Below are 57,671 nucleotides of genomic sequence, written 5' to 3' on the forward strand. Positions count from 1 at the left end.
CCTACAAGCAGGGCATCCAGAACAACCAGTTGGGCCTGGCGTCGGCCGTGTCCACCGTGCTGTTCCTGGTCACCGTGCTGCTGACCTGCCTCACCCTGTGGTGGCGCAGGCGCAAGGAGGCATGAGCATGAGCGCCCCCACCACCGCGCTGGGCCTGCGGATGCCCACCAGGGCGTGGACCCGTACCGCGGTCCGCGCCGTGCTCTACGCCGCAGTGCTCTTCGTGTTCGTGATGCCGCTGTGGACGATGCTCGCCACCGTCTTCAGCGGCAGCACCCTCAAGACCGGCCAGATGTCCCTGTTCCCGGGGCATTTCACCCTCACCAACCTCCGCACCGCCTTCCGCTTCGGCGTCGGCCGCGGCCTGCTCAACTCGGTGATCGTCACCGGCGTCGGGCTCTTCCTCCAGATCACGGTGAGCGCCTTCGCGGCGTACGCGCTGGCCCGCAAGAAGTTCCGCGGCCAAGCGCTGGTGCTGCTGGCGATCCTCGCCACGATGATGATGCCGGAGGAGGTCATCGCGATCCCGCTCTACCTGGTGCTCGGCAAGGTGCCGGACCCGCTGGGCGGCGGCGACCTGCTCGACTCGTACTCCGGGCTGATCCTGCCGGTGGTCGGCTGGGCGCTGCCGATCTACGTCCTGACCGGGTTCATGAAGACCATCCCGGTCGAGCTGGAGGAGGCCGCCCGGGTCGACGGCGCCCGCGACCTGCGGATCTTCTTCCAGATCATCCTGCCGCTGTGCCGCCCCGCGCTGGGCACCTGCGCGGTGTTCGGCTTCCTGATGATCTGGGACCAGTACCTGCTGCCGCTGCTGGTCGCCTCCACCCCGCACATGTACACGATGACGCTGGTCGTGACGAGCCTGTCCTCCAGCCAGGAACAGCCCGAAGGGGTACGGATGGCGGCGTCGCTGATGCTGATGGTCCCGAGCGTGCTGGTCTACCTCGGACTCCAGCGGCTCTTCGAACGCGGCATGCTCAGCGGGTCGTTGAAGGGGTGAGCCGGGCCTCGCCGGCCGGCCCGCGCCCGCGGGGCCGGCCGGTGGCGGGTGCGCCTACGCCGCGGCGACCGCCCGCGCGGCGAACCGCAGGGCCACCTCGCGCCAGACCCGCGCCGAGTCCGCGTCCGCGGCGAGCGCCTCGCGGTGCAGGGCCGCGCGGTCGGCGCCGTGCCGGGTCAGCCGGTCCAGGTCCCAGCCGCCGATCCGCTCCGCCTCGGCCTCCGGATGGAACTGCACGCCCCACGCGCTCTCGCCGAGCCGGAACGCCTGGTACGGGCACCCCTCGGTGGAGGCGAGCCAGGCGGCGCCCGGCGGCAGCTCGGTGATGGCGTCCACATGGTTCTCGATCGCCCGCGGCCGCACCGGCAGGCCCGCGAACAGCGGATCTTCGGCGGCCTCCTGACGCAACGTCAATTCGGTGCTGCCGAACTCCGGTCGGCCGTGCTCCCCGCGCACCGCACCCCCGGCGACCTGGGCGAGCAACTGCCCGCCCAGGCAGATCCCGAACACCGGCAACCCGAACTCGACGGCCTCGCGGGCCAGTTCCCGGGTCCGGGCCAGCCAGGGCGCCCGCTCGTCGTCGTCCGGCAGGAACCCGCCGCCGAGGACCACCAGCGCCTGGTAGCGCGGCCGCAGCCGCTCGGGCAGCGCCTCCCCGGCGAAGGCGCGCACCACCTCCAGCGCGAGCCCGCCCTCGCCGAGCCATCCCTCCCAGCGCCCCGGCCCCCCGGTCGCCGTGTTCTGCACCACCAGCGCCCTCGCCGTCCCGGCCATCCCGCACCCACCTCTCCTCGACCCGCCGTCCCCTCCATCCAACCCCACCCATCCCGCGGCCGACGCACAGGTCATTCACAGGCAAGGCATGGGTAACGAGAATTCCTGGATGTCGCCAAGGAGACGCCTGTGTGACGCCAAGCACTCCCATGTTCTTCACCAAGTTTTCGTATAGGAATTCAAACGGCCGTGGAGTATCGTCCCCGCTCGGGGCCAGCTCCGGGGCAACTTTGCGCCAGGTGAGGGCTGCCTCCTGTACGAAAACACGAGGGGTGGGCCTTGAAGCGCATACTCATCCGGTCCGGGAAGAGCCCGTTCCACGCCGCCACGCATGCCGAGTACCTGCACCGGGATCTCTTCGGGACGAACTCCGGCAATCTGCTCTTCAGCGACGCGGTGCACCGGATGCTGCTGACCGCGGACACCGAGGTCACCTCCAACGGCATCAGGACCGACCCCTCGCCCGAGCGGGCGGCGCAGATCAACGAGGAGTACGACGTCTTCGTCGTCCCCCTGGCCAACGCCTTCCGGCCGACCTTCCACGCCTCCCTGGACCGGCTGTCCACGCTCATCGAGCAGCTGACCATCCCCGTGGTGGTCACCGGCGTCGGCGCCCAGGTCGGCGCGGACTACGACACCGAGGAACTGCGGCCGATGGAACAGTCGGTCCGCCGCTTCGTGAGCGCCGTGCTCGACCGCTCGGCCACGATCGGGGTGCGCGGTGAGCTGACCGCGTCCTACCTCAACGGTCTCGGCTTCGCGCAGGTCGACATCATCGGCTGCCCGTCGATGTTCCTGCACGGCGACGTCTTCCCGACCCCCTCCGACCCCGGCACCCTCGGCCCGGACGCGCGGATCGCGATCAACCTGTCGCCCGACGCGATCCCGGTCGGCGACATCGGGGGCATCGCACGCCACGCCTTCGAGCGTTTCCCTGCGCTGACGTACTACGCGCAGAACCTGGTCGACGCGGAACTGCTCTTCTGGGGCGACACCTCGGCCGAGGCGGGCCGGCACGGTTCCTTCCCGCTGCAGCTCACCCACGAGCTGTTCCAGCAGAACAAGGTCCGGGTCCCGCTCGACCCCCGGACCTGGCTGGACGAACTGGCGGGCCACGACTTCGCGTACGGCACCCGCATCCACGGCAACATCGCGGCCCTGCTGGCGGGCACCCCCGCCGTGGTGCTCGCCCACGACTCGCGCACGCTCGAACTGTGCCGCTACTTCGACCTGCCGCACCGCATGCTCACGGACCTGCCCGCCGACACCGACCCCGCCGAGCTCCACGCGCAGGCGGACTTCAGCGGGCTGCTCAACGGCCACAAGGAGCGCTTCACCCGCTACACCGACTTCCTCGACCGCAACGACCTGGCGAACACCTACGACCACGGCGACGCGGGCGCGGCGTTCGACGCGCGGCTGGCCGCGACCGAACTGCCGCCCTCGGTCACCGTCTGGGACGGCGGCGACGACGGCGCGTTGCGCTACCGGTTCGCGCGGCTGCGCGAGCAGATCACCGACAACCGCACGTCCGCCGAGCGGCGGGCGAACGAACTCGCCAAGAAGAACAAGGAACTCCAGAAGCGGATCACCGCCGCCGACACGCGGCACTCCACCGTGGAGAAGGAACTGGACGCGCTGCGCAAGCGGGTCACGGCGGCGGAGAAGCGGGTCAGCGGGATCGAGCGGCGGGCGCTGGTCCGGATCGGTCCGGCGCTGCGGCGCCGGGTGCCGCGGGTGGAGCGGAAGACGGAGGACTGAGGGCGGATCGGGGGGCCGGGGGGACGGGGTCAGCTGCGGTTCGGCGGGGCGGTGGGGTTGCGGGGCGGGAAGTCCACGCGGAGGTCGAGGCCGCCGGTGGAGCGCGGGGTGGCGGTGATCGTGGCGGCGTGCGCGGTGGTGGCGGCGCGGACGATGGCCAGGCCCAGGCCGTGGCCGTGGGCGGCGTCGTCGGTGCGGGTGCGGGGGGCGCCGAGGCGCTGGAAGGGCTCGAAGAGGCGGTCGACCTCGGCGGCGGGCACCGCGGCGCCGGAGTTGGCGACGTCCAGCCGGGCGCGGCCGGCATCGGTGGTGGTGCGGACGCCGAGGTGGCCGCCGGGGACGTTGTGCCGCAGGGCGTTGTCGACGAGGTTGTCCAGCAGGATCTCGGCGAGGTCGCGGTCGCCCGAGACCGGGGCGGGGCCGAGGTCGGCCTCGACACGGATGCCCAGCCCGGCGGCCTCGCCGCTGCGACGGTCCAGCACGCCCGCGGCGACCTCCGCGAGGTCGAAGTCCTCCCGCCGCTGGATGCCGCGCTCACCCGTGGCCAGCGTGAACAGCGCCTCCATCAGGCGCGCCTGCTGCGCGCCGAGCAACAGGGCCTGCTCGCAGGCGGCCCGCAGGGTCGTCGCGTCGGCGTCCGGGTCGGCGAGCGCGACCTGGAGCAGGGTGCGTTCGGCGGCGAGCGGGGTGCGCAACTCGTGCGAGGCGTTCGCGACGAAGTGCTGCTGGGCCTGGAACGACGCCTCCAGGCGGGCGAACAGGTCGTCCAGCGTCCGCCCGAGCCGGGTCAGTTCGTCGCCGGAACTGCGCAGTGCCAGCCGACGTCCCAGGCTGGCCGCCGACATCTCCCCGGCCGTGGCGGTGATCGTGCGCAGAGGCCGTAGCAGCCGCCCCGACAGCAGCCAGCCCAGCCCGACCGACAGCAGGACCAGCGCCACCAGGGCGACCACCGACCCGGTGACATAGCGGTCGATGTCGTGGCCGCGCTGGGTGTCCGCGAGCGACGGCCGGGACAGCCCCGGGCTCAAGGGCGTCAGGTCGGCACCGGAGCCCGGCACCGATGCGCGGACGGTCGAGCTGGAGCCGACGAAGGCGTTGGGGATCGCCAGCAGCGCCACCCCGGAGACGAGGAACAGCGCCCCGTACAGCACGGCGAGCCGCATCCGCAGCGTCCGCGGCCGGGGCACCCACCCCAACCGCCAGGGCCCCACGGCGCTCACGACTCCTCGATCCGGTAGCCGCCCTCGCGGACCGTCGCGATCACGGGCGGGTCGCCGAGCTTCAGCCGCAGCCGGCGCACGGTGGTCTTCACGGTGGTGGTGAAGGGGTCGACCGCCTCGTCCCAGACCCGGTCGAGCAGTTCCTCCGCCGACACGACGGCGCCCCGCGCCGCGAGCAGGCACTCCAGCACCGCGAACTCCTTGGGGCTCAGGTCGAGCCGGCGCCCGGCCCGGAAGGCGGTGCGGCGGTTCGGGTCGAGCAGCACACCCCCGCCGGACAGCACCGGCGGCAGCGCGGGCGTCGACCGTCGGCCCAACGCACGTACCCGGGCGACCAGTTCGGCGAAGTCGAACGGCTTGGGCAGGTAGTCGTCAGCGCCCAGCGACAGCCCGTCCACCCGGTCGCGGACGGCGGCGGCCGCGGTCAGCATCAGCACCCGGCTCTGCGCGGGCCCCTCCGCGAGGCCCCGGCAGATCTCGTCGCCGTGCACTCCGGGCAGGTCGCGGTCCAGGACGACCACGTCGTAGCGGGTCACCGCCAGCAGCTCCAGCGCCCGCGCGCCGTCCAGCACCACGTCCACCGCCATGCCCTCGCGGCGCAGCCCGGTCCCCAGCGCCGTCGCCAGCACCTCGAAGTCCTCGACCACCAGCACTCTCATGGCTCCACGATGCCAGCCGGCCGGTGCCAGCGAGGTGACGGCGGCCGTCACCGTCCCGTCACCGCCCGCGCCGTACAACCGGGGACGGCACGCGGGACCGTCGCCGGACGGCGGTGGCGGCCGTACGCAACGGAGGGAGACACGTCGCCATGGGCGAGGTGGGAGTGGCCGTCAGGGGCCTGCACAAGAGATACGGGCCGACCGCGGCCCTGGACGGGATGGGCTTCAGCGTCGGACCGGGCCGGGTGACCGGCTTCGTCGGGCCGAACGGCGCCGGGAAGTCGACCACGATGCGGGTGGTGCTCGGCCTGGACACCGCGGACGAGGGGACCGCGCTGATCGGCGGCCTGCCGTACCGATCGCTGCGGCGGCCGATGACCCACATCGGCGCGCTGCTGGACGCCGCCGCGCTGCAGCCGAGCCGACGGGCGCGCAACCACCTGCTGTGGATGGCCCGTTCGCAGGGCATCGGCGCACGCCGGGTGGACGAGGTGATCGACCGGGTCGGCCTGGCCACGGTCGCCGGCCGCCGCGCGGGCGGCTTCTCGCTCGGCATGCGGCAACGGCTGGGCATCGCGGCCGCGTTGCTCGGCGACCCGGGCGTGCTGATGATGGACGAGCCGTTCAACGGCATGGACCCCGAGGGCATCATCTGGCTGCGGGGGCTGCTGCGCGCGCTGGCCGGAGAGGGCCGGGCGGTGCTGATCTCCAGCCACCTGATGAGCGAACTCCAGGACACCGCGACCCATGTGGTGGTGGTCGGCCGCGGCCGGGTGGTCGCCGACACGTCGGTCGCCGAACTCCTCGCCGCCGCCTCGGCGGGCGGGCGCGTCACCCTGCGGGCGGCGCAGCCGGAACGCGCCGCCACCGTCCTCGGGGCGGCTGGCGGCACCGCGGTCCCGGCCGGTCCCGGCACGCTGTCCGTCTCCGGGCTGTCCGCCGAGGACATCGTGGCCCACCTGACCCGCCAGGGCGTTCCCTTCTCCGAAGTCGCCGCACACCGGGCCACGTTGGAGGACGCGTACCTGCGACTGACCCGGGACGCGACCGAGTTCACCGGTGCGGACGCCGTCGGCGGTACGCGCACGAGCGGCGGTACGGAAACGGGGGAGCGGGCATGAACGACTTCCTGCTGACCGTGCGGGCGGAGTGGACGAAGCTGCGTACCGTACGGGGCTGGGTGCTCGCCCTCGTGGTGGCGCTCGTCGTGCCGGTGGTGATCGGGCTGACCTCCGTGAACGGCAGCCGGTCCGGGGGCTGTCCGGGCGCCGAGGTGTGCGGGCCGCCGACGGGGCCGGGCGGAGAGGCCGTCACCGACGCCTTCACCTTCGTGCACCGGTCGCTCGGCCCGCACGGCAGCCTCACCGCCCGGATCACCGGGCTGACCGGGCAGCGCCCGCGGATCCCCGGGAGTGGTGGGGGCGGCGCTCCCGTACCGCAGGCGTGGGCCAAGGCGGGCGTGATGGTGAAGGAGGACACCGAACAGGGCGCCGCCTACGCGGCGGTCATGGTGACCGGTGGCCACGGAGTGCGGATGCAGAGCGACTTCACGCACGACACGGCCGCACCGAAAGCCGGGACCTCGTCCACGGCGGCTTCCTCCGCCGGGGCTCACTCCGACGCTGCTTCCGCTGCGGCTCCGCCCACCGCCGCCGCCCCGCGCTGGCTGCGCCTGACCCGCGCGGGCAGCACACTGACCGGCGCCACCTCGCCCGACGGCACGCACTGGACGACGATCGGCACCGCGACGCTGCCCGGGCTGCCGGCGACCGCGCAGGCCGGCCTGTTCACCACGTCACCGGAACACACGGAGGTGGACCGGCACGCCCTCGGCGAGAGCGCGACGAGCGGACCGACCCGCGCCACCGCCACGTTCGACCGCGTCACCCTGAGCGGCGCTGCGACCGCCAACAGCACCGAAAGCGGGGGGCTTTGGCGGACCACGGTGATCGGGGCCGACCCGGTCACCGCTGCCTTCTCCGCCTCCTCCCAGCGCTCCACCCCGGCCGGGGAGAGCTTCACCGTCAGCGGCTCCGGCGACATCGCACCCGCCGTCGGCGGCCGGGCATTCGGCGCGCGCAGCGTGGAGGACGGGCTGGTCGGCACCTTCGCCGGGCTGCTGGTGCTGGTGGTGGTCGGCTCGTCGTTCGTCACCGCCGAGTACCGGCGCGGCCTGATCCGCGGCACCCTGGCCGCGCAGCCGCGCCGCGGCCGGTTGCTCGCCGCCAAGGCGCTGGTGGTCGCCGCGGCCGCGTTCGCCGTCGGCCTCGTGGCGGCCGCGCTGTCCCTCAAACTCACCGCGAGCCGGCTGCACGCCAAGGGCGTCTACGTTCTCCCGGCCGCGACCGGGGCCGAGGTACGCGTGGTGGTCGGCACCGCCCTGCTCCTCGCGCTCGCCGCGGTGCTCGCCCTGGGCGCCGGGATCCTGCTGCGCCGCGGGGCGGGCGCGGTCACCGCGGTGGCGGCCGCGGTCGTGCTGCCGTACATCCTCGCGATCTCGGGCGCCCTCCCGGTCGCCGGCGCGGACTGGGTGCTGCGGGTGACCCCGGCGGCGGCGTTCGCCGTCCAGCAGACGACCGTCCGCTACTCCCAGGTGGCCGGGGTCTACGCGCCGTCCGACGGGTACTTCCCGCTGGCCCCGTGGGCGGGCATGGCCGTGCTGTGCGGCTGGACCGTGCTGGTGGTCGGTGCCGCGTACGCGGTCCTGCGGCGGAGGGACGCGTGAGGAGAGTGGATGCATATATGGGTGGAAATGGGCAGGAAGGTCCGGGTATTCGGATGGATGGCGGTGTCCGCGCCGGGGGTTCCGAGCGGCCGGCTGAGGGCCGCACCCCGCCACGTACGCCGACACCTGCGCAGACGCCGGCAACCCCACGGACCCCGTACGCCGAGCCGCTGCGCGACGCGGTGCGGGCGGAGTGGACGAAGCTGTGGACGCTGCCGGGCACCTGGCCGCTGCTCGGTGCGCTCGTCGTGCTGACCGTCGCGCTCGGCGCCGGGGCGGCGGCGTCCGTGTCGTACCACCCGGGCACGGACGCGGCGAAGGTCTGCCTGACCGGGGTGCAGCTCGGCCAGATCGTGGCGGCGGTGCTCGGCGGGGCGGTGATCGCGGGGGAGCACGCCACGGGCATGGTGCGCTGCACCTTCGCCGCGATGCCGCGCCGGGGCACCGTCCTGGCCGCGAAGGCGGTGGTGCTGACCGCGGCGGTGCTGCCCGCGGCGGCCGTCGCGGTCGGCGGCGGGCTGCTGTCCGGCCGGCTGCTGTTGCCGGCGGCCGCCCGCCCCGCGCTGTCCCCGACCGACGGTTCCGTGCTGCGCGCGGCGGCCGGCTCCGTCCTCTACCTCGTGCTCATCGCGCTGCTCGCGCTGGGCACGGCCGCGGTCGTACGCGACGCGGGCGCGGCGACGGGTACCGTCCTCGCGCTGCTCTTCCTGTTCCCGATCACGTCCGCGCTCGTGGACAACCCGCACTGGCAGCGCCACCTCCAGCAGCTGGGCCCGGCCACGGCGGGGCTCGCGGTGCAGACCACGGCGCCGATGGCGCTGCGTACCCAGCCGATCGGGCCCTGGGCCGGGCTCGGCGTGCTGGCCTGCTGGGCGGGGGCGGCGCTGCTCGGCGCGGTGGCGGTGCTGCGCGCGCGGGACGTGTGACGCCGGGAGCGCCGAGGGGAGCGCCGGGAGGCGGCGCCGTGAGGGGGCCGTCGAGGGTCCGGAGAGGGGGTGGCCGTCGACCGTTGGCGGCCACCCCTCGTCACCGAGGGTGAGAACCGTCACGGCGCCCGGGTGCCCGGCATGGCATGGTGCGGTCGTGACGGGGCAAGAGACCAGCCGCCTTGGCCAATTCCAAACTGCTGTAACACTCGCGGTCTAGACTCAGCCCGCGACGGCTTGTGCGTTCGTGCCCGGGAGCAGGCCGCACCGATGCCCAATCCCGGAGGGGACACGGACTTTTGATACAGATCGAGTCGATAACGAAGCGTTACGCCGACGGCACTGTCGCTGTCGACGACCTGTCGCTGGAGATACCGGACAGTTCGATCACCGTGCTGGTCGGGCCCTCCGGTTGCGGCAAGACCACCACGCTGCGCATGATCAACCGCATGGTGGAGCCCAGTTCGGGCCGCATCCTGCTGGACGGGCAGGACATCCACCAGCAGCCGGTGAACGCGCTGCGCCGGTCGATGGGGTACGTCATCCAGAACGCCGGGCTCTTCCCGCACCGCACCATCCTCGCCAACATCGCGACGGTGCCGCGCATGCTCGGCTGGGACAAGGTACGTGCCCGCAAGCGCGCGTCGGAGCTGATGGAGCGGGTCGGGCTCGACTCCTCGCTCGCGAAGCGCTACCCGTACCAGCTCTCCGGCGGCCAGCAGCAACGCGTCGGGGTGGCCCGGGCGCTGGCCGCGGACCCGCCGGTGCTGCTGATGGACGAGCCCTTCTCCGCGGTCGACCCGATCGTCCGCAAGGTGCTACAGGGCGAACTCCTGCGCATCCAGGAGGAGTTGGGCAAGACCATCGTGTTCGTCACGCACGACATCGACGAGGCGATCCGGCTCGGCGACACCATCGCCGTGCTGCGGACCGGCGGGAAGCTCGCCCAGTTCGCGGCCCCCGACGACCTGCTCTCCCACCCCGCCGACGCCTTCGTGGAGGACTTCCTCGGCGCCGGTCGCGGCGTGCGGCGGCTGTCCTTCTTCACCTCCGCGGGGCTGGAGCTGACCACCGCCCCGATCGTCGCCGCGGACGCCACCGATGCGCAGGTGGCCGAGCGTGCCGCGGCCGACGCCCCGTACCTGCTGGTCACCGACACCGACGGCAAGCCGCTGGGTTGGGCCGAGCCGAAGAGCCTGACCGGCGGTGCGAGCAGCGTGCCGGCCGCGGAACTGATCTCGTACGGCCGTCCCTTCGAGTCCGGCCGCGACTCGCTGCGCGACGCGCTGGACTGCGCGGTCCTGTCACCCACCGGGTGGGCGGTGGCCGTGGACGACACCGGCCGGGTGGTCGGGGTGGCCTCCCAGCTCACCATCGGCGACGCCATCCGCCGCGCGCACGCCGAGAAGGGCGCGGAGGCGTCCGACCGCGCGAGCGCGGCCGCCGCCGGCCTGAAGGTGGCCCCGTGAGCAGCGGCGGCAACGGCTACTTCGACCTGCCCAGCGACCTCCAGCACTCCTACGCGGGCCTGATCGAGGTCCACCTGACGGAGTCGCTGATCCCGGTCGGCATCGGCCTGGCCGTGTCGCTCCCGCTGGCCGCGCTGTGCGTGCGGTTCCGCTGGCTCTACCCGCCGCTGCTGTGGGTCAGCACGATCCTGTACGCGATCCCCTCCATCGCGTTCTTCGTCTTCCTGATCGACTACACCGGCGCCAGCCAGACGACCGTCATCATCCCGCTGACCGTCTACACCTTCGTGATCCTGCTGCCCGCGATCGTCGACGGCGTCAGATCGGTGCCGCCCGAGACGCTGGCGGCGTCCGAGGCGATGGGGTTCAACTCCTTCCAGCGGTTCTATCTGGTCCAACTCCCCAACGCGGTGCCAGCGATCTTCGCCGGGCTGCGGGTGGCGACCGTCTCCAGCATCAGCCTGGTCAGCATCGGCTCGATCATCGGCAACCAGGGCGGCCTCGGCAACCTGCTCGGCGACGCGCTCGCCTACCACCGCTACAACCTCGCGGTGACCTCCGTGGTGTCCATCGCCGTGCTCGGCATCGCGCTGGACGTGCTGCTGATCGGGCTGCGCACCCTGCTCACCCCGTGGATGCCGCGCGGCCGTGGCGCCGCCCGCAAGGCCGCCATCGCCGCGGCCGTGGAACCCACCGACTCCGCCGCGCCCGGCGGACCCGGCTCCGGCGCCAAGCCGGCCGAACTGGAGGGCGCGGGCCGATGAACCTCTTCCACTACATCAGCGACTTCCTCACCGACAGCTCCCACTGGCACGGCTACGACGGTATTCCGCACCGTCTGGACCAGCACCTCGGCTACAGCTTCGAGGCGCTCGCCATCGCCGCCGCCATCGCGCTGCCCATCGGCCTCGTCTCCGGCCACACCGGGCGTGGTGGCAACGCCCTGGCGGTCGTGGCCACCGCCGGCCGCGCGCTGCCCAGTTACGGCCTGCTGGTGCTGATGTTCTTCTGGATCGGCAGGATCGGCCTCCTCCCGGTGATGATCCCGCTGGTGGCCCTCGCGGTCCCGCCGATCCTGGTCACCTCCTACGAGGCGATGCGCACGGTGGACCCGGCCCCGGTGGACGCCGCCCGCGGTATGGGCATGGGCCCGGCCGCGGTCCTCTTCCAGGTCGAACTGCCTGTCGCGCTGCCGCTCATCCTCAGCGGGATGCGCTCGGCGGCGATCCAGGTGGTCTCCACGGCCGCGATCGCCGCGACGGTCAGCCTCGGCGGCCTGGGCCGCTACATCGTCGACGGCTACTACCAGCGCAACTACGAGACGGTCGCGGGCGGCGGCGCCCTCATCGCCCTGCTCGCCCTGGCGATGGTGGGCGTCTTCTGGATCCTCGAGCGCGTCGTCGTCTCCCCGGGAGTCCGCCGCAGCAACTGACCCACGGCTCCCCGCCCACGGAGAAGCCGAGCCTCGCGTAGGGGCGGGCGCCCCCGTTGGCCCCGGCCCGGGCGCGCCCGCCGCGGAGTTTGCGGGGCGGGCGTGCGGTGGCTGCCGGCGGAACAGTAGGAGAGATGGGGTACTGATCGTCGCCAACGACCGCACCGGGCCTTGGACCGTCGCTGATGTCGTGGCCCGGCCCGAAGACCGCACCGTTCGCCACGAGTTGCTGGGCGAGTCCCTGGTGATGTCCCCCTCCTCCGGCGTTCGCCATCAGTGGGCCTCGTTCCGCCTCCACGTCGCCCTGGACGCGGCTGCCCGGGCTGTCGGCGCGCCCGTGGAGATCCTCGAGGGCGTCACGTCGCCCTGCCGTCAGGGCCGGTCGTTTCCGATGTGGTCGTCGTCGACGCAGGCGCGACCGCCGAGGACCCGGTCACCGTCGACATCGAGGCGGTCCAGCTCGTGGTCGAGCTCGTCTCCCCGGGCAACAGCACCATGGACCGCAAGGTCAAGCCGATGCTGTACGCCGAGGCCGCCATCCCGCGCTTCTGGCGGCTCGAGTTCGACCCGGCCCCGATGCTCGCTGTCTATGAACTGCAGAGCGGCCGGTACGTGGAGCAGGTCACCGCGCTCGCCGGCGCGACCACTCATCTGGATGACCCGTTCCCGATTGCCATCGATCCCGCTGGACTCTCCCGGGCAGTAGATGCCGTCCGCGTGGCTCCGCTGACGGCATCGGAGGCGCCGAGGGCATGTGGCTCGGCGGCTGACGAGCGGTGTGCGGTGGACGTCCGGCCGGGAACGTGACCTGAATCACTCTCGGGCGAGGGAACGCCGGGGGGCGGGCGGACAGGGGTGGGTGTGGAACTCTCCTTGCGGGCTCGGCTGCGCTCCGGTGATCCGGAGGCCTTCGGGCGGATCTTCGACGACCATGCGCGGGCGGTGCACCGGTACGCGGCCCGGGCCACCGGGAACTGGACGACGGCCGAGGACGTCGTCTCGCTGACGTACCTGGAGGCGTGGCGGCTGCGGGAGACGGTGCGGTCCGACGGCGGGGACCTGCTGCCCTGGCTGCTGGGCATCGCCACCAACGTGCTGCGCAACACCACCCGGGCCGCCCGCCGGCACCAGGCCGCGCTCAGCCGCGTTCCGCCCCGCCCGGCGCAGCCGGACTTCGCCGACGAGGTGGTGGGCCGGATGGACGACGCCGAGCGACTCGCCGCCGCCCAGCGGGCGTTGCGGCGGCTGCGGCGCGGCGAGCGCGAGGTGTTCTCGCTGTGCGTGTGGGCCGGGCTCGACTACGCCGCCGCGGCCGACGCGCTGGGCGTGCCGGTCGGTACCGTCCGCTCCCGCCTCTCGCGGGCCCGTCGCCGGCTGCGCGAACTGGCGGACGAGGAACTCGCCTCGGGCGGGACGGAACCGGCCTCCCCTTCCGGACAGCAACGAGGTGGCCGCACGATCGCGGCCCGGTCGATCCAGGAGCAGACCCGATGAACGCCCAGAGCCCTCAGGACGACGCTCTCGACGCGGCAGCCCGCGAGGCGACCCGCGAACGCGCCGAGGCGGCCCGGCTGTTGCCGGACCCGGCGGTCCCGGATCTCCCTGACGACCGCCTCAGCGTCCTCAAGGAGCACCTGATGAGCGAGTTCCACGCCGACGAGAAAGCGGCGGCCACCCCTCCCGCCGCCGCCCCTCCCGCCACGGGCCCCGCGCGGTGGCGCCGGAAGCGGCGCTGGGTCGCGGTCGTCGCCCCGCTCGCCGCGGCCGCCGCGGTGGCCGCGGTCCTCACCGCCGGCCCCGGTCACCAGGACCGGACCGCGGATGCCGCGCGTCCGGCCCCCTCCGCGGCGGCGACGCTGCTGGAGAACGCCGCCGCGGTGGTCTCCCGTGCCCCGTCCGTTCCGGTCGGCCACGACCAGTACGTGTATGTCCGCAGCGTGTTCACCGGACGGGACAACCCGCTCCAGGCCCAGTGGACCGACAAGCAGGGCCGCACCCACCGGCAGTACGCCAAGAAACCGGAGAAGCTGGCGAGGCCGGAGAGCATGCAGCAATGGATCGCCTGGTCGCACGACCAGGCCGTCGGGGTGGCATACGGCGACAAAGCCCCCGAGATCTACCACCTCCCGGCCGCCGGGCAGGGCGCCATCTCCGGTGGGCCCTCGGGCTTGTCGAGCCCGTTGGCGGATCTGGCCGCCCTTCCCGCCGACCCCGCCGAGGCGATGCGGACCATCGGGGCGCAGGTGAACCATCAGCTGGCCGACGATGAGAACACCCTGGGGGGCAAGCGTCCCCTTCCCTTCGCCCCGCAGCTGGTCTTCGCCTACCTCGGCGGCATGCTCGCGGAGTCCGTGGATCCGCAGACCACGGCATTCCTGTACCGGGTCGCCGCCGAGATCCCCCACACCACGGTGGTCCCCGACGCGGTGGACGCCGCAGGCCGGCACGGCGTGGCGATCACCATCGACGGCGGGGGCCGGGACCGCGAGGAGTGGATCTTCGACAGGACCACCTACGCCTACCTCGGCTACCGCGATGTCACGGTGGACGACACGGTGGACGGGAAGGCCGGCAGCGTGCTCCAGGCCACCGCGGTGCTCCAGCGCGCCGTCGTGGACCGCATCGGCGACACGTCGGCGGCCACGACCACCGGCTGAGCCCTGCCGCCCCGCAAACGCCGAGGGCGGCCGAGAGGCCCCGTACGCCTTCGTCCGCCCTCGGTACCGCCCCCGCGGGGGAACTCAGTCCCCGACCGTGCCGTCGGCCATCTCCCGCAGGATGTCGATGTGGCCGTTGTGCCGCGAGGTCTCCTCGATCAGATGCATCAGCACCCAGCCGAGCGTGACGTGCGTGCCGTCCTTGACCGGGCGCTTCGCGAGGGTCGACAGGTCGGTGTCGGCGACCAGTTCGCGGTAGCGCGCGCTCTGCTCCTCGTACCCCGACACCAGCTCCGCCAGCGGCGTGTCCGCGCCGACCCGCATCTCCCGGTCGGGGTCCTCGTCGGTCCACGGGGCCTCGGTGTCCTCCTCGCCGAGGAAGATCACCTGGATCCACCAGTACTCGACCCACCGCAGGTGGCTGAGCAGCCCGCCCAGCGTCATCAGCGGCGACCCGGGCAGCGGCGCCCGGGCCGTGTCCTCCGCGGACAGACCCGCGCACTTGGCCACCGCGGTGGCCCGCGCGTAGTCGAGGAAGGTGGTCAGCATGCTGCGTTCGTCCCAGGCGGGAGGCATGTCGGTGCGTGGCATGCGCCGATCATGCCATCCAGGCGCGCTCCGGGCGGAACGGATAAACCTGGCCGCGCCCCCGGGATCACACCGTCGCGACCAGGAAGTCCTCCCCGCTGGAGGGCCGCAGCCCGTCGGGGCGGCCGGCGAAGTAGCGGCCGGCGAGGTCGGTCCCGGAGACGTGGTGGGCGCTGCCGAAACCGGCCACCCGGGCCATGGCGAGCATCTCCTCCGGGGCGTAGAAGCTGATGAACGGCGTGCGGGAGGTGGCGGCGTTGCGCAGGGTCGCCTCGCGGACCGGGAGGTCGACGGCGTCGACGAGTTCGGTCGGCAGCTGGAACGTCATGGCGAGCGTCGTGCCCGGGGCGAGCGCGGCGATCTCGCGCAGGGTCGCCTCGGTGGCCTCCCGGGTGAGGTACATGGTGACGCCCGTGGAGACGACGACGGCGGGCCGGGTGGCGTCGAACCCGGCGCCGGCCAGCCGCTCCACCCAGGAGTCGCCCGCCTCGAAGTCCACCGGGACCAGCCGCAGCCGGTCCGGGACGCCGTAGCCGAGCTCCTCCAGCCGGCGGCGCTTCCACGCCTGCGGGCCGGGCTGGTCGACCTCGAACACCCGCAGCCCGGCGGTGGTCGCGGGCTCACGCTGGGCGAAGGTGTCCAGCCCGGCGCCGAGGATGACGTACTGGCCGACGCCCTGCCCGGCCCGCTCGGCGACCAACTCCTCGACGAAGCGGGCCCGGGAGACGATGGCCGCGCGGAACCCGCGGGTGCTCCGCGGGTCCATGTCGGGCCGGTCGCGCCACGATTCGGCCGGGGCCAGCAGCCGCAGCCCCACCTCGTCCTCGAACACGTGCGGCGGCGGGTCGACCTGGACGTGCATCGCGCGCCAGAGCGCGACCCGCTCCGCCGAACTCTCCGGTGCCTGGTCCTGTTCGGTGGTCATCTCAGCCCTTTCCCGGTGCCTGCAGGCTCCACAGCCGGCCGTCCGGGTCCCGGACGGTCATCTCCCTGGTGCCGTAGTGGGTGTCCTCGAACGGTGTGACCACCTCGACCCCCGGTCTGGCCCGGAACGCTTCCTCGTCGGGCACCTTCAGCACCATCCGTGCCTGCGGCTCCTGGTCCGCCGGGACCTCCGCGACGAACACGGTGGGGCCGCTGCGGCTGCGCAACTGGCCGGAGTGGTGGTCGGTCTCGAAGTCCAGCTCGTAGCCCAGTGCCTGGAAGAACCCCGCCGCCTTTCCCCAGTTGTGGGTCGTCAGGAACACCGCGTCGATGCCCTCGGTCGTCATGTCAGCCGTCCTTTCCGGGGGGTTGCTGCCGCTCGGGGTCGCCGAGGTAGGCCCGCAGGGCCTCCGCGACCAGCGCCGACAGCGACATCCCCGACTCGATGGAGCGGTGCTTGACCTGCTTGATCAGCCCGATCGGGAGATACACGTTGAACTGCTTGACGTCCTCGTCGGCCATGCGGCAGAGGCTAGCATGCTAGCAATCTAGAAAGCTATGACCTGGACCTGGACCTGGACATGCACCTGGACCTGCTGCCCGGCGCGTTCTCCGGGTGGTCTGCTCGACGGCGGCTGCCCGGTGATGGGCTGTCCCACCCGCCCCACCGTTCGCATCTGTTCCCCGGCATCCGGCGCCACGGTGACGCTCGGCCCCCCGTCAGGGGAACTCCGGTTGAAGCGCGGAGGACGCTTCGATGACATCCGCCTGGGGGCCCGCTGTGCGTACATCCATCGGAGGGAGGGTCGAGTCTGAGTCTGCGATCGGCCTCCTCGACCCTCAGCGAAAGAGCCCCTCCGACGATGAACCCCGCATCCCCCCCGTCGCTCGACCAGCCGCCCGCCCGCGCGCTCCCCGCCGAACTGCCCGCCCCCTCGGCGGGCGCGGCGACGGCACCCCCGTCCGCCCCGGCACCGCGCGGCCGGCTGCGCGCGCTCGACGGGCTGCGGCTCCTCGCCGCCCTGATGGTGTGCAGCTACCACTACGCCGGCCGCGGCGGCGACATCGACCAGTCGTGGGGCCGCTCGCCGGCGAAGCTCTTCCCGCACCTGGCCGGGCCGTTCTCCTACGGCTGCCTGGGCGTCGAGATCTTCTTCGTGATCAGCGGGTTCGTGATCTGCATGAGCGGCTGGGGCCGCGACCTGAAGGGCTTCGTGGTCTCGCGTGCCACCCGGCTCTACCCCGCCTACTGGGCCGCGCTCGTCCTCGTGACGGTGGTCCTGGGCCTCGCCGGCCGCCACCAGGTCTCCCGGCCTGACCTGCTGACGAACTTCACGATGCTCCAGATGCCGGCCGGCGCCGAACGCGTGCTCGGCGTGTGCTGGACGCTCTGGGCCGAGATGCGCTTCTACCTGCTCTTCGCGCTGGCCGTGGTGTGGCCCGGCGCCACCCGCCGCCGCGTGCTGGTCTTCTGCGGGGTGTGGACCGTCCTCGCGCTCTACGCCCAGAGCTCGGGGGAGGCGTTCGCGAAGACCGCCCTGATGCCGGAGTACGCGCCGTTCTTCGTGGCCGGGATGGGCCTGTACCTGGTGTACCGCTTCGGCCACGACGCCATGTCATGGGGCGTGGTCGCGGTCGGCTTCCTGCTCGGCCAGCGCGAGGCGGTGAAGGCCAACGTCGCCCCCGCGCACATGGAGGTCTTCCACCACCGCACGTCCTTCGGCGTCGTCCTGGTCGTCGCCCTCGGCTTCGCGGCGGTGGCGGCGGTCACCCTGGTCCCGTCGGTGGCCCGCCTGAACTGGCGCTGGCTGACCACGGCCGGCGCCCTGACGTACCCCTTCTACCTCGTGCACGATCACCTCGGCATCGTGGCGATAGCCGTCGCCGTGCACAGCACGCCGCTGCCGCCGCTCGCGGTCCTCCTCCTCGTGCCGCTCGCGATGCTCGTGCTCGCCTGGCTGCTCCACCGCCTGGTCGAGAAACCCCTCGCGCCCCGCCTCAAGCGGGTCCTGCTGCGCTGAGGGCTCTCCGGCGACGCCTTCCTGCGACGACAGCCCTGCCGCGACGAGTTCCGTGCCGCGCCGAGCGCGCGGTCAGCCGCCCGCCCGCGTCAGGGCGACGTCCAGCACGACGAGCAGAGCGTCGCGCACGGAGCCGCGCTCGCGGGCGTCGAAGGTGATGACGGGGACGCTCTCGGCGACGTCCAGCGCCCAGCGCACCTCGTCGAGGGTGTGCTCGACGTGGCCGTCGAAGGCGTTCACGGCGACGGCGAACGGTATGCCGCGGTGCTCGAAGTAGTCGACGGCGGCGTAACAGTCGTCCAGCCGCCGGGTGTCCACGATGACGAGCCCGCCGAGGGCGCCCTGGACCAGGTCGTCCCACATGAAGCCGAACCGCTCCTGGCCCGGGGTGCCGAAGAGGTAGAGCTTCAGGCCGTCGTCGATGGTGAGGCAGCCGAAGTCCATCGCCACGGTGGTGGTGGTCTTGTGCGGGGTGTGGCTGAGGTCGTCGACCCCGGCGGCCACCTCGGTGATCGCGGCCTCGGTGGTCAGCGGCCGGATCTCGGAGATCGCGCCGACCGCGGTGGTCTTGCCGACCCCGAAGCCGCCCGCGACCACCATCTTCACCGGCAGCGGCGGCGCGGCCCGGCCCGGCGCCTCAGTCGCTGTCACGGACTGTCCCCCGGGAGCCGGGGATGGTGCGGAGACCATCGATAACCCTTCGCAGTACGGAAACGTCGCGGGCGATGTCGGCGCTCGGAACGTACACCGACAGGTGGCCGCCCGCCGCCAGGTCCTCGGCGAGTACCCGGACCACGTTGAGGTGCAGCCGCAGGATGGCCGCGATCTCGGCCACCGACTGCGGCCGGCGGCAGGCCGCCACGATGTCGTGCCGCTCGAACGACATCAGGTCCAGCCGCTCCAACCCGGCTGCGGTCGCCACGAGTTGGGTCTCCACCGGCATCGGCGGCGTGGCACCCGGGTCCGCGTCCGCCCCGGCCACCCGGCCGGCCGTCACCAGGAACGGCCGTACGGCGGGCGCCCGATCGACCGGTTCGTCACCGGCGCCCACGGGCGTTCACCTCCTCGCGGTGAGCCGTCAACGGTCGGTTGCCGGCGGTCGGTTGTCAGTGGTCAGGGTGGTCAGGGGCGATTGGTGCGGTCAAGTCCCGTACGGCCAGGGGCCGGTGACCCGGTCGGCGATCCGTGACCGGTGGTCGATGGCCGGGCTGGTGACCGGTGGCCGCAGGTTGCTCAGCGGGGCGACGGCGAACCCACGGAGTTCTTCAGCTCCAGGACGAGTTGCGGGCTCAGCGCGGCCCCGGCCCGGTTGGCGAAGACGGTCATCTCGTAGGCGATGTTGCCGAGCTTGGCCTCCTTGGAGGTCACCACGCCCAGGACGGCACCGCTGCCGATCGCCGAGATCAGGATGTGCCCCTCGGCCAGGTCGATGATCACCTTGTTCAGGGTGCCCAGACCGTAGTTGCCCGCGGCCCCCGCGGCCAGGCTGGTCATGCCCGAGACGATCGCCGCGAGGCGTTCGGAGTCGGCCGGGTCGCGCAGTTGCGACACCGCGATCAGCAGGCCGTCGGAGGACACCGCGATGGCGTCCACGACTCCCGCGGTCTCCGTGGCGAAACGATTCAGCAACCAGGTGAAGTCGGCTGCGGCAGCCCGCAGTTCCTCGGCCCCGCCACCTGTCGGCGTCGTCACTCTTCGGCTCCTTCCGGGTGCCCCGTGTCCAGTGTGGTGCCGCGGCTGCCGGTGTCGGCCGTCGCGGTGTCGCGGTGTGCTCGTGCCACCGCCGCCTCGAACTCGTCCAGTTCGCTGCGGACCTGCTCGGCGTCGGCGGCAGGGCGGTGGGGGGTGGGGGATGCGGATGTGGGGGCGGGTGCGGCGGAGGCGGCCTCGCCGAGCGTGGTGGCGAGAGTCGCGCCCTTCACCCGGCGACGCAGCGTACGCGACCCTGTGCCCGCGTCCTCGGCGGCCCCGGGCGCGGCGGGCGCCTGCGCGGTGCCGCGACTGTCCGGTGCCGCGGAAGCGGCGGACGCGGCGGAGGTGCCCGACCCGCTCGACAGCGTCACCTCGCGCGCGTGGAACGCCCCGCCCGCGCGGGCGCGTTCGACCGACGCCGCGGCCGTGCTGATCGCCGGGTCGCGCCGCGGCACACGGCGGGGGAGCGGCGCCGGCGCGTCCGTGTCGGCGCCGCGCTGGTCGCCGCGCGGGGGCCCGTCGGCGGTCTCCGGGTGCGGGCGGGCCGGGCCCGCCACCGGCACCCGGGCGGCATGCCCCGCTCCCGGCTCGGTCCGCGGCTCGCCGTCGGCCCGCTCCCGTCCGGCCGCCGCGGCACCTGCCGCGGACGCCTGGTGGTCGGAGCGGGGCCGCTCGGACCTCCCGCGCATCCCGGTCTCCGCCGTGGCAGTGGACCGTTGCCCCGCGGTGCCGCGCGCCGGCTTCGCCGGCTCCGCGAACGGGCTCATCATCAGCAGCAGCGAGGAGGGGATGGCCACCTGCGCGGTGACGCCCCCGCCCCGGGTACGGGTCAGCGTGACGCGTACGCCCCAGCGCCGGGCCAGGCTGCCGACCACGAACAGGCCGAGCACCTTCGTGGGCACCAGGTCCAGGCGCTCGCGGCGCACCAGCCGGGCGTTCTCCTCGGCCAGCCGCGCCGCGCTCATCCCCAGGCCGTGGTCGGTGACCTCGATCAGCGCGCCCTCCGAGCGGGTGCCCACGGTCACCTCGACCGGGCTGCGCGCGGGTGAGAACGCGACGGCGTTCTCCAGCAACTCGGCGAGCATCAGCGTCAGGTCGGCGATGATGTCGGGCGCGACGGTGACCTCGGTGTCGGCGCTGAGCGCCACCCGCTGGTAGCCCTCGATCTGGCCGAGCGCGGCGCGCACCACGTTGGTGAGCGGGGTGGGACCCGCCTCCTGGCCGGTCTCGCGGATGCCGGCCAGCAGCATCAGGCTGTCGGCGTTGCGCTGGAGGCGGACCGCGAGGTGGTCGATGCGGTAGAGCCGGTCCAGCAACGCCGGGTCGGTCTCCCCGCGCTCCACCGCGTCGATCAGCGAGAGTTGACGGGCCGTCAGATTGCTCACCCGGCGGCCGACGTTGCCGAACATCTCGGCGGTGTTCCGGCGGCTGAGCACCTGCCGCTCCAGGAGCGCGCCCGCGGTGGTCTGCACCCGGTTGAAGGCGGCGGCCAGGTCGCCGATCTCGTCCCGCGCGGTGACCGGCATCTCGCGCAGCCGGGGCGGGCCCGCGTCCACCGCGTCCTCGTCGGCGACCCGGGCGAGTTCCTGCCCGGCCACCTCCGCGACCTCGGTGGCCGCCGCGGTCAGCGCCTGCACCGGCCGGATCACCGAGCGGCGGATCGTCACCGACAGCGCCAGCCACAGTGCGAACGCCACCAGCGCTGCGGCCAGCAGCCAGACCGCCCGCCACCAGGCGTCGTCCGAGGCGCGGTCGGCCCGGTCGGCGATCTGGCCGATCAGAGAACCGGTGACCCGCAGCCGGCTCTGCGCCTGCCGCTGGTAGTCGGGGTAGGCCTTCAGCGCGGAGGTGAAGGCCGCCTTGATCGCCGCGGGGCCGTTGGCCTGCAGCGCGCTCGGGTCGACCTGGAGGCCGGCGTACTCCTGGGAGATGGTGTTCCAGGCGGTGCCCTGCTCGATCGCGGCCAGTTCCGTGCTCTGCGCGGCGGTCGCGTAGCGGCCGAACCGGGCCGCCTCGGTGCTGTAGACCTGCTGGGCGCCGACCGCGTTCACGAACTCGATCAGCGCGTTGGAGTCGCCGGTCTGCGCGGAGAACACGCTGGTCTCGAAGGAGCTGTGCGCGGCCTCGGCGCGCAGCAGCGAGTCCAGCAGGCTGCCGGTGCGGGTGGTGGAGAGGTTCCCGCTGCGGTCCAGGTCGAGGCCGTCGATCAGGTCGTTCATCGTGGAGGTGTACGCCGGGTCGATGTTGTCGGCGGGGAGGTAGCTCTGCTCCACGGTGCTGCGCAGGCTGCTCAGGCCCTCGATCTCCTTGAGCACCTGCTCCTCCGCGGCCGGCAGCCGCGACCCGAAGGAGCGGCGGACGGTGTCGACCTGCAGGTCCACCGCCTTCTGGGCGGCGCGGTAGGCGGTCAGCGACGGGCGGGCGCCGGTGGTGGCCGACTCGTAGCGCACCGACAGCAGCAGTGCCTGCTGGTGCTCGGACTCGACCCGGTCGACCAGCGTGGCGACCTGGCGGCTGCTGCGGACCAGCCGGGCCGCGGAGCCCGCGTCCCGGGCCTGGCCGACCAGCCCGCTGATCACGTACGCGAGCAGCAGGGCGACCACGATCAGCGGCACGCCGAGCAGGACGTCGAGCTTGCGCCGGAAGGGACGCCGGTCGGCAAAACGGGCGAGTGCGGACATTCGGGACGATGCGGGATCGTCCCGACCGCCGGCCGGTGCCGGACGCTCCTGCTCCGGCCTGCTCGCCCCGCCCACGGACATGACGCCCTCCTCCGTGACTTTGACCACGTTCGTCAGCTTAGTCGGCTGGAAGTGGCTGAAAACTCCCCGCGTCAGTCCGGGAATGGTCGTCAACTGCCCGGAGACTACCTCGTCTTGCCGTCCGGCAGCTGGCCGGATTATCAAGATCGTGTTAAGTCCGCACCGCGCGCAGGTGCCCGCGGGGCGGATCCTTCGCAGGTCAGGGCGGTGCCGGTGGCAGACCGACGCGACACTTTGACCGCGTCGATGCCAATCGGTGACCGGGCTTCACTTGACTGAGCCGGAAGCGGCTGGATTGGATCGTCGCTGAGGCGTGTTTCGAACATCGTTGATCATCTTTCGAACAACCGAGCCGGAAGCGGAAACCGTGACTACTCGCGAGAACAGCACCTGGTCCAGCCCGAGTTACCTCCGACTGGCCGCCGTGGCGGTCGCCGCTGCCGTCGCAGCGCCCCTGCTGGTGGGCTGTTCCTCCTCCTCCGGCGGCGGCAGCAGCGACCCGCTGGCCGGAAAGAAGGCATCCGGCGGCACCGTGGTCGTCGGCTCCAACAACTTCGCCGAGAGCACCGTCCTTGCCTACATCTACGGCGAGACGCTCAAGGCCAAGGGCATCAAGGTCAGTTACAAGCTCAACATCGGCACCCGTGAGACCACCTACGGGATGATGAAGAACGGCACCCTGACGGTGCTGCCGGAGTTCAACGGCGCGCTGCTGTCGTACCTGAACCCGAAGCTGGTGGCGACCACCGCCGCCGCGACGGACGCCGGGATCACCGCCAAGCTCGACCCGAAGCTGACGGTGCTGAACGACTCGCCGGCGCAGGACAAGGACTCGATCACGGTCAACGCGGCGACCGCGAAGAAGTACCACCTGACCTCCGCCTCGTCCATCGCCGACCTCGCCAAGGTGGCCAAGGAGATCTCGATCGGCGCCTCGCCGGAGTTCCAGACCCGGCAGCAGGGCCTGGTCGGCCTGAAGTCCGAGTACAACCTGGTGCCGAAGTCCTTCAAGCCGCTGGACGCGGGCGGCCCGCTCACCGAGGCGGCGCTGAAGAACAACAACGTCCAGGCCGCGGACATCTTCACCACCGACCCGACGGTCACCTCGGAGAAGTTCGTCACGCTCCAGGACCCCAAGAGCCTGTTCGGCTTCGGCAACGTGCTCCCGCTGGTCTACAAGTCCGGGCTGACGCAGGCCGGCGTCGACGCGCTCAACGCCGTCTCGGCGAAGCTCGACACCGCCAAGCTGCTCGACCTGGACACCCAGGTGCAGACCGACAAGAAGGACCCGCTGGCCGTCGCGCAGGCGTGGCTGAAGACCGTGGGCGTGAGCTGAGCGCCCGTACCGCACGACCCTGACCGGAGGCGACCGTGGGAACCACCCCGGAGTGGTCGTCGGACCGCGACGGCGAGGCCCCTTCCGCACCCCCGCGTGCGGAGGGGGCCCGCGCGGTCCTCGACGGGTCCGGCCTGGACGCCGACCGCGTCGCGCTGATCGCCGACGGCGCGGTGGCGCCCGTCGTCCCGCCCGAGGCGTACGCCCGCGCCGAGCGCTCCTGGCGCACCGGCCAGCGGCTGGCCGCCTCCGGCCGGATGTACGGCCGCGACACCGGCGTCGGCGCCAACCGGATGGTCTTCCTCAGCGACGAGGACAAGGCCGAGCAGGACCTCCGGCTGCTGCGCAGCCATGCCGGCGGGATCGGCGCCCTGCTGCCGGCCCGCGAGGTCCGCGCGATGCTGGCGGTCCGCGCCAACCAGGTGCTGGCCGGCGGCTCCGGCCTGCAACCGGCCCTCGTCCGCGCCCTGGTCGACGCCCTGCGGCTGCATGTCCACCCGGCGGTCAACGAGTACGGCGCGGTGGGCACCGGCGATCTGACCGCGCTCGCCCAGACCGGGCTGACGCTGATCGGCGAACGGCCGTGGCTGGCGGACCCGGTGGGGCCGCTCGGGCCGGAACTCGACCCGATGGGCGCGGAGCCCATGGGGGCGGGCACCGGCGGTGTCGCGGGCGTGGATCCGGCCCCGGCCGGGGCGGGCGCCGGCACGCCGCACAACGAGCCGGGACCGGTGGGCGTGCACGCCGACCCCGAACCCGACGGCGGCCCGCTCGCGCCGCTCCGCACCAGCGCCACGGCGCCCGGGCCCGCGCCTGTCACCCTCCAGCGCGGCGACGGCCTGGCCCTGATGAGCAGCAACGCCCTCGCGCTCGGCCAGGCCGCCCTGGTCTGCCACGACATCGACGAGCTGCTGCGTGCCTCGCACGTCGTGGCCGCCCTCTCGCTGGCCGCGGTCGGCGGCTCCCTGGAGGCGTACGCCGCCCCGGTGCACGCGCTGCGCCCGTATCCCGGCACGCTGCACGCCGCCGCCGAGGTGCGCCGGCTGCTCGGGCAGCCGGAACGCCCGCGGACGCCCGGCCGGCGCATCCAGGACCCGTACGGCTTCCGGGCCTTCCCGCAGGTGCACGGCCCGGCGCTGGAAACGGTGGCCGCGCTGCGCCGGGTGCTGGCCGTGGAGATCAACTGCCCGTCGGAGAACCCGCTGATCACCGAGGACGGCGGCCCGGACGGCGGGCCCGCGGTCTACCACCACGGCGGGTTCTTCGCCGCGCCCCTCGGCCTCACCCTCGACCAGCTCTCGCTGGCCGTCCTGCAGACCGCCCGGCTGTCCACGGCGCGCCTCGGGCACCTCGGCGACAGCGACATCACCGGCCTGCGGCCCTTCCTCGCCGACGGCCCCGCGGCCAGCTCCGGGATCATGATCCTGGAGTACAGCGCGAACTCCGCCCTCGCGGAACTGCGGGCCGCCGCCTCCTCGCCCGCCTCCGCCGGGCACACGGTGCTGTCCCGCGGCCTGGAGGAGGCGGCCAGCTTCGCCTCCCAGGCCGCCCGCCAGGCGCTGCGGGCCGCCGGGGCCTACCGCCTGGTGCTGGCCTGCGAACTCGTCGCCGCGGTGCGCGCGTTGCGCGCCCAGCCCGAGGTCCCGCAGCTTCCCCCGGACGCCCCGGTCCGGTTCGTGCTGGACTCCCCGGCGCTGCCCGCCGTCCCCGGCGACCGCGCCCTCACCCCGGACGTCACCGCGGCCACCCTGCTCCTGCCCGCGCTCGCCGCCCTCTGAGGGGACCTGCCCGCCGAGGGGACCGGGGGCCGGCAACTCCGCGGGAGCGGGGGAATTCGGTGGCCCGGGGGCGGGGCAGCCCGGCAGGGTGGAGGGATGGGGACATGGTCGGGTTGCGCGGAGGGTGGGGTCGGCCAGCTGGGGCCGGCGGTCGACGCGCGAGGGCGCTTCGCGCCGGAACTGGCCTCGCTGGTCGGGCTGTTGCGCGACCTCACCAGGGAGCAGTGGGACCGGGAGGCGGTGCCGGGGTGGCGGGTGCACGACCTGGCCGCGCACGTGCTCGGCGACTACTGCGGCCGGCTCGGGCGCGGACGCGAGGGCTTCGCACCCGTCTTCGCACCCGGTGAGACGCTGGAGGCGTTCGTCCACCGCGCCAACCAGGAGTGGGTGGACCTCCACGCCGACCTCGAACCGGACTCTCTGGTCGGCGAGTTGGAAGAGGCGGGCGCCGAGGTCGCGCGGCGGTTCGAGGCCACGGACCCGGACGCGCCCGCGCTGGGCGTGAGTTGGGCGGGGGTGGACCCGGCTCCGGCCTGGCTGGACACGGCGCGCGAGTTCACGGAGTACTGGACGCACCGCCAGCAGATCCGGCACGCGGTCGGGCGGGGGACCGACACGGAGCCGCGGGCGATGTCACTGGTGCTGGACACCTTCCTGCGCGCCCTGCCGCACACGCTGCGGGCGACGCCCGCTCCGGTGGGCACGCAGGTCGCGGTCACCGTCGCGGGCCCGGCGGGCGGCACCTGGACGGCCACCCGCACCGGTGGCGGTCCGGTCGAGGGCACGTGGTGCTGGTCGCTGGCCGAGCCGCAGTGCGGGGAGCCCGCCGCCGGGGTCCGGCTGGACGCGGAGAGCGCGTGGCGGCTGTGCACCCGGGGGATCGAGCCGGAGGAGGCACTCGCCGGCGCCCTGGTCCGGGGTGAGCGGCGGCTCGCCGAGGCTGCGTGCCGGATCGTCTCCGTCGTCCGCTGATCCCTCGCCGCGCCGGCCCGGCCCCGCGGCTCCAGGTTCTCCCCTGTCCGACCCGTGCCGTCTTCCCGGGTCCCGGTTGTCCGGACCTGCACGGTTCGCCCGCGCGACTCCCGCCGTTCCGCGCCTGCCTGACGGATATTCAGCAGGAAGTTCTGTGTTCACATCCTTGACGCTTGTGGGCGCCCGGCGCACACTTCCAGTCGTTTGTGTTCACGCTGTGAACCCTGACAGCACGGTTCGACACCCGCGGATGCCTCCATTCGGCCTCACTTGGGAGAACTCGTATGCGCATGGCTCGACTTGCGGTCGCCGCTGCTGCCGCGGCCGCCCTGGCCGTCCCCCTCGCGCTTCCGGCGGCCGCCGCCGGGACCGCGGGCGGCGGGGACGGCGCCGCCGCTGCCGCCCGGCCGTGGCTGAACGCGCGGCTCCCGCTGGACAAGAGGGTCGATCTGCTGCTGGCGCAGATGACCAACACCGAGAAGGCCTCGCTGATGACGGCCGTGGGGGTGCCGAGCGGGTCGCACGCGACCGGCTACATCCCGGGCGTGGACCGGCTCGGGATTCCCGGGATGCAGTTCACCGACGGCCCGGGCGGGGTGCGGGACGGCCAGCCGGAGACCGCGCTGCCCTCGCCGGTCTCGCTGGCGGCGTCCTTCGACACCGAACTCGCCAAGCAGTACGGCACGGTGATGGGCACCGAGGCCAAGTACCGCGGCTATCAGGTGATCTACGGCCCGATGGTCAACATCGTCCGCACCCCGCTGGGCGGCCGCGACTTCGAGACGCTGGGCGAGGATCCCCAACTCGCGGGCGACATCGCCGCGTCGGAGATCGGCGGCATCCAGGACCAGGGGGTCGCCGCGCAGGTCAAGCACTTCGCGGGCAACAACCAGGAGAACGGCCGCACCACCACCAGCTCGAACATCGACGAGCGCACGCTGCACGAGATCTACCTGCCCGCCTTCGAGAAGGCCGTCGAGGACGCCCACGTCTGGTCACTGATGTGCGCGTACAACAAGGTCAACGGCACCTATGCGTGCGAGAACGCGCAGATCCTGCGGGACGTGCTGATCGACGAGTGGAAGTACGACGGCGTGGTCGACACCGACTACCCCGCCAACCACAGCACCGTCGCCTCCGCGCTGGCGGGCCTGGACCAGGAGTTCAGCGGGACCACCTACTTCCAGCAGCTGCCCGCCGCCGTGGCCGCCGGCCAGGTGCCGCAGTCGGTGCTCGACGACGCGGCCCGGCGGATCCTGCGACTGGAGTTCCGCACCGGCCAGTTCGACGCGAAGAAGCCGGCCACCGCCGACTTCGACGCGGACAGCGCATTCGCCCGTAAGGCCGCCGAGGACGGCAGCGTGCTGCTGAAGAACAGCGGCCAGGTGCTCCCGCTCGACACCAAGAAGCTGACCTCGCTCGCCGTGATCGGCCCGAACGCCGACACCGCGATCACCGGGGGCGGCGGCAGCTCGGCGGTCACCCCCTACAAGAAGGTCGACCCGCTGACCGGGCTGAAGGCGCGGCTGGGCAGCGGGGTGGACATCACCTCGGTGAAGGCCGGCAACGCCACCGGCTACCCGGCGATCCCGGCGTCCGCGCTGAGCGGGCTGAAGGGCGAGTACTTCGCCAACAAGACGCTCACCGGCACCCCGGCGGTCACCCGGGACGACCCGAACATCGACTTCGACTGGGGCAGTGGCTCCCCGGCCGACGGCATCCCCGCCGACGGCTTCTCGGCCCGCTGGACCGGCACCCTCACCGCCCCCGCCACGGGGACGTACACCTTCTCCGCGACCAGCGACGACGGCAGCCGTATCTACCTGGACGACAAGCTGATCGCCGACAACTGGAGCGACCACGCGTCCCAGGCGGTCACCAGCACCCCGATCCAGCTCACCGCGGGCGAGCCGCACAGCCTGCGGGTGGAGTACTACGACAACGCGCAGAGCGCGTCGGTCACCATCGGCTGGTCCTCGCCGGACGTGCCCGATCCGACCATCCAGGCCGCCGTGGACGCGGCGAAGAGCGCCGACGCCGCGGTCGTGGTGGTCGGTGACTCCTCCAGCGAGGGTTCGGACCGCACCACCCTCGCCCTGCCCGGCAACGAGAACGACCTGATCAAGGCGGTCGCCGCGGCGAACCCGAAGACGGTGGTGGTGCTGCGGGCCGGCGCGCCGGTCCTGATGCCGTGGCTCGCGGACGTGCCCGCCGTGCTCGACATGTGGTACCCGGGCCAGGAGGACGGCAACGCGCTGGCCGCGCTCCTCACCGGCGACGCGTCGCCGGGCGGCCGGCTGCCGGTCAGCTTCCCGCGCACCGACACCCAGACCGCGGTCGCCGCGGCGCCCGGCCGCTACCCGGCGGTCAACGGCGTCTACGACTACAGCGAGGGCCTGGACGTGGGCTACCGCTGGTACCAGGACGAGGGCCAGACACCGCTCTTCCCGTTCGGGTACGGGCTGTCCTACACCTCCTTCCGCGTCTCCCACCTCACCGTCGACTCGCCGGACCCCGGCGGGCTGAGCGCCACCGCTGCCGGTACGGCCCCCGTCCGCCTCTCGGTGGACGTCACCAACACCGGTGCGCGCTCCGGCTCCGACGTGGTGCAGGTCTACCTCGGCCACCCGGCGGGCTCCGGCGAGCCGCCCAAGGAGCTGGCGACCTTCGCCAAGGTGGAGGTGAAGCCCGGCCGGACCGAGCGGGTGCACCTCACCCTGGGGGCGGACGCGCTGCGGGTGTGGGACAGCAGCGCCCACGACTGGACCGTTCAGGACGGCCGTTACCCGGTCTACGTCGGCGAGTCCTCCGCGGACACGCCGCTGAGCACGTCGGTGACGGTGCGCCGGAGCGTCGGCACCCAGTACACCGGCGTCACCGCCGCGCCGACCACCGCCGCGGGGAGCACCCAGACGGTGCGGCAGACCTTCACCAACACCGGTGACTCCACGGTGCGCAACGCCCGCCTCGCCCTGTCGCTGCCCACCGGCTGGACCGCGACGGCCGCCGGGCACGGCGGGACCACCTTCCCGGCCGTCGGCGCGCATGCCTCGGTCAGCACGTCCTGGACGGTGACGGCCCCCGCGGACGCCACCGCGGGGACCGCCACCCTCACCGGCAGGGCGACGTTCACCCTGGACGGGCCGCAGACCCGCAGCGGCACCGCGACGACCACGGTGCCGTACGCGTCGGCCGCCGCGGCGTACGACAACGAGGGGATCAGCGCCGACAGCGACCCGTCCACCGGCAACCTCGACCCGGGCGGCTACAGCTTCTCCGCCACCCAGCTCGCGGCGGTCGGCTACACGCCCGGCGCGACGGTCACCGCGAACGGCCTGTCCTACACCTGGCCGGACACCCAGCCCGGGCAGCCCGACAACATCGCGGCGGCCGGGCAGGTCATCCAGGTGCAGGGCCAGGGCAGCCGGCTCGGGCTGCTGGGCACCGGGGTGAGCTCCGCGCACTCCGGCACGGTGACGGTCACCTACACCGACGGCACCAGCACCGACCTGGCGGTCTCCTTCCCCGACTGGTACAGCAACGCGGCCAGCGGCAACAGCCAGTTGGCGGTCACCACGGCCAATTGGAACCGCCCGCCCGGTGACACCCTCGGCAACCACGCGGTCAGCCTCTACACCACCGGGGGCGCCCTCGACCCGTCGAAGACGGTGGCGACGGTGAAGCTGCCCGACGACAGCGGCATCCACGTGTTCGCCCTCTCGGTCGGCTGAGACCCGCACCGACCGCGCCACGCCCGAGGCCGCCCGACCGCTCGATCCGGTCGGGCGGCCTCGGCCGTCACCGCCGTGACCGCCGCCACCGAACTCCGCCGTCTTCCCCCGCGGGCGCGTACTCCTGTACTAGGCAGCCGACTTGAGCTTGTTCAGGCCCATCACGCCGCCGAGCAGCCGGTCACGGGTGCGCAGCGGGAGGCGGCTGAGCAGGCCGAGCAGCCGCACGTCGGAGCCGATGGTGTAGCGCGCCTTGGGCTTCGCGGCGTCCAGGGCCGTGACGATCGCGTCGACCAGCAGGCCCGTGGAGGAGGGCTTCACCCTGGCCATCGCCTGATCGACCGCCCGCTGCTGCTCGGCGTAGAGGGCGACCGACTCCGCCGGCAGACCCGCATTGCTCTTCTGCTGCGCGGCAGCGGCCTTGCCGAAGATGTCCGTGTCCAGGCCGCCCGGCTCCAGGACCACCACCGGCACGTCCCAGTAGGCCAGTTCGAGCCGCAGCGCGTCCGACAGGGCCTGGAGGGCGGACTTGCTCGCCGAGACCGCGCCGAAGAAGGGCCCCGGCAGGCGCGCCACGCCCCCGGTGATGTTGGCCACCCGGCCGCCGCCCCGGCGCAGCAGCGGGAGGCATGCCTGGGTGAGCCGCGCGGGGCCGTACACATTGACCTCGAACTGCCGGTGCAGTTCCTCGGCCGGGACGAGCTCCATCGGGCCCTGCACGATGATGCCGGCGTTGTTGACCAGTGCGTACAGCGCGCCGCCGGTGCGTGCGGCGACCGCCTCGACGGCGGCCGCGACGCTCGCCGGGTCGGTCACGTCCAGCCGCACGGGGTGCACGCCGGGACCGGCGTCCGTGCCCCTGCTGGTGGCGCCGGCGCCGCCTTCGGTGGGGAAGGCGGCCGGATTCCGGACGCCCGCGAAGACCTGGTAGCCCCGCTCGGCGAGCGCGCGGGTGGCGGGCAGCCCGACCCCGCCGGACGCGCCGGTCAGCAGCACGGCGCGGGTGCCGTGGGTGTTCTGGTGCTTCGACATGGGATATCGCCTCGACCTCGGATCGACGTTCCTGCGAGTGGAGGGCCGCCGCGGCATGGACGGACGCGGAGGGGCGCATGCACGGGCACGCGGGGTGGACCTTTCCTCCACATGGCCATGCGTACATGAACGCAACGACATGTACGTATCTACATGTCATCCTTGAGGATGCGGTCCGATGTGTCAACATGGGGGCTCCTGGATCTGCGAGGAGCGTGTCGATGTCGCTGCGTCATGGCCTGCTCGGCCTGCTGGCGGAAGGGCCGGCGAGCGGCTACGACCTCACCCGCCGCTTCGAGGAGGGCCTGAACACGGTCTGGCCGGCCCAGCACCCGCAGATCTACTCGGAGTTGTCCAAGCTGGCGAAGGCCGGGCTGATCGAGGTCGACAGCCACGGGCCGCGCCGCCGCATCGCCTACCGGATCACCGACGAGGGCCTGGCGGAGGTCCGCCGCTGGCTCGCCGAGGTGGAGGTCGACCACAGCTTCCGGATGGACACGCTGCTGCGGTCCTACTTCTTCTGGCTGATGGAGCCGGAGGACCTCAAGCGGCGTCTGGGCGAGGAACTCGCGTACTTCGAGCGGTTCGCGGGCGCGCTGCGGGAGCACGCGGGCTCCAAGGACCGCGGCGAGTGGGGCACCAGCGCCCGCACCCGCGCCCAGCGGGTCGGCATCGAGGCGGCGATCCGGGTCAACGAGGCACTGGCCGGCTGGGCCCGCTGGGCCCTGGAGGCGGACCTGATGTCCGACGAGAACTTCGGCAATGCGGCGGACCGGGACGCTTCGGCGGTGGGGACGCAGGGAGAGGCCCCGGCCGGTCAGTGACCGGCCGGCGCGGAGTATGACTGCCCCGGGAAGCGGGAAGTCGCACTAGGGTGGGCCGCAGGGCGACGGGCGAACGGCCGGGGGGCTCCGTGCGTGAGAACGGCAACGGCGGTGGCGAGAGCGCGGACGTGTACGTCATGACCGCCATCGACGTGGAGTTCAGGGCGGTGCTCGGCCAGCTCGCCGAGGGCACCGTGCGCCGACCGCGGGACCCGGAACTTCCCTACCGAATAGGGGAGTTCGCCTGCAGCGAGGCGGGCCGTGGGCCGCTGCGGGTGGCCGTGCACCTGGCCGGACCGGGCAACGAGGCGGCCGCGGTGGAGCTCCAGCGGGCTGTCGCCCGGCTGCGGCCCTCGGTGGTGCTGATGGTGGGTGTGGCCGGCGGCCGCAAGGACGTCGGCCTCGGCGACGTGGTGGCGGCGGAGAGCGTCTACGAGTACGAGCGCGGGCGCGACGAGGAGAGCCGGTTCGTGCCCCGGCCGCGCACCTGGTCGTCCAACTACCACCTGGTGCAACACGCGCGTGCTGTCGCCGCGTTCGACACCTGGCACCGGCGCATCGAGGCCGTGAGTCCGCAGGATGGGGACCCCTCCACGGCGCACCCGCCGTCCGCGCCGCGGGCGTTCGTCGGCGCGCTCGCCGCCGGCGGCAAGCTGGTGGCCCACGGGCGGTCGGCGACCGCGCAGTTGCTGGACCGCACGGCCAGCGACACGCTCGCCGTCGAGATGGAGGGGTCCGGCTTCCTGCGGGCGGCCTACGCCAACGAGGAGGTGCGGGCGCTGGTGGTGCGCGGCGTCTCCGATCTGCTCGGGGACAAGGACGGGGAGCACGACCGGTACTGGCAGCCGGTCGCCGCGCGGCATGCGGCGGCCTTCGCGTTCGAACTGCTCGCGCAGTATCCGCCGCCGCGGAGGCCCGGTTCTCCGGGGTGGCGGCGCCCCGTCGTCCCTTCAGCGCCCGCGCCGCCGTCCGCGCCGGCCGCCCCCGCTTCCCTGGGCGCCGCGGAACTCGCGCGGCTCGCGAGCCTGTTGCTCCAGGTGCCGGGGATCTCCTCGCCCGCTTCCTGGCAGTTGCTGCTCGACATGCTGCCCGAGATCGGGGCGACGGTGAGCCGGCACGGCACGGCGCGGCACGATGCGTTGGCGCTGCTGCGGGCCTGCGAGGCGATGGGGCGGTTCGGTGAGCTCTGCGATGCGCTCGATCTTCTCTGGCCCGGGTACTCCGTACTCACCCGATTCCGCGAGGGCGTTGCCGGCCGCCCCTGAGTCCCGGGGTGCCCCTGACCCACCCGTCCGCCCCGTCCTGCCCGTCACGGGACCTTGCGGTCCGGCTGTGGTCGCCCGCGCCCCTTGGTGGTGACCCTCTTTTCGCGGAGAAGCCGCACAGACCCAGGGGCGCGGGGAACTGCGCGAACAGCCACGACGGGCAGGCAGCCGACGACGGATCGGCACCCACCCAAGGGGCGCGGGGAACTGCGCGGGCAACCGGCCACCGGCAGGTGGTCCCTCGACCGGGCAGGACAAGGCACCCCGGGGGGTCCGGCCCCGCTAGAGTCTGCACATGCTTGCTGCGGGGCGGAGCGAGGGGTGGTGGATGGCCGGCTACGGGGGCGGTGAGGCGGGCCTGCTCGCCGAGCTGATCGCCGCGCTGGAGTCGACCCCCGCGCTGCGCACCGCGGACACCCGCAAGGTCTTCCTGCGTCTGGCCGAGTTGGAGCTCAACGAGCCGACGGGGGTGCAGGACCACCCGGCCGCACGCTACTTCCACGTCGAACTCGCGGTGGCCTGCCTGCGCAACCCGCGGATGATGGCGGCCGCCTCCGCCGCGCTCGCCACGCTGGACGAGGAGGGCACCGCCGAGGTCCGCAGGATCGCCGAGGAACTGCTCGCGCAGCCGGTGCTGCCGCCCGAACAGGAGTCGGTGTTACGCCAGTTGCTCAAGGGGCTGGTCACCCCGCGGCTGCCCCAGCTCTGCCAGGACGCGGCCGGTGAACTGCACGACCCGCCGGACCCGCCCCCCGACGACGCATGGAGCGCGTACGAGGCGCTGAGCGGCCTGAACGCGCGGGAGGACCGGCTGCCGCCCTCGCTCGCGCTGGTGGAGTACCTGGCCGCCGAGGTCGCGTACGACCAGGCCATCGCGCTGCGGGCGTGGAACGACCGGCAGGCGGCCGCGCTCGGGCTGGTCTCGGAGATGGGCGTGCTGCGCCAGCGGGTGGTCTATGCGCCGCCGAAGTCCGCGCACGACGCGTACCTGGTGATACGGCTGCTGCCCAGGGAGAGCCCCGGCCGCTACGAACTCACCTCCTGGCGGCACTACGGCAGCGACGACCCGGCGAACTGGCAGCCCCGGCCGGGCCCCACCGCCGTGTGGACCCTCGCCGAGGCCGAACGCCAGGTGGAGCAACTGCTGTTCGAGGCGGAGGAGACGTGGGCGCGGGACGCCGACCAGATCCACGTGGAGTTCGCCCTGCTGACCGAGGACCTGAACCTGCCGGTCCAGGCGTGGCGTTACGAGCTCGACAGCGACACGCCGATGCCGCTGTGCGCCAAGTACCTGGTCGTGGTGCGCAGTCTGACCCGGGGCCGTACTGAGCGCTGGCACCGGCCGTGGCGGCAGCGCTGGCAACTGCTGCGGGAGAACCCGGCGCAGTGGCACAGCCTGATGGTCGGCGGCAGCGGTCCCGGCCATCCGCCGGTGGGGCGGCCGACCGCGCTGGAGGCGCGGCTGAACGCGGAGATGTCGGTGGGGGCGCTGGTCCTCAGCGGCCCGCCCGAGGAGAACGGCGACGGTGGCTTCGAACTCCAGGCGGCCCTGCGCAGCGGCGTCCCCGTCGTGCTGTGGCTGGGCCGGGACGAACTGCCGCCCGGGGACGCCGGCGCGCGCGCCCCGGAGACCGCCGGACCGGCCGCGGACCCCGGTGCGGACCACGCCACGGAGAGCGGGTCCGGCCCCGGTGGCGCACATTCCCCTGTCGAGGCGGAGGAGCACTTCGAGCGGCTGCTTCGCGACCCTTTAAGGCTTCGTGAGGCCGTGAAAGAATTGAGACTCGAGGCCCAGTCGGACTTCTCGCGGGAACCCCGGGATCCATCGGGAGCCGCGGTGCCGCCGGGCCGTACGCATCACCGCGTCGGACACCGGGTGGTCCTGCTCTGGGACGACCCGACCCGGCCGGTCGAGACGCATGAGCCGCTGTCGGGTCCCGACCGGGGGGACCGGCGAAGGGTGGACGGCCAGTGACCGACGTGCAGCGCGCAGACACGGGCACCGCCGACTCGGGCCGGGCGCCCAGGCCCTGGTGGGTCTATCGGGGCACCGGGCTGCCCGCCCACGACGTCTCGCTCGACGAGGTGCTGCCGCCCGCGCCGCCCTGGCGGACCTTCGACGGCGTCAGCGCGCACCCGGACCTGGCCGACCGGCCGCGCGAGGACCGTACCGAGCCGGCGCCGCCGGACGAGGACCCGGCCGAGGTGCAGCGCAGGCTCGGCTCCTCGCTGAGCGCACTCGGCCGCAACACCGTCGAGGGCGACATGGTCAACGCGGCGCTGCTGCTGCGGCGTCCGCTGCTGGTCACCGGCCGCCCCGGCACGGGCAAGTCGACGCTGGCCTACCGGATCAGCCGCGAACTCGGCCTCGGCCGGGTGCTGCGCTGGCCGATCACCAGCCACTCCACGCTCCGCTCCGGGCTGTACGCGTACGACGCGGTCGGCCGGGTGCACGCCCTCGCCGAGCAGGACCGGGCGGAGGCGCGGGCAGCCGCCTCGGGGAATTCCGACGCCTCCGGCGCCTCCGACGGCGCGGCCGGTCCCGCGGACACCGCCACCGCCACGGACATCGGGAGCTTCCTCCAACTCGGGCCACTGGGAACCGCGCTGCTGCCCTACCGGCACCCGCGGGTGCTGCTCGTCGACGAGTTCGACAAGTCCGACATGGACTTCCCCAACGACCTGCTGGACGTGTTCGAGGCCGGCGAGTACGTGGTGCCCGAACTCGCCCGGCTGCGGCAGCGGTTGGTGGACGTGCAGACCGACGACCCCGGCGGCTCCGCATACGTGGCGGACGGCCGGGTGCGCTGCCGGGCGTTCCCGGTCGTGGTGATCACCAGCAACGGCGAGCGGGAGTTCCCGCCGGCGTTCCTGCGCCGCTGCCTGCACTTGCAGATGCCCGAGCCGGATCTCGACCGGCTCACCGACATCGTCACCGCGCACCTCGGCGCGGTGGCCGAGGAGCCGCGGCTGCGCGAGCTGATCCGCGGTTTCGCCGAGCGCAGTACGCGTGAACGCGGCCTGGCCGCCGACCAGTTGCTCAACGCGCTGTACCTGGCCTCGTCCGGTGCGCACAGCGAGGGCGCCGAGTGGGAGGAGTTGCTGCACGCGGTGTGGCGCCGCCTCGATGGCCCGGGATCGCCATGAGACCCGGCAGTGACGCCGGGCCGCCGTTCCACGAGCCGCCCGGCGCCGAATGGTTCGAGATCGCCGACGCGCTCTACCTGGCCGCGCACGGAGCCGGCGCGTCGCCCCAGCGGCACCCCGCACCGGGGCCGGGCCGCACGCCGTCCTCACCCGAGGTGCCGCAGCCGGCCGGCGGCCGGACGGCCGATCCCGGCGCGCCCGAACCCCGCGAGCCCGACCCGTCACAGGACGCGCCGGAGCCGGGGGCGCCGGCCGCCGGCGACCCGCCGGGCGGCGCCGAGGGGCGGGGCCCGGCCGGCGCGGCGCCGCGGCCCGCCGGCGACCCGGCCCGCGCACCCGAGCGGGAGGGCGGCGCCGGCCCGCCGCACCGGCCGGGCGAACCGCCGGGGCACGGCGGAGCCCGACCGCGGGCGGCGGACGGCACCGGCGGTGCCGCCGCGGCAGCGGGAGCCGGAGCCGCGGCACGCGCGGGCTCGGTGGCGCCGGAGGAGATGTCCGGCGCCGCCGCGCTTCCCGGCACCACCCTGCTGCGCGACCCGCGCGCCCTGGCCCGCGCGCTGCGCCCGTTCAAACGCCGCTACCCGTCGGGCACCACGTGGGAGCTGGACGAGGACGCCACCGCCGACGCGGCCGCGCAGGGCGGTCGCTGGCTGCCGCTCTTACGCCCGGCCCGCGAGCGCTGGATGGACGCCGTGCTGGTGGTGGACACCAGCGCGTCGATGACGATCTGGCGCCGCCCGGCCGCCGAGTTCGCCGCGCTGCTGCGGCGGACCGGGGCGTTCCGCGACGTGCGGGTGCGCCGGGTGGACGGCGACCGGTTCACCGACGCCGACGTGCGCGCCGACCGGGGCTGGCCGGGCGCCGCGGCCCGGCACGCCGCCGAGCGGCGCCGCGTGGTGATGGTGCTCACCGACGCGGTGGGCGCCGCATGGCAGGACGGCACCGCGCAGCGGGCGTTGCTGCGCTGGTCGGCGTCCTCCTCGGTGGTCGTGGTGCAGGTGCTGGCGCAGGCGATGTGGTATCGCACCGGGCTGCCGGCGCACCGCGCCGAGATCCGGGTGCCGGCGCCGGGCGCGCCCACCGCCGCGTGGCGGGTGGCGGGACGGAGCGGCCCCGCCGTGCCGGTCGTGGCGCTCGACGCGGACTGGCTGGCCCGGTGGTCCCGGCTCGCCGCCGGCCTCGAACCGGTCGCGCCCGGCGTGTGGTCGGCCTTCCCGGGTGATCCGGCCGCCGCGCCGCCCGAACCCGGGCCCGAACCCACGCCCCGCGAACGGGTGATGCGGTTCCGCGCCGAGGCCACCCCGGCGGCCTGGAACCTCGCCGCCCGGCTGGCCGCGGTGCCACTCAACATCCCCACCATGGAGTACGTCCTGCGGGCCGGCGCCACCAGCGCGGGCCCGGCGGAACTCTCCGAGGTCCTGCTCGGCGGGCTGCTGCGCCGGATCGGCGACGACCCGCTGGACGCGTCCGAGATCAGCCACGACTTCCACGACGGGGTACGCGAACTCCTGCTGGCCGCCGGCCGCCGCGACGAGAGCCGCTACCTGCTGATGGGCGCGCTGGAGCGGCAGAGCCGCCGGCTGGCACCGCTGCGCGAACTGCGTTCCGTGGTCGCCGCCGGCACGGTCGGCGGGCTGCGGCTGACCCCGCGCGTCCTGCCGTACGCGCAGGTCCAGGTCAAGGTGATGAACGCGATCAGCGGCCCCTATCTCGCGCCCGCCCGCGCGCTGGGCGCCCGGCTGGACCAGGCACGGGCCGCGGACACACCCCGAACGCCCGCGCCCATCGGCCGAACAGACCCGCAGAAAACTGCTATATCAGGACACGGCCGCCCGGCCGTCGAGGTGAGTGACATGGCTGATCCGCATCCGACCCGCTCCGCCGAGCCCCTGACCGCCGACGCGGCGCCGGGCGCCGGATCGCCCGATGCCGCGGCAGAACACGTGAGAGGACCTTCGGTGCCATCAACCCCCGTCCGTGCCGGTTCGAGTCCGGATGCCACCGAGCGCCGGGTGCGCAACCGCCCGAAGGTGTGGAGCGTGCCCACCCGCAACGCCAACTTCACCGGCCGCGGGGTCGAACTCGCCGACCTGCACGACTCGCTGTCCGCCGGGGGATCGGCCGCGGTGCTGCCCGAGGCGCTGCACGGTCTGGGCGGCGTCGGCAAGTCGCAGATCGCCATCGAGTACATCTACCGGCACGCCTCCGAGTACGACGTGGTGTGGTGGATCCCGGCCGAACGCCCGGAGCAGATCAAGCAGTCGCTCAGCCAGCTCGGCCCGCTGATCGGCATGGACTCGGCGAGCAAAAGCTCCGAACTGGTCGCCAACACCCTCGAGGCGCTGAGCAGCGGCACCCCCTACCACCGCTGGCTGCTGGTCTTCGACAACGCGGAGGACCCGGAGGTGGTCCGGGAATTCTTCCCGACCGGCGACACCGGCCGGATCATGATCACCTCGCGCAACGCCCACTGGTCCCGGCTGGCCAGGACCGTCGACGTGGATGTCTTCACCGTCGAGGAGAGCGTGGAACTGCTGCGCCGCCGCGGACCGGAACTCGACACCGCGCAGGCGGCGCGGATCGCCGAGGCCCTCGGCAACCTGCCGCTGGCGATCGAGCAGGCCGCCGCCTGGCTGTCGGAGACCGGCATGCCCGTCGACGAGTACCTCCAGGTCTTCGAGGAGGAGCGGGCCGACCTCATCCAGCGGCGCAGCGAACTGCTGCGCGCCGGGGTGCCGGTGGACTACCCCGAACCGGTCGCCGCCGCCTGGAACATGTCGTTGCGTCGGCTCGGCGAGACCAACCCCGGCGCGTTCCAACTCCTGCAGATCTGCTCGTTCTTCGCCCCCGAGCCAATTCCGCGCCGCTACTTCAGCGGGGTGCGCGGCGTGCAACTCCCGCGCGAACTCACCGAGGTGCTGCGCGACCCGATCAAACTCGGCCACGCCATCCGCGCGATCAGCCGCTACGCCCTGATCCGGGTCAACTACCGCGACAGCACCATCCAGATGCACCGGCTGGTGCGGGCCGTGCTGGTCGGCCAGATGTCCGCCACCGAGCGCTACGACATGCGGCACGGCGCGCACGTCCTGCTGGCCAACAGCGACCCGGGCGGCAGCGGTGCCGCGGGGGACTGGGCCGCGTACGCCGAACTGCTCGTGCACGCCCGCTTCTCCCGCGCCGTGGAGTGCGACGACCACTGGGTGCGCCAGCTCGTCAGCAACCTCGTCATCTACCTCGGTGGACGCGGCGACTACGCCACCTGCCTGGACTACGGCAGGGAGGTGCTGGAGTGGTGGAACGAGCACCTGGGCGCGTCCGACCTCCAGACGCTCACCGTCGCCCGCACCGTGGCCCGGGTGATGCGGCTGGTGGGTGAGCACGAGGAGGCCGCCGCGATGAACCTGCGCAGCCTGGAGCTGGTGCGCGAGCACCACGGCCCGGACCACCCGGCCACCCTCTTCACGATGAGCGCGGTCGCCCAGGACGCCCGGATCAAGGGCGACTTCGCGGCGATGCTCGAACTCGAACGCGACCGCTGGCAGCGCGCCGTCCGCGAGTTCGACGAGGGCGGCCCCGACACCCTCGCCAGCGCCAACGACTACGCGCTGGCGCTGCGCCGCACCGGGGACTTCGCCGCCGCGCTGGCGATCGACTCCGAGGCGAAGGAACAGGCCGACCTCACGCTCGGCCAGGACTCGATGCTGACGCTGCTGCTCACCAGCAACCTGTCCATCGACATCCGCGAGACCGGCGAGTACCTGCGGGCCCGCGACATGCAGGAGCAGACGATGCAGCGGGTGCTGCAGGTGGTCGGCGACGCCGAGGCGCCGCTGTCGCTGGTCGCCGCCCGCAACCTCGCCACCGCCCGCCGCAAGGCCGGTGACCACCAGGGCTCGGTGGAGGCGCTGGAGTCCACCGTCCACGCGTACCGGCAGCGGCTCAACCGGCACAACACCAACCTGTCCTCCGCGGTCCTGGCGATGTCCATGGCGCTGCGGCAGAACGCCGACCTGATGGAGGCCAGGAAGGTCGGCGAGGAGGCCCACACCACCCTGCGCGACCTGCTCGGGGCGGGCCACCCGTACACCCTCGCCGCGTCGACCGACCTCGCGGTGACCCTGCGGCTGCTCGGGGACGTCGAGACCGCCCGCCGGATGAACGAGGAGGCGGCCACCCGGCTGACCGAGCGGCTGGGGGCCGGACACCCCACCGCGATGGCTGCCGCGGCCAACCTCGCCAGCGACCGCTACACGCTGGCCGACTACGCGGAGGCGGAGGAACTCGACTCCCAGGTGGTGGAGTTGTGCCGTGGGCGGCTGGGCCCCGACCACCCCACCACGCTCGCGCTGTCCCTCAACCTCTCGCTGGACCTCCGTGCCCTCGGCCGGGCCCAGGAGGCCGCCGACCTGCACACCGCCACCGTGGAGCGGTTCCGTGCGACGCTCGGCGCCGCGCACCCGGCCACCGTGGGTGCGGCGCGCGGCATGCGGGCGGACTGCGACGCGGACATCGAGTAGCCGCCCGCGGGCGGCGCCCGGCCTACGGCGGGTCCGGGGCCGGTACGGGGGCGGGGACCCGGTCGCCCAGGGCACCTTGGGCGCGGTCAGGGTTGCCCTCCTGGTGCGCGGTGAGCCCGGGGGCCAGCCACGCGGCCACCTCCTCGGGCGCCGGCGGCGCGCCGTTCCCGGCAAGGGCGCGGGCCGCGGCGTGCACCGCGGCCACCCACTCCGGGGCGGCGCGCAGGGCACGCCGGGCCGCTCCCGCGGGCACCGTCAGGCCCAGCCCCGCCCACGCGGTGACGTCCCGCGGGTCGCGGTCGATCCGGTCCAGGTAGCCGTCCCGGGCCGCGGCCGTCTCGCCCGCGGCCCACAGCCGGTCGGCGTGGCGAGTGCCCGCCGGCAGCGCGGGGCTGCTTCCGGCGAGTCGCGCCGGGGCGCTGAAGCGTACCCGGAGCAGCCCGGCGCGCGGCGACAACACCGGTCGTGCCGGGTGGAGTTCGGCCACCAGCGGCCCGTCCGCGAGCGGCTCGCCGGCCAGCAGCGCGCGGGCGCACCGTTCGGCCCGCTCACGCGGCGGGCGCAGGTGGCTGAGCCGGTAGAGCATGCGGTGGTCGGCGAGGGCGTCCTGCACCGCGGACTCCGTGGCGGCGGGCACCGGCGCGCGCAGCAGCGCCCGCAGGGTGTCCTCGACCCGCGCCGTGAACTGCTCGCCCGCCGGGGTCAGCGGTGCGTGCCGCAGCACCGTGGCCAGGCCCTCCCCGCTTTGGGCCCGGCGCAGCGCGAACTCGAACCGGGCCTCGGCCAGCGGGACTTCAGCGACGGCGGCCGGAGCCTCGGCCGTGACGGCGTGCCAGAACAGCGCCACCCCGAGGAAGGCGTACGTCCCCTGGAGGATGCCGCGCACCGGGCGCGGATCGGCCCGCCACGGCGAGTGGTGGATCTCGCGGGTGGCGCTGCCGCGCAGCAACGGCACCAGGTCGTCCAGCGCGCTGAGCTTCACGTGCTGCGATTCGTGCACCAGCGTCGCCGCCAACTGCGCCGCACCCGAAGGGGTGCTCATCAGCACCCCGCCGAACGCGTCGGGCGCGCTGCCGCTGAACGCCCGCGCCGTCCCGCGATCCCACAGCGGCGCCAGCGACCGCAGGCAGCCGGCCAGCCCGGCCGCGTCGACCAGGTCCTGCCCGGCGACCAGTTCCCAGGCGTCGGCGAAGTGTTCCTGCCAGCCGCCGAGCCGGCCGGCCGGCAGCCGCGCGGGCGGCACCGGCGGGCGCAGGAAGTCGCGCCAGGGGTCGACGTCGTCCACGGTCATCGCGGCCGGGACCTCGCCCGCGGCGCCGTGGCCCGTGGCGTGCAGCCGGCGCAGTGCCCACCACCCTGGGCCGTCCGCGTCCGGGTCGACCGGTACCGGGTCGCCCCCGCGCCACCTCACCTGGGCGGGAGCACCGTCGAGAAGCCGGAGGACCTCGGCCGTCTGCCGGTCCGGCAACGGCACCGCGGCCGATCCGGACGTCCCTGCCCGCGGGACGTCCGGATCGGCCGTGCGCCGGCCGGGGCCGGCCGCGGCCTCCGCGTTCGCGTGGTCGGCCGCCTCCCGCGGTGACGGGACGCGGCCGGTCGCGGGCAGCAGCACGCCGCCGTCCAGTACGGGAACCGGGACGCGGAAGCGTATCCCCGCCCGGACCGCGGCGGAGGCGGCGAGGGCGAACAGGTAGCCGGCGGCCTCCCAGGGCAGTTCGGGCCGCCCGTTCGCGGCCGGGCCGTCCGGTCCCGGGCGGCGGTCGGGCCGCCACAGGGCGCGGGAGGCGGTGCCGATCCAGGTGCCCACGTAAGGGTGCATCACCACCTCCTCGACCGCTTGGGGCGCCACGCGTTCGGCGTCGAGCAGGAGTTGCCAGGCGACCCGCGCGCCGGGCAACGGGGCGAGCAGGTCCGGGCGGTCGAGCAGGCGTACCACCAAGGCGCGCAGCATGAGCAGGCGGCGGCTGCGCTGGCCCGCGCGCAGGGCGGCGACCGTCGCCGCGTCGCCGCTGCCGCGGGCGAGCTGCCGGAAGTGGTCGGTGCGGAGCCGGTGTTCGGGCAGCGGCTCCGGGCGGGTGTCCGCCTCACTCGTGCGCGACGGGCCGAACGGAGGTGCCACGTCGCCCGGTCCGGCCGGGCCGGTGGCGGGGGCGCCCGGATCGGTCGCTGCCACCTGCTGCGGCGGGTCCGTACGGGCGGCGGCGCCGGCGGGGTCTCTCGTGCCTGACCGGGCGGGCGGCGCGGCCGGGTGCGCCGAACCCGGGGGTCCGGCGGGAAGCCCGCTCACGGAGGGTAACTCGCCGCGCCCCGCGGTGGATCGCCCACCGCGCGTCATCCGCGGGATCCGGTCTCCGGCTCCGCCATGCAGTTGGCGCCGACGTTCTCCGACGAGGCGCCCAGCGTCGGCCGCCGTTCGGTGTCGAGCAGCGTGTCGGTGGCACGGTCGAGTACGGCCGCGTCCAGGGAGCCGAGGCCAGCCAGGGTGACACCGGTCAGGTCCACGAGTTCGCAGGCCACTTCGGGTGCCGTCAGATCCATGGCTCTCCCCCTCCTCCGTCGGCGCGCGTCGTCCTCTCTCATGGTGACGCACGGGGCAAGGGTTGCGGAAGACGGACGGCGGACCCTCACACGTCGGCGTACAGCCAGATCTGCCACGCCAGTACGCCCACGCCGCACAGCTCGAGCACCGACACGACCAGCAGCGCGACCGGGTGATCGGTGTCGGCGCTCCAGTACACGACCAGCCCCGCGGCCGCCGTGACGCAGAACGCCAGCAGGTCGACCGCCAGTTGCAGGTACTTGCGGGTGGTGCGGCGCGGGTCGTCGCGGTGCGCGGACTCCCACCCGAACACCTGGTCCCGGGCGGCCGACAGGGTAGCCAGCCGCGGGGCCAGCCCGGACCGTACGTAGCGGCCGATCGAGGAGATCTTCTCGTCGTTGACCAGGTAGGTCCATCCCAGCAGCAGGCACACCGGCGGCAGCACCAGCAGCGCGGCAGGCACTCCCGCCTGCAGCGCGCCCGCCGCGACCGCGGCCACCGAGGCGAGCATCGCGTACAGCAGGTTGTCCCGGAACCCGATCCGCGCCTGCTGCTCGGCCTTCAGCTGCTGGTACTCCATCAGCAGCAGCTGAGCTTCCGTCACATCCTGCTCGTCCCGCGCCATCCCGCCCCCGCCGCGCTCGCGCCAGCCCCGTCCACCACGGTAGTGGAGGAGGCCGTCGCGTAGCGGCCGGGCGCCCGATTCCCGGGCGTCCGGCCGCTGTTGGGGGATCCGGCGTGGAAGGTCAGCCGGCCGGGCCCGGCCGCAGGACCACCGGGAGGTGCTGGTGGCCGTTGGTGATCAGGGACGGCACCCGGGTCAGGGCGCCGGCCGGCACGGCGAGCCGGGCGTCGGGGAAGCGGGCGAAGAAGGCGCTCAGCGCGACCGATCCCTCCAGCCGGGCCAGCGGGGCACCCAGGCAGAAGTGCACGCCGTGCCCGAAGGCCAGGTGCTCCGGGCCGGGCGCGGCGCGGGTGATGTCGAAGTCCGCCGCGGTGTCGCCGTGCCAGTCGGGATGGCGGTTGGCGGCGGCGTAGGCGGCGAGGATCGCGTCGCCGGCCGCGATCACCTGCCCGTCGGACAGCGGGATGTCGCGGACCGCGAACCGCATCGGCAGGTTCTTCACGGCCGGCTCCAGCCGCAGCGTCTCCTCCACGACGCTCGACCAGTCCGCGCCGCCGGACCGCACCAGCTCCAGCTGCTCCGGGTGGGTCAGCAGCGCGGTGATCGCCTGGTCCAGCAGGTTGACCGTGGTCTCGTAGCCGGCGCTGATCATCAGCAGCAGCGTGTCGCGCAGTTCGGTCTCGGACAGCGCCGAGCCGTCGCCCTCGTCGTCGCGTGCGGCGATCAGCAGCGAGGTCATGTCGTCGCCGGGCGCGGTCCGCTTGGCGGCGATGAGGTCGTCGAGCACCCCGTAGAGGCGGATGGTGTTGGCCATCGCCTCCTCGGGGGTGAGCGTGGTGGAGAACACGCCGTCCACCACGGTGCGGAAGTCCGCCTGTTGCGCCTCGGGCAGGCCCATCAGGTGGCTGATCACCTGGATCGGGATCGGGTACGCGAACAGCTCCCGCAGGTCCGCGGGCGTGCCGGGAGCGTCGGAGGCCAGCTCGTCGAGGTGGTCGAGCAGACCGGTGACGATCTGCTCGATCCGCTCGCCGAGCGCGGCTATCCGGCGCGCGCTGAAGGCCGGCGCGACCATCCGGCGCAGCCTGCGGTGGTCGCCGCCGTAGGCGGTGAACATGTTGTGCACCGACACCCACAGCGCCAGCGGCCAGGTCGCGACCGCCTGGTCGTACGCGGGCCAGTGCTGCCGGCCGTCCTTGGAGACGTCGGGACCGGTGAGGAGTTGCTTCAGCAGGGTCGGGTCGGTGACGGCCCAGGCCGGCACGCCGAGGATGTCGACGCGGGCGGCGGGGCCTTGCGCGCGCAGCTTCTCGTGCTCGGAGTCCGGGTCGGAACCGGTGGGGTCCAGGACGAGAGGGGTGGGCTGGGACACGGCAGGGGTGCTCCGTTCAGCTCTGGGGCGCGGGCGGGACGGGGACGGGGGGAAAGCTGACCGGCAGGGCGGCCAGGGCGCGGTGCCAGGGGCCCGGCCGCCAGGTCAGCTCCTCGACGGGAACGGCCAGATCCATCTCCGGCAGCGCGTCGACGAGGAAGACCAGGGCGGTCTCGGCGATCAGGTAGGCGTGCGACTTGGCCGGGCAGGCGTGCGGGCCGTTGCTCCAGGCCAGGTGGGCGCGGTTGCCGATCCGCCGGGACAGGTCGGCGCCGATCGCCGGGTCGTTGTTGGAGGCGGCCATGCAGATGACGACCGGCTGGTGCGCGGGCAGCCGCACCCCCTCGATGTCCACCGGGCGCGGCGGGTACGTCACGCAGTACGACGCCAGCGGCGGGTCGGTGAAGAGCAGTTCGTCCAGCGCGTCGCGCACCGACAGGCTGCCGGCGTGCAGGTTCCCCGAGAAGCGGTCGTCGGTGAGCATCAGCCGCAGCGTGTTGGAGATCAGGTTGGTGGTCGGCTCGATGCCGGCGCCGTAGAGCGTGACGAGCTGGTGGTCCATCTCCTCGTCGGTGAGCGCCGCCGGGTGCCCGATCAGCCAGCTGGTGATGTCCGCGGCGGGGGACTCGCGCTTGAGGGCGGTCAGGTCGCGCAGCGCCTGCCCGAGCATCAGGTTGCCCGCGGCGGCGTCCACCCCCTCGAAGATCGCGGCCATGCCGTCGGCGACCCGCTGGCCCACCTCGGGCGGGCAGCCCAGCATCTCGTTGAGCACGCGGAAGGCGATCGGCCAGGCGTACTGCGTGAGCAGGTCCGCCTGGCCGGTGGGGCTGAACCGCGCGACGGTCTCGGCGGCCACCTGCTCCACGGTCGCCCGCAGCTGGTGCTGGTTGACCTTGTCCAGGCTCGCGGTGTTCGCCGAGCGGTAGCGGTGGTGCTCCTCGGCCGCGGAGCGCAGCGCGTTCGGCCGCCACTCCATCATCGGCTTGACCGGGCAGTCGTCGGGCACGTCGCGCTGCCACATCCGGGGGTCGGCCGGGAAGCGCTGCGGGTCGTTGAGGATGCGCAGCGCCTGCGGGTACCCGATGACGAGGGTGGCGGGGATGCCGGGCGACAACTCCACCGGCACCAGGGGGCCGTACTCGGCCCGCATCCAGTCGTAGGCGCCGTGCGGGTCGGAGGCGAACTCCTGGGTGTACAGCGGGACCCGGCCCGATACGGGGGCGGCGGGCGCGGTGTCGGCGGGGGGCGGAGACGTCACGGGCGGGACTCCAGTTGGCGGGCGGACAGATATTCGACAAGCGTGATCAGGGCGCGCACGCACGAGTCCCGGTCGCGGGCGTCGCAGACCGTCAGCGGCGTGGACCCGTCCAGGTCCAGGGCCTGGCGCACCTCGTCCAGCGGGTACTCGACCGCGTCGTCGAAGCGGTTGATCGCCACCGCGTACGGCGTGCCGTACTCCTCCAGCAGGTCCAGCACGTCGTGGCTGTGGTCCAGGTCCCGGGTGTCGACCAGGACCAGCGCGCCGAGCGCCCCGTCGGCCAGCCCCTCCCACAGCGGCCGGAACCGCGCCTGGCCGGGCGTGCCGAACAGGTACAGCACCAGGCTCTCGTTGAGGTGCAGCCGGCCGAAGTCCATGGCGACGGTGGTGGTGGTCTTCTGCGGGGTGCCGCGCAGGTCGTCCACGCCGACGCTGGCCTCGGTCATGGACTCGTCCATCCGCAGCACCAGTGGTGCGACGGCGCCCACCAGCGTGGTCTTGCCGACCCCGAACGGCCCGGTGATCAGCAGCTTCGCCGAGCGGGTGACGGTGGGCGGGTGGTACTCGAAGCCGAGGTCGGGAGCCGTGTCGTGCGGGCCGGGCAGGTCCGTCCCGCCGGACAGGGCGGTGCCGCCGCCGGACGGGCCGGGGTCAGGCGATGGAGCGGAGGCCATGCAGCACTTCCTTCAGCAGGTCGGTGGTCGGCGCGTCGGCGCGGGAGCGGCGGACCGGGGCGGCGAGGTGGCCGGAGTCCATCAGGCCGGAGACCAGGATGCGGACCACCGAGGCCGGCAGTTCGAGCCCGGCGGCGATCTCGGCCACCGCGAGCACCCCGCCCCGGCACACCGCGAACACCCGTCGTGCGTCGGGCTCCAGGCCCTGCAGCGGGGAGTCCGCGGCGATCACCAGGGTCTCCAGGCGCACGTCGCGGGAGGGACGGCTGCGCCCGCCGGTGCGGACATAGGGCCTGACCACATCCGGGTCACGCCGCGGACCGCTCACCTCGGCCGACCACCCTCGCCGGCCGGCCGCCGCTCCCTGCTGACGAGTTCGTGACCCACCCGCTGTGACAGCGCGTTCATCCGCTCGGTGATCATGCCGATGTCGCCGTCGAGGTCGGCACACACCGCCAGCAGCGAGTTCTCCGCGGCGGCGGAGGTCAGCCCGATCCACTGGTCGGTCTCGATCAGGTGCTGGCGCACCGCGTTGGGCGCCCCCCACGCACCGGTGACCTCGGCCCAGGCCAGCCCGGCCGCCCGCAGTGCCGCCGTCACGGCCGCCAGCTTGTCGCCGGTGTCCTTGTCGATGGTCTTGGTGTACGAGCTGAGCAGGCCGTCGGAGGTCATGTGGACCGCGAACCGCACCCCCGGGCAGTTGCCGAGGTGCTCGTCGAGCAGCCACCCCAGTGCGTTGTCGTCGTGAGCTTTCAACATGGTCAGGAATCGCCCTTCGAAGTGGCCGACGTGTTCTCCTGCACGTCCGGTGCGCCCGACGTGCCCGGCCGGCCCGAGCCGTTGCCGTGGTCCGTCGCGTCCTGCGGCGCACGCTCCGCACCCGCGGCCGACCAGCCCTCCGCGGCCGCCGGCGCCGAGGGCGCCCGGCCGCGGCGGGTGCCGTCGGCCCACGCGGCGGCGATGTCCGGCCGGCCCGGCCGCGCCTCGCCCACCGGCGCCGCCGGGGCGGGGGCGGCGGTCTGCGGCCGGCGCCGGCGCCGGGTCAGCCCGCTGGCCGTGGTGGGCTGACCCGCGGGAGCCGGACCGTCCTGGCGCGCGTGGTGCGGGCCGTCCTCGCGCCCCTCGTGGCCGTACGCGGGCAGCGCCGTCCAGGGCTGCGGCTCCTGGGCCGTCCGCACCGGCTGCGCGCTCGGTGCGGCCTGCCCGGAGTGGCCCGAGTCGCCGGGATAGCCCTGCGGGCCGGCGGCGTACCCCTGCCCGGGGCCGTACGCCTGCTCGCTGCCGGGGGCCGGCACGTGGCCCGCCTGCACGACCGGCGCCGAGGTGAGCAGCGCGGCGGGGACGAACACCAGGGCCCGGGTGCCGCCGAAGAGGTTGGGCGCTTCGAGGTCGATCCGGAAGCCGTAGCGCGCCGCGAGCTGGGCCGCGACCCGGAATCCGGTCTGCGGGTACGCGCCGAGCGCGTGGATGTCCAGCGGCTGCTTGCCGGTGAGGATCTCCCGGGCCCGCTCCAGCTGTTCGGGGCTCATCTGCAGGCCGGCGTCGTCCACCAGCATCGTCACGCCGTTGTGCCCGGTGCGGAAGGACACCTCCGCGTAGGAGGTCGGCGGGGCGTAGCGCACCGCGTTGTCGAGCAGGATCGCGAGGGTGTGCACCAGCGCCTCGACCGCGCGCGGCACCACGGCCTGGTCCAGCTCCTGCGCCCGCACCCGCTCGTAGTTCTGGATCCGGCCCATCGCGGCGCGCGCGATGTCGGTGAACTCGGTGGCCGGCAGCCGCCGGCCGAGGGTGCCGCCGGCCAGCACCATGTAGCCCTGGGCGACGCGCAGCATCTGCTGGGAGGTGTGGTCGATCTCCATCAGCGTCGCATACGCCTCGTCGCTGTGGTGCCGCCGCACGCCCACGCTGACCTGGTCGGCGAGTTCGGCGCCGAGGTTCACCAGGGCGGAGGCGAAGGTCAGGACGGCGGCGCGAGTCGCGTCGCGGGCGTCGTCGTGGGCCTGCTCCACCTGGCGGTCGGCCGCGGCCTGGGTGTCGCGGCGGGTCTGCCGGACCAACGCGGTGTGCCCGGCGACCAGTTCCTCGATGCGCTGCGCGGCGGGGGTGCCGTTCAGCGGCTGGGGCAGCACGAACTCGACCTCGCGGCCCTCGCCCGGCTCCAGCGCCGCGGCGGCCGCCTCGGCCAGGCCGGTGGAGGCGAGGTAGCCCAGCGCGTCCTCCAACGCCCGCTGCCGGTCGGCGAGTTGGCGCACCCGTTCCTGCTCGGCCAGCAACGTGGCCTGGTTCTGCGCGTGTTGCTGCTCGACCTGCCGCTGCCGGGCGTGGGCGATCCGGCGGAAGCGTACGGCCGCGCCGCAGGCGGCCAGAGCGACGACCAGCAGCAGGGCAGCGGCCGCCTCCTGTATCAGAGTACTCATCAGATCCTCAGGAATCGGGACGCGGCACGACGCCCGTCCGGGGTGGGGGATGACGGGGAGGCGGCGGCGGAGGGTAACGGCGGCCGGCCCGCGCCGGGGCGGCGGCGTACGGATCGCGGCAACCGGTCCGCTCGCCTGCGGCTGACGGCCGTGGTCACCTGACTGTCCTCACCGTGGGCGGTGCGGCGACCCACGGGATCGCGCCGAACGGCAACCGGGACGGGCCGGGCACGACGACCCGGACGTCCGGTCGCGCGGTGCGCGTGCGTCGCGGCGCCGTACCGGAATGGAATTGCGTGGCCGATTCGGAACGGCCCGGGAAACGGCCGCATTCCGATCTTATACAGGCGGCGGGACGGCACGCCAAGCCCTGCGCATTGCACGCGGCGCGCGAGTGCGGAAGAACTCGGCGAATTCGGGCGAGCCGTTCGAGCGCACAACCGAAGTGTCCACCCTTTCGAGGGTCGTGGCGGTCGCGGGTGCGCCGGGCCGGGGCCGTACGCGGCTGCGGCGGGCACGGAGAGCGAGCCTACCTCCGCGCAGGGGTACGGGAGTCGGGGTCGGACAGGTGCACCGGGAACCCGCTCCGCGGTGCCGGCCGAACGGTGCCGGACCGCTCCGGTGGTCGGCGTGATCTCGTGCATCGCCCGCGCGCCGGGCCGTGCCGGCGGAGCAGCAGGGCGGTCGCTCGCGGTGCCCGTACGCCCTTTCCGGCGCGGCCCGGTGGCCGTCCGACCTGGTGCTTTCCGGTCGCCGTTCAGCGTCGGAGCGCCCCCGCCGATGCGGCTGTCCGGCCCGGAAGAAGGCTGCTCCTCCCCGGCCCTCGGCGCCGAAGTCGACTCCGCGCCGGGGCGCGGCCGGAACGCCCGCGGGCCCGCCGGCTTCCGCACCGAAGCCTCCTCTCCCCGCCGCACCCGGTCCGTGCCGGGTGTGGCCTGATCCCGTCCCTCGGCGGCGGCGCACCCTGGTCGCCGCCGCCCTCCACGCGAGTCCCGAGTCGACCAGGTGAGGGGCCGTCACCTCTCCCGCAGAGAGGGAATCGACACACTTCCTCCCCGCTTCCTCACCCGAATCTCCCCGGATGCCGCGCGCCGGATGCCGCCACCACCTGCGCGGGGGGCCACACAGGCCGACCTGTCGGAACTTCCCTTCCACGCCGGCGGGTGAGCTCAACTGACCACGTCCACAAAGGAGTTCGCCCACCCTGATCGCGACCTGATCCCCGCATGCACACCGGTCCTCCCCGGATCCCGCGGCCGGGCACGGTGCCGCACGACCCCAACGCCTGCCGCGGACCGCCCCGTCGGCCGCCCGTCGGGAACCCGGGGCCGTGCCGAGCGACACCTCCCCGGCGTCATCCCCGACTCCCCGCCGGGGACCTGCGGGCGGCGGAGCGGGCGGAGCGGACCCCGCCCCTTCCGGCCGCGCCGCCGCCTCGTCTGCGGACCCGGTACGCGACGCCCCGGATCCCCTTCCAGGGAATCCGGGGAACATATCTGCGAATTGGGCGGGTACGGGACACGGTAAACGCCCCGGGCGACACGCACGCACGACCGATAATCGCGAATTCCCGCCGTGCCCGCGCCCCTTGGATCACGGAATTCCGGGGAACTCCGCGGCCCGCGGCCGGTTCCGCAAAGGCGGCGCTTCGCGCGGGGATACGGTGCGGGCGCGGGTCCGTCAGGCCCGCAGCCGGGCCCGCGGGGCGGTCCGCAGGGCGCGCGCGCTCCGCGCGGCGGCGAGCCGCAGTCCCTCCGCATAGGCCGCGGCCGCGATCACCCGCGGGAGTTCGGCCCGCCGCTCGTACATCAGATGGCGCAGCGCCCACCGCGGGCGGTACGCCTCGTACGCCTGCTCGTCCCCGGCCGGGGCGAGGTTGAGCGAGACGCGGACCACGCCGGTCAGGGGAGCCGCGCCGGTGTACGCGCGCAGCAGCACCTCGGTGAGGACGAGGTCGACCGGACCGTGCCCCGACTCCCGGTCGTGCCGCAGCATCGCCAGGGTCAGGCCGTCCTCGCCCCACGGCACGAACGCCAGCAGCGCGCACGTCCTGCCGTGCCCGTCGCGGCACTCCGCGACCACGTACCCCGGGTCGGCCGGATCGCCGAGCCGCCCCAGCTGGACCCCGCCGCCGGCCCGGCCGTGCTGCCGCCACGCCTCGGCGAGCTGGCGCAGCCGCACCCACTCCTCCTCGGCCAGCTCGTGCTGCCGGCGCACCACCACCGCGTAGCCGGCCGCCGTCATCGTCCGCCGCAGCTCCACCGGCCCGGCCGGCAGCGCGCCGACCTCGATCACCGGTTCCACGGCCGACTCCAGGCCGTGCAGTCCGGCCGCCGTGTAGACGCCCGCGGCGCCGTCGCCGGCGTGCGCGACGGCCGCCACCCAGGCGTGACTGCGGGCGGTGTCCAGCCAGTGCGCGACCGCCGCCGGCCAGGCGGAGGGCGGGCCGACCGGGTCGCCGGCGGCCAGCGTCACGCCGTTCACCACGCGGTGCACGATCGCCGCCTGGCGGCCGGGCGACCAGCACACCGCGCGGTCGCGGCGCAGCGCGAAGTACCCGAAGGAGTCCCGCCCTCCGTCGTCCTGCAGCAGGGCCCGCAGCCGCCGCTCGTCGGCGGGCTGCAGCCGGGCCCGGCCGCGCGGCGCGCGCAGGAACGCCAGCACCACCAGGAGCAGCAGCGCCACGCTGATCAGGTTGATCGCCAGGTCCGCCCACCACGGCACCCTGATCCCTGGGTGCTTGATCAGCGCCGACAGCGTCAGCGTGCGCACCGTGGCGTACCGCGCGCTCGGGCCCCACTGCGCGGGAGGGTCCTGGTCCGTCGCGTACACCAGCAGCGTGCCCGCGCCCACCGCGACGGCCGCGCCGGCCACCAGGCTGATCAGGCCCACGGCCACGTTGCGCCGCTCGCCGCGCACGTTGAAGACGGGGCGCGACACCAGCAGGGCGGCCAGCAGCACCGACGTCAGCGCGAGCGAGACCCAGTTGACCGGGTGCCGGTGCGCGCCCGCCACCACGCCCACGGCGATCGCGATCGCCACGGTGTACGCGAAGGCCGCCACCGTGGTGAGCAGCCAGGCCGCGCGCTTGCGCCGGCGCAGGCTCACCGACAGCACGAACGCCAGCGCGGCGCCGGTGAATCCGGGGCTGACCAGGAACGCGCTGACGTACTCGCCGCCGGCGGCCGCCCGCGCCCGGTCGCGCAGCGGAGCCACCAGCCCGGTGACGAGGTCCACCACCGCGGCCAGCCGCAGGTACCACACGGCGACCACCGCGCCCGGCCCGTGCAGCGGGCGCAGGACGCGGTCCAGCAGCAACTCCAGCCGGGACGGCGGCACCTCGACCACCGTCGGCACCACCTGTGGCCGCTTCGTCAGCGAGACCGGGTTCGGCGCCCCGGCGACCGCGTCCATCACCGCGGTCTTCGCGGCCATCACCCGCCGCCGGGAGCCCTCCTCGCGCCGCTCGGCCCGGGCCATCCGGCGCGGCCGGGAGGTGTAGCGCCAGCGGGCCCACGGGCTGTGCGGCCGGGCCAGCCGCACCGCGCCCACCACCGCGAGCACCGGCACCATCACGCCCAGCAGCCCGGTCCACACCTTGCCCTTGAGCAGGCACAGCACCACGAAGCCGAGCAGCAGCGCGGCCACGACGTACGACCCGGCCGAGGTCCCGCCGACGTACCCGCCGAGCGGCGCCTCACCGGCCAGCAGCAGCCCGATCACGGCGACGGAGAGGATCACCGCGTCGACGGAGCGGCGGCCCTCCTCCTTCCAGTACACGTCCTCCAGGTGCAGCACGAGCGCGAACTCGTCCAGCACCAGCCCGCAGCCCATCCCGAAGACCACCGCGAGGATGTCGTGCGCCAGCGGGCCGCCGCGCACCCCGAAGGCGCCGACCCCGCCGATGATCATCATCACCTGGCCGAACACCACGTGGTGGATGTGCATGCCGCCCGGCTGCACATTGCCCGGCCACCACGACACCTGCCGCCTGATCATCCGCGTGCTGAAGCGGATGAAGAGGAACGAGCAGACCAGCCCGGCCAGCAGCAGGAAGAGCTGTACCCGCCCGGTGTCCGAGGTCTGCGCGCCCTGCGCGTCGCCGAGCCAGTGCACCATGGACCAAGGGTGCTGGCCGCCGACCCCGGAGCCGCCGGGGCGCGCGGAACACGCCGGGCACTTGGGGCATACGGGGGGATTTCGCCGTCAGGGACGCGACCGGCTCCCGACCGTCACCGCCGGGAGCGGGAGTCGGGAGCCGGGAGCGTCGTGATCCGGGGCGGCCGCGGGCGGAACGCGGCGGGGGGGGGAGTCCCGCGCCGTCCGCAGCGGACCCTCAGCGGTCGGTGAGCATCCCGCGGCGCAGCTTCGCGAGGGTGCGCGACAGCAGCCGCGAGACGTGCATCTGCGAGCAGCCCAGCTCCGCGCCGATGTCGGCCTGCGTCATCTCGTCGGCGAAGCGCATCCGGAGGATGCTGCGCTCGCGGTCGTCCAGCCGGCCGAGCAGCGGGGCGAGGGCGTGGAAGTCCTCGAACAGCTCCATGGCCGGGTCGCAGGAGCCGATCGACTCGGCGTACGACCGGCTGTTGTCGGTGCTCTCCTCGTCGCCGGCGGGCAGGTCGAGCGAGCCGGCGGTGTAGCCGTTCGACGCCACCAGGCCCTCGATGACGTCCTCCTCGCCGATCTCCAGGTAGGCGGCCAGCTCGGCGACGGACGGCTTGGCGTCCAGCACCGAGGTGAGGTGGTCGCGGGCCTTCGCCAGCTCCACCCGCAGCTCCTGGAGCCGGCGCGGCACGTGCACGGCCCAGCTGGTGTCGCGGAAGAACCGCTTCATCTCGCCGACGATGTACGGCACCGCGAAGGTGGTGAACTCCACCTCGCGGCTCAGGTCGAACCGGTCGATCGCCTTGATCAGCCCGATGGTGCCGACCTGGATGATGTCCTCCATCTCCTCGGGGCCGCGGCTGCGGAACCTCCGGGCGCTGAAGTGCACCAGGGACATGTTCATCTCGATGAGGGTGTTGCGCGCGTAGCTGTACTCGCGGGTGCCCTCCTCCAGGTCCTGCAGCCGGTCGAAGAACAGCTTCGACAGCGCCCTCGCGTCCTGCGGCGCGACCTTGGCGGCGTCCTCGATCCAGGGCAGGTCGGCGGCGCCGGCCTGCGCGCCCGGACCGCTGGTGTCGGGAGAGGCGGCGACGGAACCCGTCACCGCGGTCTGGACGGGCGCTTCTGCGGACTGCGTGGCCACCGTCATGTCATCTCCCCAGGTCGTCGGAACGGCACATCGCCCTCTTACCCCCGACTTCGCGTCGCACTCCTGCGAATTCACAACTGTTGCCGCGCGGCATCCTTCGGCGCCGTCACCGCGGCGATCTGCCGCAGGATGTCGGCGTCGGTGAGGCGCGCGTCGTCGGCGAGGAGCAGCACCTTGCTGAGGATCACCGAGGTCGGCGCGTCGTCGTCGGCGAAGGGGAGGAAGAGGTCGCGGTGCGGCTCCCGCGTCAATCCGGCCGGGACGATGCAGAGGTGACCGCCGGGTTCGACGTGGACGCTGCCGCTGCCGAGGTGGACGCGGTAGTCGGCGCGGGTGCCGCGCACCCGGGCGAACCGGCCGTCGACGGTGACCCGGTCGAGCCCGAGGTCGGCCACGAGGGCGGCGAGCAGCGCCGCGCGGGCGCTTGCCGCCGACTCGGAGGGCGACGCGGCGGCCGGCTCCCGCGCGGCCACCGAGACCACCAGGTCGACGTCGCGCATCGCCTCGGACAGCGCGAGCGCGGGCACCTCGGCGAGCGGCACCGCCGCCCCGAGCGTCCTACGGTGGCCGGGGCCGCCGACCGCGTCGACGAAGCCGGTCGGCCCGGTCACGGCCGGGCCCTCCGCGAGGAAGTGGCCCAACTCGTCGAAGCGCAGCACCGCGTGGCAGCCGCCGAGGCGCCGGGTGGCGAACGTCTGCCCCTCGCCCGGCGACACCCGCCAGCCCCGCGCGGCGAGGAGCCTCGACGCGACCGGGCCGTCCACCGTCCGCCCGGCGAACCGCGCCGACCAGGTGCCGCTCTCCCGCTCCGCGCCGGTGAGGCGGTACCACTCCCGGAAGACCTGCTTGACCGGCTGCCGGATCCGCCGGGCCACGATCTCCCGCTGCCACGCGGCCAGTACGCCCCGGGCCACCAGGTCCAGCGGGTGCGCGGCGCCGACGCGGGTCCGCTCCCCACCCTCATCGGCGGCCGGGCCGAGCGGCACCCGCGTCCCGTCGAGGCCGGCCAGGGCCGGGACGGGTCCGGTGAGGTCCAGCAGGCCGAGGTCGCCGCCGGCGGTGCGCAGCACCAGCGCGGACAGCAGGGACCGGGCGGCGGGCAGGGCCAGCAGCCGGTCGAAGGCGTCCGCGTCCAGCAGGTCGCCGTCCGCCACCAGCGGTTCGATCAGGCCGCTCCGCAGCCGGCGGACCTGCTCGCGCAGCCGCTCCTGCACGGTGCGGATCCCGGCGTACGCGGCGTCCTGACGCACCTGCTCGGGTACGGACGCCAGCCGCTTGCCGGCGCGTTCGACGGACAGGGGCACGGCCGGGTCGGACAGGTCGAGGGCGAGCGCGTACGCACCGAGGGTCCACTGCTGCGGCGTGCCGGTGGCCAGCCGGGCCTCCATGTCCCACTCCAGCCGGTCGGCCGAGGCGTATCCCGTGGTCTGGGCGAGGTGCCACAGCCCGGCGCGGACCGCGCGCAGGTGGTTGGCGCGGCGCTCGGCGCCGAAGCGGGCCGCCGCCTTCGCCCGCTCGCGCAGCGCGAGATAGCGGTCGAGTACGGTCTCCCCGCCGGTCAGCGGCAGCAGGCCCAGGCATGCGATCGCCGAGTGGGCGTTGCGGCGCACCCGTTCGTGCACCCGCTTCCGGTTGAGCCCGTACCGGGCGAGCAGGAGTTCGGGCAGGTCGTCCCCGGCGCCGGCCGACGCGGCGCCCAGGCCGGCCAGGTCGGCGGTGACCGTCGTCGCGGTGGCGCACAGCAGCGGCAGCAGGTCGGCCGTCCGGTCGGGCGGCAGTTCCACGGCGCGCAGCACGGCGAGGTCGACGGCGCCGCACTCCGGGTCGACCGGCGGTAGGCCGTCGCGGACCAGCGCGGCGAGCGGCCGCGCGTGGGCGGCGTCCAGCAGGTCCAGCAGGTCCAGTGGCTCGTCGTGGCGGGCGGTCGCGGCGAGCGCCACGGCCGCCCTCCGCTCGGCGACCGGGCGGGGCTTCAACACGCCGACCAGATCAGCCTGTTCGGCCGCGGAGAGGCGGGCCGCCGCCAGGTACACCGCGGCGGCACCGCGGGTGCGGTCCCCGGTCGGCGCGGCGGCCTCGGCCCGCCACAGGTCCAGCGCCCGCAGGAAGAAGCGCGGCCCGCGCGGGTGCCAGCGCGGCAGTTGCTGCACGCTCTCCTCGTCGGGGGCGGCGGTCAGCAGGTCGACCAGGCGGTCGAGGGAGCCGGCCAGCGCCTCCCGGCACTCCGGCGTGACCTCCTCCCACAGGTGGGGCCCGTGTTCGGGATACGCGAGGGTCCGGTGCTCGTCGGCGGGGTACAGCCGCCACCGGTAAC

46 protein-coding genes (2 of these 46 cut by a window edge) are annotated in these 57,671 nt (G+C 74.0%); 22 read left to right on the forward strand and 24 right to left on the reverse strand.

Annotated features, from left to right (window positions below):
- On the forward strand, positions 1–125 hold the end of the coding sequence (locus C4U44_RS05720; RefSeq protein ID WP_103884495.1) for a carbohydrate ABC transporter permease. Its footprint begins 838 nt before the window's first position; only the last 125 of its 963 coding nucleotides appear in the window; the start codon falls outside the window, past its left edge; it ends in the stop codon at positions 123–125.
- 2 nt (positions 126–127) lie between these two features.
- On the forward strand, positions 128–1,003 hold the full coding sequence (locus C4U44_RS05725) for a carbohydrate ABC transporter permease (RefSeq protein ID WP_200823145.1): 876 nt from the start codon (positions 128–130) through the stop codon (positions 1,001–1,003).
- A gap of 54 nt (positions 1,004–1,057) precedes the next feature.
- Here C4U44_RS05725 and C4U44_RS05730 read toward each other — a convergent pair whose 3' ends face one another.
- Complete coding sequence (locus C4U44_RS05730; protein ID WP_103884496.1) at positions 1,058–1,777, reverse strand: type 1 glutamine amidotransferase; 720 nt, start codon at positions 1,775–1,777, stop codon at positions 1,058–1,060.
- Between the two features lie 279 nt (positions 1,778–2,056).
- Between C4U44_RS05730 and C4U44_RS05735 the strand changes: the two genes are divergently transcribed.
- The gene (locus C4U44_RS05735; RefSeq protein ID WP_103884497.1) at positions 2,057–3,538 is read left to right on the forward strand and encodes a polysaccharide pyruvyl transferase family protein; all 1,482 of its coding nucleotides are present in this window, start codon (positions 2,057–2,059) and stop codon (positions 3,536–3,538) included.
- Positions 3,539–3,567: 29 nt separating this feature from the next.
- On the opposite strand, the gene C4U44_RS05740 is transcribed toward C4U44_RS05735, so the two are convergent.
- Together C4U44_RS05740 and C4U44_RS05745 are read right to left on the reverse strand one after the other, a co-directional pair.
- A complete protein-coding gene (locus C4U44_RS05740; protein ID WP_235031822.1) occupies positions 3,568–4,758 on the reverse strand; it encodes a sensor histidine kinase in 1,191 nt (396 codons plus the stop codon).
- Positions 4,755–5,417, reverse strand: coding sequence for a response regulator transcription factor (locus C4U44_RS05745; RefSeq protein ID WP_103884499.1), 663 nt, complete (start codon positions 5,415–5,417; stop codon positions 4,755–4,757). Before C4U44_RS05745 ends, C4U44_RS05740 begins: the two co-directional genes overlap by 4 nt.
- Positions 5,418–5,566: 149 nt before the next feature.
- Here C4U44_RS05745 and C4U44_RS05750 point away from each other — a divergent pair, with 149 nt between their 5' ends.
- From C4U44_RS05750 to C4U44_RS05790, 9 genes are all read left to right on the forward strand, one after another.
- Entirely contained in the window at positions 5,567–6,538 is a 972-nt protein-coding gene (locus tag C4U44_RS05750) for an ATP-binding cassette domain-containing protein (protein WP_103884500.1), read from the forward strand.
- Positions 6,535–8,142 (forward strand): ABC transporter permease subunit, encoded by a 1,608-nt coding sequence (locus tag C4U44_RS05755; RefSeq protein ID WP_103884501.1) that lies wholly within the window; start codon positions 6,535–6,537, stop codon positions 8,140–8,142. The genes C4U44_RS05750 and C4U44_RS05755 overlap by 4 nt, the downstream gene beginning before the upstream one ends.
- 53 nt (positions 8,143–8,195) lie before the next feature.
- A complete protein-coding gene (locus C4U44_RS05760; protein WP_235031823.1) occupies positions 8,196–9,068 on the forward strand; it encodes an ABC transporter permease in 873 nt (290 codons plus the stop codon).
- Between the two features lie 299 nt (positions 9,069–9,367).
- Positions 9,368–10,537, forward strand: coding sequence for an ABC transporter ATP-binding protein (locus C4U44_RS05765; RefSeq protein ID WP_200823146.1), 1,170 nt, complete (start codon positions 9,368–9,370; stop codon positions 10,535–10,537).
- Positions 10,534–11,301 (forward strand): ABC transporter permease, encoded by a 768-nt coding sequence (locus C4U44_RS05770; RefSeq protein WP_103884502.1) that lies wholly within the window; start codon positions 10,534–10,536, stop codon positions 11,299–11,301. The genes C4U44_RS05765 and C4U44_RS05770 overlap by 4 nt, the downstream gene beginning before the upstream one ends.
- Positions 11,298–11,969 (forward strand): ABC transporter permease, encoded by a 672-nt coding sequence (locus C4U44_RS05775; RefSeq protein WP_103884503.1) that lies wholly within the window; start codon positions 11,298–11,300, stop codon positions 11,967–11,969. The genes C4U44_RS05770 and C4U44_RS05775 overlap by 4 nt, the downstream gene beginning before the upstream one ends.
- Before the next feature lie 393 nt (positions 11,970–12,362).
- A complete protein-coding gene (locus C4U44_RS42270) occupies positions 12,363–12,776 on the forward strand; it encodes a Uma2 family endonuclease (protein WP_235031824.1) in 414 nt (137 codons plus the stop codon).
- Between the two features lie 54 nt (positions 12,777–12,830).
- A complete protein-coding gene (locus C4U44_RS05785; protein ID WP_103884504.1) occupies positions 12,831–13,463 on the forward strand; it encodes an RNA polymerase sigma factor in 633 nt (210 codons plus the stop codon).
- On the forward strand, positions 13,460–14,626 hold the full coding sequence (locus C4U44_RS05790) for a CU044_5270 family protein (protein ID WP_103884505.1): 1,167 nt from the start codon (positions 13,460–13,462) through the stop codon (positions 14,624–14,626). Before C4U44_RS05785 ends, C4U44_RS05790 begins: the two co-directional genes overlap by 4 nt.
- Before the next feature lie 84 nt (positions 14,627–14,710).
- On the opposite strand, the gene C4U44_RS05795 is transcribed toward C4U44_RS05790, so the two are convergent.
- The 4 genes from C4U44_RS05795 to C4U44_RS05810 form a co-directional block, all read right to left on the reverse strand.
- Positions 14,711–15,217, reverse strand: a complete 507-nt coding sequence (locus C4U44_RS05795; protein ID WP_103884506.1) for a DinB family protein — start codon at positions 15,215–15,217, stop codon at positions 14,711–14,713.
- A gap of 64 nt (positions 15,218–15,281) precedes the next feature.
- Entirely contained in the window at positions 15,282–16,139 is an 858-nt protein-coding gene (locus C4U44_RS05800; RefSeq protein ID WP_103884507.1) for a class I SAM-dependent methyltransferase, read from the reverse strand.
- A 1-nt stretch (position 16,140) separates the two neighbouring features.
- Positions 16,141–16,485 (reverse strand): VOC family protein, encoded by a 345-nt coding sequence (locus C4U44_RS05805; RefSeq protein ID WP_103884508.1) that lies wholly within the window; start codon positions 16,483–16,485, stop codon positions 16,141–16,143.
- A gap of 1 nt (position 16,486) precedes the next feature.
- Positions 16,487–16,660, reverse strand: a complete 174-nt coding sequence (locus C4U44_RS05810) for a ribbon-helix-helix domain-containing protein (protein ID WP_103884509.1) — start codon at positions 16,658–16,660, stop codon at positions 16,487–16,489.
- A gap of 341 nt (positions 16,661–17,001) precedes the next feature.
- On the opposite strand from C4U44_RS05810, the gene C4U44_RS05815 reads away from it, so the two are divergent.
- Entirely contained in the window at positions 17,002–18,159 is a 1,158-nt protein-coding gene (locus tag C4U44_RS05815) for an acyltransferase family protein (protein WP_103884510.1), read from the forward strand.
- A 72-nt stretch (positions 18,160–18,231) separates the two neighbouring features.
- Here the strand turns inward: C4U44_RS05815 and C4U44_RS05820 are convergent, their stop codons facing one another.
- The 4 genes from C4U44_RS05820 to C4U44_RS05835 form a co-directional block, all read right to left on the reverse strand.
- Entirely contained in the window at positions 18,232–18,849 is a 618-nt protein-coding gene (locus C4U44_RS05820) for a GTP-binding protein (protein WP_103884511.1), read from the reverse strand.
- Positions 18,797–19,210 (reverse strand): DUF742 domain-containing protein, encoded by a 414-nt coding sequence (locus tag C4U44_RS05825; protein WP_103884512.1) that lies wholly within the window; start codon positions 19,208–19,210, stop codon positions 18,797–18,799. The genes C4U44_RS05820 and C4U44_RS05825 overlap by 53 nt, the downstream gene beginning before the upstream one ends.
- A gap of 182 nt (positions 19,211–19,392) precedes the next feature.
- Positions 19,393–19,851, reverse strand: a complete 459-nt coding sequence (locus tag C4U44_RS05830) for a roadblock/LC7 domain-containing protein (RefSeq protein ID WP_103884513.1) — start codon at positions 19,849–19,851, stop codon at positions 19,393–19,395.
- Positions 19,848–22,613 carry a sensor histidine kinase gene (locus C4U44_RS05835; protein ID WP_407642796.1) on the reverse strand — a complete coding sequence of 922 codons (2,766 nt, stop codon included), beginning with the start codon at positions 22,611–22,613 and terminating at the stop codon, positions 19,848–19,850. Before C4U44_RS05835 ends, C4U44_RS05830 begins: the two co-directional genes overlap by 4 nt.
- 367 nt (positions 22,614–22,980) lie before the next feature.
- Here C4U44_RS05835 and C4U44_RS05840 point away from each other — a divergent pair, with 367 nt between their 5' ends.
- The 4 genes from C4U44_RS05840 (at position 22,981) to C4U44_RS05855 (ending at position 30,430) form a co-directional block, all read left to right on the forward strand.
- Entirely contained in the window at positions 22,981–23,949 is a 969-nt protein-coding gene (locus C4U44_RS05840; protein WP_103884515.1) for an ABC transporter substrate-binding protein, read from the forward strand.
- 35 nt (positions 23,950–23,984) lie between these two features.
- The gene (locus C4U44_RS05845) at positions 23,985–25,727 is read left to right on the forward strand and encodes an aromatic amino acid ammonia-lyase (RefSeq protein ID WP_200823147.1); all 1,743 of its coding nucleotides are present in this window, start codon (positions 23,985–23,987) and stop codon (positions 25,725–25,727) included.
- Positions 25,728–25,823: 96 nt separating this feature from the next.
- Positions 25,824–26,699 (forward strand): maleylpyruvate isomerase family mycothiol-dependent enzyme, encoded by an 876-nt coding sequence (locus C4U44_RS05850; protein ID WP_103884516.1) that lies wholly within the window; start codon positions 25,824–25,826, stop codon positions 26,697–26,699.
- Between the two features lie 290 nt (positions 26,700–26,989).
- Complete coding sequence (locus C4U44_RS05855) at positions 26,990–30,430, forward strand: glycoside hydrolase family 3 C-terminal domain-containing protein (RefSeq protein ID WP_160144983.1); 3,441 nt, start codon at positions 26,990–26,992, stop codon at positions 30,428–30,430.
- Positions 30,431–30,559: 129 nt separating this feature from the next.
- On the opposite strand, the gene C4U44_RS05860 is transcribed toward C4U44_RS05855, so the two are convergent.
- Entirely contained in the window at positions 30,560–31,462 is a 903-nt protein-coding gene (locus C4U44_RS05860; protein ID WP_103884518.1) for an SDR family NAD(P)-dependent oxidoreductase, read from the reverse strand.
- Between the two features lie 221 nt (positions 31,463–31,683).
- On the opposite strand from C4U44_RS05860, the gene C4U44_RS05865 reads away from it, so the two are divergent.
- The 5 genes from C4U44_RS05865 to fxsT all read left to right on the forward strand — a co-directional run bounded on the left by C4U44_RS05865 (position 31,684) and on the right by fxsT (position 41,218).
- A complete protein-coding gene (locus C4U44_RS05865; protein WP_103884519.1) occupies positions 31,684–32,286 on the forward strand; it encodes a PadR family transcriptional regulator in 603 nt (200 codons plus the stop codon).
- Between the two features lie 89 nt (positions 32,287–32,375).
- Positions 32,376–33,551: a phosphorylase family protein gene (locus tag C4U44_RS05870; protein ID WP_146088204.1), complete on the forward strand. Its 1,176-nt coding sequence runs from the start codon at positions 32,376–32,378 to the stop codon at positions 33,549–33,551.
- Between the two features lie 295 nt (positions 33,552–33,846).
- Positions 33,847–35,526, forward strand: coding sequence for a VMAP-C domain-containing protein (locus tag C4U44_RS05875; protein ID WP_146088205.1), 1,680 nt, complete (start codon positions 33,847–33,849; stop codon positions 35,524–35,526).
- A gap of 5 nt (positions 35,527–35,531) precedes the next feature.
- Positions 35,532–36,698 (forward strand): AAA family ATPase, encoded by a 1,167-nt coding sequence (locus tag C4U44_RS05880; RefSeq protein WP_103884776.1) that lies wholly within the window; start codon positions 35,532–35,534, stop codon positions 36,696–36,698.
- Positions 36,695–41,218 carry an FxSxx-COOH system tetratricopeptide repeat protein gene (gene fxsT, locus C4U44_RS05885; RefSeq protein ID WP_146088206.1) on the forward strand — a complete coding sequence of 1,508 codons (4,524 nt, stop codon included), beginning with the start codon at positions 36,695–36,697 and terminating at the stop codon, positions 41,216–41,218. The genes C4U44_RS05880 and fxsT overlap by 4 nt, the downstream gene beginning before the upstream one ends.
- Before the next feature lie 22 nt (positions 41,219–41,240).
- Here fxsT and C4U44_RS05890 read toward each other — a convergent pair whose 3' ends face one another.
- From C4U44_RS05890 to C4U44_RS05945, 12 genes are all read right to left on the reverse strand, one after another.
- Entirely contained in the window at positions 41,241–43,391 is a 2,151-nt protein-coding gene (locus C4U44_RS05890) for an HEXXH motif domain-containing protein (protein WP_160144984.1), read from the reverse strand.
- Positions 43,392–43,549: 158 nt separating this feature from the next.
- Positions 43,550–43,756 (reverse strand): hypothetical protein, encoded by a 207-nt coding sequence (locus tag C4U44_RS05895; RefSeq protein WP_103884524.1) that lies wholly within the window; start codon positions 43,754–43,756, stop codon positions 43,550–43,552.
- An 86-nt stretch (positions 43,757–43,842) separates the two neighbouring features.
- Positions 43,843–44,382 (reverse strand): hypothetical protein, encoded by a 540-nt coding sequence (locus C4U44_RS05900; RefSeq protein WP_103884525.1) that lies wholly within the window; start codon positions 44,380–44,382, stop codon positions 43,843–43,845.
- A gap of 121 nt (positions 44,383–44,503) precedes the next feature.
- The gene (locus tag C4U44_RS05905; protein WP_103884526.1) at positions 44,504–45,754 is read right to left on the reverse strand and encodes a cytochrome P450 family protein; all 1,251 of its coding nucleotides are present in this window, start codon (positions 45,752–45,754) and stop codon (positions 44,504–44,506) included.
- A gap of 16 nt (positions 45,755–45,770) precedes the next feature.
- Complete coding sequence (locus C4U44_RS05910; RefSeq protein ID WP_103884527.1) at positions 45,771–47,012, reverse strand: cytochrome P450; 1,242 nt, start codon at positions 47,010–47,012, stop codon at positions 45,771–45,773.
- Positions 47,009–47,686 carry a GTP-binding protein gene (locus C4U44_RS05915; RefSeq protein ID WP_103884528.1) on the reverse strand — a complete coding sequence of 226 codons (678 nt, stop codon included), beginning with the start codon at positions 47,684–47,686 and terminating at the stop codon, positions 47,009–47,011. Before C4U44_RS05915 ends, C4U44_RS05910 begins: the two co-directional genes overlap by 4 nt.
- On the reverse strand, positions 47,664–48,014 hold the full coding sequence (locus C4U44_RS05920; RefSeq protein WP_103884529.1) for a DUF742 domain-containing protein: 351 nt from the start codon (positions 48,012–48,014) through the stop codon (positions 47,664–47,666). The genes C4U44_RS05915 and C4U44_RS05920 overlap by 23 nt, the downstream gene beginning before the upstream one ends.
- Positions 48,011–48,445 (reverse strand): roadblock/LC7 domain-containing protein, encoded by a 435-nt coding sequence (locus tag C4U44_RS05925; RefSeq protein WP_103884530.1) that lies wholly within the window; start codon positions 48,443–48,445, stop codon positions 48,011–48,013. Before C4U44_RS05925 ends, C4U44_RS05920 begins: the two co-directional genes overlap by 4 nt.
- A 2-nt stretch (positions 48,446–48,447) precedes the next feature.
- Positions 48,448–50,103 (reverse strand): ATP-binding protein, encoded by a 1,656-nt coding sequence (locus C4U44_RS05930; protein ID WP_103884531.1) that lies wholly within the window; start codon positions 50,101–50,103, stop codon positions 48,448–48,450.
- Positions 50,104–51,783: 1,680 nt separating this feature from the next.
- The gene (locus tag C4U44_RS05935) at positions 51,784–54,222 is read right to left on the reverse strand and encodes a phosphatidylglycerol lysyltransferase domain-containing protein (RefSeq protein ID WP_103884532.1); all 2,439 of its coding nucleotides are present in this window, start codon (positions 54,220–54,222) and stop codon (positions 51,784–51,786) included.
- 217 nt (positions 54,223–54,439) lie between these two features.
- Positions 54,440–55,357 carry an RNA polymerase sigma factor SigF gene (locus C4U44_RS05940; protein ID WP_103884533.1) on the reverse strand — a complete coding sequence of 306 codons (918 nt, stop codon included), beginning with the start codon at positions 55,355–55,357 and terminating at the stop codon, positions 54,440–54,442.
- A gap of 71 nt (positions 55,358–55,428) precedes the next feature.
- On the reverse strand, positions 55,429–57,671 hold the 3' portion of the coding sequence (locus C4U44_RS05945; RefSeq protein WP_103884534.1) for a DUF4132 domain-containing protein. 346 nt of this gene lie beyond the right edge of the window; the window shows 2,243 of its 2,589 coding nt (coding positions 347–2,589); its start codon lies beyond the right edge, outside the window — the gene reads right to left on this strand; it ends in the stop codon at positions 55,429–55,431.

Source organism: Actinacidiphila yanglinensis, from assembly GCF_900107965.1.
GTDB lineage: Bacteria > Actinomycetota > Actinomycetes > Streptomycetales > Streptomycetaceae > Actinacidiphila > Actinacidiphila yanglinensis.

What these genes read in the sequence shown, in the direction of transcription:
- C4U44_RS05725 (WP_200823145.1), top strand. Translation starts at nt 128, where the DNA reads ATGAGCGCCCCCACCACCGCGCTGGGCCTGCGGATGCCCACCAGGGCG.
- C4U44_RS05730 (WP_103884496.1), bottom strand. Translation starts at nt 1,777, where the DNA reads ATGGCCGGGACGGCGAGGGCGCTGGTGGTGCAGAACACGGCGACCGGG.
- C4U44_RS05745 (WP_103884499.1), bottom strand. Translation starts at nt 5,417, where the DNA reads ATGAGAGTGCTGGTGGTCGAGGACTTCGAGGTGCTGGCGACGGCGCTG.
- C4U44_RS05750 (WP_103884500.1), top strand. Translation starts at nt 5,567, where the DNA reads ATGGGCGAGGTGGGAGTGGCCGTCAGGGGCCTGCACAAGAGATACGGG.
- C4U44_RS05755 (WP_103884501.1), top strand. Translation starts at nt 6,535, where the DNA reads ATGAACGACTTCCTGCTGACCGTGCGGGCGGAGTGGACGAAGCTGCGT.
- C4U44_RS05760 (WP_235031823.1), top strand. Translation starts at nt 8,196, where the DNA reads ATGGATGGCGGTGTCCGCGCCGGGGGTTCCGAGCGGCCGGCTGAGGGC.
- C4U44_RS05775 (WP_103884503.1), top strand. Translation starts at nt 11,298, where the DNA reads ATGAACCTCTTCCACTACATCAGCGACTTCCTCACCGACAGCTCCCAC.
- C4U44_RS05790 (WP_103884505.1), top strand. Translation starts at nt 13,460, where the DNA reads ATGAACGCCCAGAGCCCTCAGGACGACGCTCTCGACGCGGCAGCCCGC.
- C4U44_RS05795 (WP_103884506.1), bottom strand. Translation starts at nt 15,217, where the DNA reads ATGCCACGCACCGACATGCCTCCCGCCTGGGACGAACGCAGCATGCTG.
- C4U44_RS05800 (WP_103884507.1), bottom strand. Translation starts at nt 16,139, where the DNA reads ATGACCACCGAACAGGACCAGGCACCGGAGAGTTCGGCGGAGCGGGTC.
- C4U44_RS05805 (WP_103884508.1), bottom strand. Translation starts at nt 16,485, where the DNA reads ATGACGACCGAGGGCATCGACGCGGTGTTCCTGACGACCCACAACTGG.
- C4U44_RS05810 (WP_103884509.1), bottom strand. Translation starts at nt 16,660, where the DNA reads ATGGCCGACGAGGACGTCAAGCAGTTCAACGTGTATCTCCCGATCGGG.
- C4U44_RS05815 (WP_103884510.1), top strand. Translation starts at nt 17,002, where the DNA reads ATGAACCCCGCATCCCCCCCGTCGCTCGACCAGCCGCCCGCCCGCGCG.
- C4U44_RS05820 (WP_103884511.1), bottom strand. Translation starts at nt 18,849, where the DNA reads ATGGTCTCCGCACCATCCCCGGCTCCCGGGGGACAGTCCGTGACAGCG.
- C4U44_RS05835 (WP_407642796.1), bottom strand. Translation starts at nt 22,613, where the DNA reads ATGTCCGTGGGCGGGGCGAGCAGGCCGGAGCAGGAGCGTCCGGCACCG.
- C4U44_RS05850 (WP_103884516.1), top strand. Translation starts at nt 25,824, where the DNA reads ATGGGGACATGGTCGGGTTGCGCGGAGGGTGGGGTCGGCCAGCTGGGG.
- C4U44_RS05855 (WP_160144983.1), top strand. Translation starts at nt 26,990, where the DNA reads ATGGCTCGACTTGCGGTCGCCGCTGCTGCCGCGGCCGCCCTGGCCGTC.
- C4U44_RS05860 (WP_103884518.1), bottom strand. Translation starts at nt 31,462, where the DNA reads ATGTCGAAGCACCAGAACACCCACGGCACCCGCGCCGTGCTGCTGACC.
- C4U44_RS05865 (WP_103884519.1), top strand. Translation starts at nt 31,684, where the DNA reads ATGTCGCTGCGTCATGGCCTGCTCGGCCTGCTGGCGGAAGGGCCGGCG.
- C4U44_RS05875 (WP_146088205.1), top strand. Translation starts at nt 33,847, where the DNA reads ATGCTTGCTGCGGGGCGGAGCGAGGGGTGGTGGATGGCCGGCTACGGG.
- fxsT (WP_146088206.1), top strand. Translation starts at nt 36,695, where the DNA reads ATGAGACCCGGCAGTGACGCCGGGCCGCCGTTCCACGAGCCGCCCGGC.
- C4U44_RS05895 (WP_103884524.1), bottom strand. Translation starts at nt 43,756, where the DNA reads ATGGATCTGACGGCACCCGAAGTGGCCTGCGAACTCGTGGACCTGACC.
- C4U44_RS05900 (WP_103884525.1), bottom strand. Translation starts at nt 44,382, where the DNA reads ATGGCGCGGGACGAGCAGGATGTGACGGAAGCTCAGCTGCTGCTGATG.
- C4U44_RS05915 (WP_103884528.1), bottom strand. Translation starts at nt 47,686, where the DNA reads ATGGCCTCCGCTCCATCGCCTGACCCCGGCCCGTCCGGCGGCGGCACC.
- C4U44_RS05925 (WP_103884530.1), bottom strand. Translation starts at nt 48,445, where the DNA reads ATGTTGAAAGCTCACGACGACAACGCACTGGGGTGGCTGCTCGACGAG.
- C4U44_RS05930 (WP_103884531.1), bottom strand. Translation starts at nt 50,103, where the DNA reads ATGAGTACTCTGATACAGGAGGCGGCCGCTGCCCTGCTGCTGGTCGTC.
- C4U44_RS05935 (WP_103884532.1), bottom strand. Translation starts at nt 54,222, where the DNA reads ATGGTGCACTGGCTCGGCGACGCGCAGGGCGCGCAGACCTCGGACACC.
- C4U44_RS05940 (WP_103884533.1), bottom strand. Translation starts at nt 55,357, where the DNA reads ATGACGGTGGCCACGCAGTCCGCAGAAGCGCCCGTCCAGACCGCGGTG.